Source organism: Pseudoalteromonas sp. T1lg10 (assembly GCF_002964545.1).
Lineage (GTDB): Bacteria > Pseudomonadota > Gammaproteobacteria > Enterobacterales > Alteromonadaceae > Pseudoalteromonas.
In genome coordinates, this window is sequence record NZ_PQBV01000005.1 from 115,067 (window position 1) to 172,737 (window position 57,671).

General features: G+C 48.8%; 55 protein-coding genes (1 of these 55 cut by a window edge). 43 read left to right on the forward strand and 12 right to left on the reverse strand.

Annotated features, from left to right (window positions below):
• A protein-coding gene (gene glgB / locus C2M17_RS05490) for a 1,4-alpha-glucan branching protein GlgB (RefSeq protein ID WP_105199864.1) crosses the window boundary here: on the forward strand, positions 1 to 20 show its final stretch. The gene continues 2,215 nt to the left of window position 1, outside the view; only the last 20 of its 2,235 coding nucleotides appear in the window; the start codon falls outside the window, past its left edge; it ends in the stop codon at positions 18 to 20.
• Positions 1 to 2,103 carry a glycogen debranching protein GlgX gene (gene glgX, locus C2M17_RS05495; protein WP_233997920.1) on the forward strand — a complete coding sequence of 701 codons (2,103 nt, stop codon included), beginning with the start codon at positions 1 to 3 and terminating at the stop codon, positions 2,101 to 2,103. The genes glgB and glgX overlap by 20 nt, the downstream gene beginning before the upstream one ends.
• A complete protein-coding gene (locus C2M17_RS05500; protein WP_105199924.1) occupies positions 2,100 to 4,589 on the forward strand; it encodes a glycogen/starch/alpha-glucan phosphorylase in 2,490 nt (829 codons plus the stop codon). Before glgX ends, C2M17_RS05500 begins: the two co-directional genes overlap by 4 nt.
• 1 nt (position 4,590) lies before the next feature.
• Positions 4,591 to 5,883 carry a glucose-1-phosphate adenylyltransferase gene (gene glgC / locus C2M17_RS05505; RefSeq protein ID WP_105199866.1) on the forward strand — a complete coding sequence of 431 codons (1,293 nt, stop codon included), beginning with the start codon at positions 4,591 to 4,593 and terminating at the stop codon, positions 5,881 to 5,883.
• A 5-nt stretch (positions 5,884 to 5,888) separates the two neighbouring features.
• The gene (locus C2M17_RS05510; protein WP_105199867.1) at positions 5,889 to 7,445 is read left to right on the forward strand and encodes a glycogen synthase; all 1,557 of its coding nucleotides are present in this window, start codon (positions 5,889 to 5,891) and stop codon (positions 7,443 to 7,445) included.
• Positions 7,446 to 7,929: 484 nt separating this feature from the next.
• Entirely contained in the window at positions 7,930 to 9,387 is a 1,458-nt protein-coding gene (locus tag C2M17_RS05515; RefSeq protein ID WP_105199868.1) for a hypothetical protein, read from the forward strand.
• Between the two features lie 123 nt (positions 9,388 to 9,510).
• A complete protein-coding gene (locus C2M17_RS05520) occupies positions 9,511 to 9,936 on the forward strand; it encodes a lysozyme inhibitor LprI family protein (RefSeq protein ID WP_105199869.1) in 426 nt (141 codons plus the stop codon).
• Between the two features lie 94 nt (positions 9,937 to 10,030).
• The gene (locus tag C2M17_RS05525; RefSeq protein WP_105199870.1) at positions 10,031 to 10,669 is read left to right on the forward strand and encodes a class I SAM-dependent methyltransferase; all 639 of its coding nucleotides are present in this window, start codon (positions 10,031 to 10,033) and stop codon (positions 10,667 to 10,669) included.
• A gap of 102 nt (positions 10,670 to 10,771) precedes the next feature.
• Positions 10,772 to 12,106 (forward strand): Na+/H+ antiporter NhaA, encoded by a 1,335-nt coding sequence (gene nhaA / locus C2M17_RS05530; RefSeq protein WP_105199871.1) that lies wholly within the window; start codon positions 10,772 to 10,774, stop codon positions 12,104 to 12,106.
• Positions 12,107 to 12,310: 204 nt separating this feature from the next.
• Positions 12,311 to 12,526, forward strand: a complete 216-nt coding sequence (locus tag C2M17_RS05535; protein WP_105199872.1) for a TIGR02450 family Trp-rich protein — start codon at positions 12,311 to 12,313, stop codon at positions 12,524 to 12,526.
• 102 nt (positions 12,527 to 12,628) lie between these two features.
• On the opposite strand, the gene fur is transcribed toward C2M17_RS05535, so the two are convergent.
• From fur to C2M17_RS05560, 5 genes are all read right to left on the reverse strand, one after another.
• Positions 12,629 to 13,072 (reverse strand): ferric iron uptake transcriptional regulator, encoded by a 444-nt coding sequence (fur, locus tag C2M17_RS05540; RefSeq protein WP_105199873.1) that lies wholly within the window; start codon positions 13,070 to 13,072, stop codon positions 12,629 to 12,631.
• Between the two features lie 138 nt (positions 13,073 to 13,210).
• Complete coding sequence (gene fldA / locus C2M17_RS05545) at positions 13,211 to 13,738, reverse strand: flavodoxin FldA (protein ID WP_105199874.1); 528 nt, start codon at positions 13,736 to 13,738, stop codon at positions 13,211 to 13,213.
• Positions 13,739 to 13,752: 14 nt separating this feature from the next.
• On the reverse strand, positions 13,753 to 14,031 hold the full coding sequence (gene ybfE / locus C2M17_RS05550; protein WP_105199875.1) for a LexA regulated protein: 279 nt from the start codon (positions 14,029 to 14,031) through the stop codon (positions 13,753 to 13,755).
• A 2-nt stretch (positions 14,032 to 14,033) separates the two neighbouring features.
• Entirely contained in the window at positions 14,034 to 14,255 is a 222-nt protein-coding gene (locus tag C2M17_RS05555) for a DUF2788 domain-containing protein (RefSeq protein ID WP_105199876.1), read from the reverse strand.
• Between the two features lie 124 nt (positions 14,256 to 14,379).
• On the reverse strand, positions 14,380 to 15,156 hold the full coding sequence (locus C2M17_RS05560) for an alpha/beta fold hydrolase (RefSeq protein ID WP_105199877.1): 777 nt from the start codon (positions 15,154 to 15,156) through the stop codon (positions 14,380 to 14,382).
• A 188-nt stretch (positions 15,157 to 15,344) separates the two neighbouring features.
• Here C2M17_RS05560 and seqA point away from each other — a divergent pair, with 188 nt between their 5' ends.
• The 7 genes from seqA to C2M17_RS05595 all read left to right on the forward strand — a co-directional run bounded on the left by seqA (position 15,345) and on the right by C2M17_RS05595 (position 23,276).
• On the forward strand, positions 15,345 to 15,917 hold the full coding sequence (seqA, locus tag C2M17_RS05565) for a replication initiation negative regulator SeqA (protein WP_105199878.1): 573 nt from the start codon (positions 15,345 to 15,347) through the stop codon (positions 15,915 to 15,917).
• 10 nt (positions 15,918 to 15,927) lie between these two features.
• Positions 15,928 to 17,565, forward strand: a complete 1,638-nt coding sequence (gene pgm / locus C2M17_RS05570; RefSeq protein WP_105199879.1) for a phosphoglucomutase (alpha-D-glucose-1,6-bisphosphate-dependent) — start codon at positions 15,928 to 15,930, stop codon at positions 17,563 to 17,565.
• Positions 17,566 to 17,657: 92 nt separating this feature from the next.
• Positions 17,658 to 18,692, forward strand: a complete 1,035-nt coding sequence (gene astE, locus C2M17_RS05575; RefSeq protein WP_199775996.1) for a succinylglutamate desuccinylase — start codon at positions 17,658 to 17,660, stop codon at positions 18,690 to 18,692.
• 289 nt (positions 18,693 to 18,981) lie between these two features.
• Positions 18,982 to 20,199 (forward strand): thiamine pyrophosphate-dependent dehydrogenase E1 component subunit alpha, encoded by a 1,218-nt coding sequence (locus tag C2M17_RS05580; RefSeq protein ID WP_105199880.1) that lies wholly within the window; start codon positions 18,982 to 18,984, stop codon positions 20,197 to 20,199.
• A complete protein-coding gene (locus C2M17_RS05585; RefSeq protein ID WP_105189631.1) occupies positions 20,199 to 21,176 on the forward strand; it encodes an alpha-ketoacid dehydrogenase subunit beta in 978 nt (325 codons plus the stop codon). The genes C2M17_RS05580 and C2M17_RS05585 overlap by 1 nt, the downstream gene beginning before the upstream one ends.
• 9 nt (positions 21,177 to 21,185) lie before the next feature.
• On the forward strand, positions 21,186 to 22,748 hold the full coding sequence (locus C2M17_RS05590) for a dihydrolipoyllysine-residue acetyltransferase (RefSeq protein WP_105199881.1): 1,563 nt from the start codon (positions 21,186 to 21,188) through the stop codon (positions 22,746 to 22,748).
• Between the two features lie 162 nt (positions 22,749 to 22,910).
• Positions 22,911 to 23,276 carry a DUF805 domain-containing protein gene (locus tag C2M17_RS05595; RefSeq protein ID WP_105199882.1) on the forward strand — a complete coding sequence of 122 codons (366 nt, stop codon included), beginning with the start codon at positions 22,911 to 22,913 and terminating at the stop codon, positions 23,274 to 23,276.
• A 66-nt stretch (positions 23,277 to 23,342) separates the two neighbouring features.
• Here the strand turns inward: C2M17_RS05595 and C2M17_RS05600 are convergent, their stop codons facing one another.
• Positions 23,343 to 24,971: a M28 family metallopeptidase gene (locus tag C2M17_RS05600; protein ID WP_105199883.1), complete on the reverse strand. Its 1,629-nt coding sequence runs from the start codon at positions 24,969 to 24,971 to the stop codon at positions 23,343 to 23,345.
• A gap of 107 nt (positions 24,972 to 25,078) precedes the next feature.
• Between C2M17_RS05600 and C2M17_RS05605 the strand changes: the two genes are divergently transcribed.
• From C2M17_RS05605 to C2M17_RS05615, 3 genes are read left to right on the forward strand one after another with little or no spacing between them, the layout of a single operon-like run.
• The gene (locus C2M17_RS05605; protein ID WP_105199884.1) at positions 25,079 to 25,891 is read left to right on the forward strand and encodes a DUF3025 domain-containing protein; all 813 of its coding nucleotides are present in this window, start codon (positions 25,079 to 25,081) and stop codon (positions 25,889 to 25,891) included.
• The gene (locus C2M17_RS05610; protein WP_105199885.1) at positions 25,888 to 26,679 is read left to right on the forward strand and encodes an ABC transporter ATP-binding protein; all 792 of its coding nucleotides are present in this window, start codon (positions 25,888 to 25,890) and stop codon (positions 26,677 to 26,679) included. Before C2M17_RS05605 ends, C2M17_RS05610 begins: the two co-directional genes overlap by 4 nt.
• Positions 26,672 to 27,871 (forward strand): ABC transporter permease, encoded by a 1,200-nt coding sequence (locus C2M17_RS05615; protein ID WP_105199886.1) that lies wholly within the window; start codon positions 26,672 to 26,674, stop codon positions 27,869 to 27,871. Before C2M17_RS05610 ends, C2M17_RS05615 begins: the two co-directional genes overlap by 8 nt.
• 46 nt (positions 27,872 to 27,917) lie before the next feature.
• Here C2M17_RS05615 and C2M17_RS05620 read toward each other — a convergent pair whose 3' ends face one another.
• A complete protein-coding gene (locus C2M17_RS05620; protein WP_105199887.1) occupies positions 27,918 to 28,763 on the reverse strand; it encodes an OmpA family protein in 846 nt (281 codons plus the stop codon).
• A gap of 186 nt (positions 28,764 to 28,949) precedes the next feature.
• On the opposite strand from C2M17_RS05620, the gene C2M17_RS05625 reads away from it, so the two are divergent.
• The 21 genes from C2M17_RS05625 to C2M17_RS16165 all read left to right on the forward strand — a co-directional run bounded on the left by C2M17_RS05625 (position 28,950) and on the right by C2M17_RS16165 (position 50,175).
• Positions 28,950 to 29,651 carry a hypothetical protein gene (locus C2M17_RS05625; protein WP_158681462.1) on the forward strand — a complete coding sequence of 234 codons (702 nt, stop codon included), beginning with the start codon at positions 28,950 to 28,952 and terminating at the stop codon, positions 29,649 to 29,651.
• 49 nt (positions 29,652 to 29,700) lie between these two features.
• Positions 29,701 to 30,216 carry a response regulator transcription factor gene (locus tag C2M17_RS05630; protein ID WP_105199889.1) on the forward strand — a complete coding sequence of 172 codons (516 nt, stop codon included), beginning with the start codon at positions 29,701 to 29,703 and terminating at the stop codon, positions 30,214 to 30,216.
• 108 nt (positions 30,217 to 30,324) lie between these two features.
• Positions 30,325 to 30,600 (forward strand): Flp family type IVb pilin, encoded by a 276-nt coding sequence (locus C2M17_RS05635; protein WP_105199890.1) that lies wholly within the window; start codon positions 30,325 to 30,327, stop codon positions 30,598 to 30,600.
• Positions 30,601 to 30,632: 32 nt separating this feature from the next.
• Positions 30,633 to 30,941 carry a Flp family type IVb pilin gene (locus tag C2M17_RS05640; RefSeq protein WP_442792598.1) on the forward strand — a complete coding sequence of 103 codons (309 nt, stop codon included), beginning with the start codon at positions 30,633 to 30,635 and terminating at the stop codon, positions 30,939 to 30,941.
• 78 nt (positions 30,942 to 31,019) lie between these two features.
• Positions 31,020 to 32,399 carry a Tad domain-containing protein gene (locus tag C2M17_RS05645; RefSeq protein ID WP_105199891.1) on the forward strand — a complete coding sequence of 460 codons (1,380 nt, stop codon included), beginning with the start codon at positions 31,020 to 31,022 and terminating at the stop codon, positions 32,397 to 32,399.
• 2 nt (positions 32,400 to 32,401) lie between these two features.
• Positions 32,402 to 33,304, forward strand: a complete 903-nt coding sequence (locus tag C2M17_RS05650; protein WP_105199892.1) for a hypothetical protein — start codon at positions 32,402 to 32,404, stop codon at positions 33,302 to 33,304.
• Positions 33,294 to 33,968: a hypothetical protein gene (locus tag C2M17_RS05655; RefSeq protein ID WP_158681460.1), complete on the forward strand. Its 675-nt coding sequence runs from the start codon at positions 33,294 to 33,296 to the stop codon at positions 33,966 to 33,968. Before C2M17_RS05650 ends, C2M17_RS05655 begins: the two co-directional genes overlap by 11 nt.
• The gene (locus C2M17_RS05660; protein ID WP_105199894.1) at positions 33,955 to 34,191 is read left to right on the forward strand and encodes a hypothetical protein; all 237 of its coding nucleotides are present in this window, start codon (positions 33,955 to 33,957) and stop codon (positions 34,189 to 34,191) included. The genes C2M17_RS05655 and C2M17_RS05660 overlap by 14 nt, the downstream gene beginning before the upstream one ends.
• Before the next feature lie 21 nt (positions 34,192 to 34,212).
• Entirely contained in the window at positions 34,213 to 35,115 is a 903-nt protein-coding gene (gene cpaB, locus C2M17_RS05665) for a Flp pilus assembly protein CpaB (protein ID WP_105199895.1), read from the forward strand.
• A 25-nt stretch (positions 35,116 to 35,140) separates the two neighbouring features.
• Positions 35,141 to 36,436, forward strand: coding sequence for a type II and III secretion system protein family protein (locus C2M17_RS05670; RefSeq protein ID WP_105199896.1), 1,296 nt, complete (start codon positions 35,141 to 35,143; stop codon positions 36,434 to 36,436).
• An 8-nt stretch (positions 36,437 to 36,444) separates the two neighbouring features.
• Positions 36,445 to 38,181 (forward strand): ATPase, T2SS/T4P/T4SS family, encoded by a 1,737-nt coding sequence (locus tag C2M17_RS05675; protein WP_105199897.1) that lies wholly within the window; start codon positions 36,445 to 36,447, stop codon positions 38,179 to 38,181.
• Positions 38,174 to 39,025: a type II secretion system F family protein gene (locus C2M17_RS05680; RefSeq protein WP_105199898.1), complete on the forward strand. Its 852-nt coding sequence runs from the start codon at positions 38,174 to 38,176 to the stop codon at positions 39,023 to 39,025. The genes C2M17_RS05675 and C2M17_RS05680 overlap by 8 nt, the downstream gene beginning before the upstream one ends.
• Before the next feature lie 9 nt (positions 39,026 to 39,034).
• A complete protein-coding gene (locus C2M17_RS05685; RefSeq protein WP_105199899.1) occupies positions 39,035 to 39,898 on the forward strand; it encodes a type II secretion system F family protein in 864 nt (287 codons plus the stop codon).
• Positions 39,899 to 39,900: 2 nt separating this feature from the next.
• Entirely contained in the window at positions 39,901 to 40,239 is a 339-nt protein-coding gene (locus C2M17_RS05690) for a DUF192 domain-containing protein (RefSeq protein ID WP_105199900.1), read from the forward strand.
• A 3-nt stretch (positions 40,240 to 40,242) separates the two neighbouring features.
• Positions 40,243 to 40,719 (forward strand): tetratricopeptide repeat protein, encoded by a 477-nt coding sequence (locus C2M17_RS05695; RefSeq protein WP_105199901.1) that lies wholly within the window; start codon positions 40,243 to 40,245, stop codon positions 40,717 to 40,719.
• Between the two features lie 25 nt (positions 40,720 to 40,744).
• On the forward strand, positions 40,745 to 41,464 hold the full coding sequence (locus tag C2M17_RS05700; protein WP_105199902.1) for a hypothetical protein: 720 nt from the start codon (positions 40,745 to 40,747) through the stop codon (positions 41,462 to 41,464).
• Between the two features lie 29 nt (positions 41,465 to 41,493).
• Positions 41,494 to 45,735 (forward strand): IPT/TIG domain-containing protein, encoded by a 4,242-nt coding sequence (locus C2M17_RS05710; protein WP_158683982.1) that lies wholly within the window; start codon positions 41,494 to 41,496, stop codon positions 45,733 to 45,735.
• A gap of 49 nt (positions 45,736 to 45,784) precedes the next feature.
• Positions 45,785 to 46,240: a hypothetical protein gene (locus C2M17_RS05715; protein ID WP_105199904.1), complete on the forward strand. Its 456-nt coding sequence runs from the start codon at positions 45,785 to 45,787 to the stop codon at positions 46,238 to 46,240.
• 169 nt (positions 46,241 to 46,409) lie between these two features.
• Entirely contained in the window at positions 46,410 to 46,853 is a 444-nt protein-coding gene (locus C2M17_RS05720) for a hypothetical protein (RefSeq protein WP_105199905.1), read from the forward strand.
• A gap of 266 nt (positions 46,854 to 47,119) precedes the next feature.
• Entirely contained in the window at positions 47,120 to 47,815 is a 696-nt protein-coding gene (locus C2M17_RS05725) for a hypothetical protein (protein ID WP_105199906.1), read from the forward strand.
• A 359-nt stretch (positions 47,816 to 48,174) separates the two neighbouring features.
• Positions 48,175 to 50,175, forward strand: coding sequence for a S8 family serine peptidase (locus tag C2M17_RS16165; RefSeq protein ID WP_158683983.1), 2,001 nt, complete (start codon positions 48,175 to 48,177; stop codon positions 50,173 to 50,175).
• Between the two features lie 78 nt (positions 50,176 to 50,253).
• Here C2M17_RS16165 and C2M17_RS05735 read toward each other — a convergent pair whose 3' ends face one another.
• The 3 genes from C2M17_RS05735 to C2M17_RS05745 all read right to left on the reverse strand — a co-directional run bounded on the left by C2M17_RS05735 (position 50,254) and on the right by C2M17_RS05745 (position 54,182).
• On the reverse strand, positions 50,254 to 51,510 hold the full coding sequence (locus C2M17_RS05735; RefSeq protein WP_105199907.1) for an aromatic amino acid transport family protein: 1,257 nt from the start codon (positions 51,508 to 51,510) through the stop codon (positions 50,254 to 50,256).
• A 183-nt stretch (positions 51,511 to 51,693) separates the two neighbouring features.
• Positions 51,694 to 53,268 (reverse strand): peptide MFS transporter, encoded by a 1,575-nt coding sequence (locus C2M17_RS05740; RefSeq protein ID WP_105199908.1) that lies wholly within the window; start codon positions 53,266 to 53,268, stop codon positions 51,694 to 51,696.
• A 113-nt stretch (positions 53,269 to 53,381) separates the two neighbouring features.
• On the reverse strand, positions 53,382 to 54,182 hold the full coding sequence (locus tag C2M17_RS05745; RefSeq protein WP_105199927.1) for a UDP-2,3-diacylglucosamine diphosphatase: 801 nt from the start codon (positions 54,180 to 54,182) through the stop codon (positions 53,382 to 53,384).
• 46 nt (positions 54,183 to 54,228) lie between these two features.
• Between C2M17_RS05745 and C2M17_RS05750 the strand changes: the two genes are divergently transcribed.
• Both C2M17_RS05750 and C2M17_RS05755 read left to right on the forward strand, forming a co-directional pair.
• Entirely contained in the window at positions 54,229 to 54,633 is a 405-nt protein-coding gene (locus C2M17_RS05750; RefSeq protein ID WP_158683984.1) for a hypothetical protein, read from the forward strand.
• Between the two features lie 79 nt (positions 54,634 to 54,712).
• Entirely contained in the window at positions 54,713 to 54,940 is a 228-nt protein-coding gene (locus C2M17_RS05755; protein WP_105199910.1) for a DUF333 domain-containing protein, read from the forward strand.
• 61 nt (positions 54,941 to 55,001) lie between these two features.
• Here C2M17_RS05755 and C2M17_RS05760 read toward each other — a convergent pair whose 3' ends face one another.
• Both C2M17_RS05760 and tsaA read right to left on the reverse strand, forming a co-directional pair.
• Complete coding sequence (locus C2M17_RS05760; protein WP_105199911.1) at positions 55,002 to 56,729, reverse strand: proline--tRNA ligase; 1,728 nt, start codon at positions 56,727 to 56,729, stop codon at positions 55,002 to 55,004.
• 72 nt (positions 56,730 to 56,801) lie between these two features.
• A complete protein-coding gene (tsaA, locus tag C2M17_RS05765; RefSeq protein ID WP_105199912.1) occupies positions 56,802 to 57,509 on the reverse strand; it encodes a tRNA (N6-threonylcarbamoyladenosine(37)-N6)-methyltransferase TrmO in 708 nt (235 codons plus the stop codon).
• Positions 57,510 to 57,671 lie beyond the last annotated feature (162 nt).

The following is a 57,671-nucleotide window of genomic DNA, read 5'->3' on the forward strand; positions in this document are numbered from 1 at the left end:
ATGCAGTGGCTAACCCGTAACGGCAACACAGATATCCTGGGCGCTTCGGTCAACGCCGAAGGCGTGAATTTCTGCGTCTTTGCCGAGCATGCCGAGTCCGTGTCCCTGTGCCTGTATGATAATTCCGGCCATAGCGAAGTGGCTCGGGTGGAGCTGTATCGCGGTGAAGCCGGACTTTGGTGCGTGCAAATCGATGGGATTTATGAAGGTCAGCTCTACGGTTACCGGGTTCATGGCCCATTTGCGCCCAACAAGGGGCAACTCTATAACGCCAATAAACTCCTTATCGACCCCTATAGCTACGCGCTTTATGGCGAGTTTCAGCCCAGTGTGCGCCATCGTGCCATAGACGAGCAGGGGGTGTTATGTCCTTTGGATAACGCTCATCTTATGCCTAAATCCAAGGTCTTTCAGGGAGCTCCCTATGCCGGGAAGCGACCGCAGATCCCTTGGTCGCAAACCGTTATTTATGAGTGCCATGTTAAGGGCTGGTCAGCGCGTCACCCGGGTATCAGCGCCGCCAAAAGGGGCACCTTTTCGGCTCTGAGCGAAGATGCCTTTATCGAGCATATAAAGGCGCTTGGCGTCACCTCTGTTGAGCTGATGCCGGTGCAGCAGTTTATTAGCGAGCCATTTTTAGCGCCCTTGGAGCTGAGCAATTATTGGGGTTACAACACCTTAAGCTATTTTGCGCCCCATAAGGGGTATGCCCTGGATAATCCCACGCATGAGTTTACTGAAATGGTTGCCACCTTGCATCGCCATGGACTGGAGGTGATAGTCGATGTGGTTTACAACCACAGTAGTGAAGGCGCCTTACTCGGACCTTGTTGCCATTTGCGCGGTTTTGATAATCAGGTGTACTACCGTCTTGATGCTGAGGGTCAATACATTAATGACACCGGCTGTGGCAACACCCTGGCGCTGGAGCGCCCACAAACCTTGCAATTAGTGCTCGATAGCCTGCGATACTGGTATCAGGTGCTGGGTGTTGATGGTTTTCGCTTTGATTTAGCGCCCATTCTTGGTCGCGATAAACGGGGGTTTAAAGCCGCCCACAGTTTCTTTCAATGTCTGGCTCAAGACCCTGTATTGCGCCGTGCCAAGGTGATTGCTGAGCCCTGGGATATAGGCCCGGGTGGCTATCAGCTCGGTGCTTTTGCGCCGCCCTGGCGGGAATGGAACGATCAGTACCGCGATGTGGTTCGCCGCTTTTGGCGCGGTGATGCGGATATGCTGGGGCTGCTGGCCAAACGCCTGCATGGCTCAGCGGATATTTTCGTCAATCGCCCCCCGAGCAGCAGCATTAATTTTATCGTCAGTCACGACGGTTTTACCCTGGCCGACTTGGTCAGTTATGAACACAAACATAATCAGGCTAATGGCGAGCACAACCGTGATGGCCACAGTGCCAACTACAGCTGTAATTATGGTGTTGAAGGTCATAGCCAGGACCCGCAAATCAAGGCACGCCGCCTTAAGGCACAAAAGAACCTGCTGCTTAGCCTCTTACTTTCTAAGGGCGTGCCCATGCTCAGCGCCGGCAGTGAGCTGGGTCATACTCAGGGCGGCAACAATAATGCTTACTGTCAGGACAACGCCATTAGCTGGTTGGCCTGGCACGACTACAACAGCCATCATCCCTTGGCGAGTTTTATCAGCGAACTACTGACGGTGCGCCGCTACTTCGCCATTTTCACGCTCGACAGGCATATCCATCCGGATGATCCCCGCTTTACTGTGCTTTGGTATCGTCCCGATGGCCACCAGATGCAAACCCAGGATTGGCACGATACCAGTTTGCATACTCTGATCTACACCCTGATCGACAATGACCGCCAGCAGTGTCTGACCTTAGTGTTGCACCGTGGTGGCAGCGAGTGTGAGTTGTGTTTGCCGCCCTTGGGCTTGTGCACAGAGGCGCTTACGGAGGAGCGCGGTCGTTGGCACTGTGTGCTCAGCAGTGACTGTGATACCCAGGGTTACGGCGACAGCCGCGCCATGCCAGCTCTGCATCAAGGCGACAAATTTACCTTAAGCCCCGGCTCCATCTGGGTGTTTAGCAATATTCCATGGCCGCAAATAGTGAGACCTTCAGCATGACTAAACCTGCACCCCAATGCCAACCCTATGATTGGCAAGAAGCCCCCTTGCTCGACAGCCAAACCCTGGCCGTTGATCTAGCCCGGCATCTGCATTACACCCTGGGCCGTGACAAGGTCGGCGAATCCCAGCATTATCTCTATCAGGCATTGGCGCTGACCATACGAGATAGATTGGTGGCTCGCATGCGCCATACCCGCAATGATAATGCCGATAAACGCAGCGTGTCTTATTTATCCTTGGAATTTCTGATTGGTCGCAGCCTCAATAACGCCATTTTAAATCTCGATTTGGCCGATGAGGTCAGAGCCGCACTGGCAAATTATTGCGCCGAGCTTGAACATGTGGCCGATGCCGAGCATGACGCAGGCCTAGGAAATGGTGGCCTGGGACGCCTTGCGGCGTGTTTTCTCGATAGTTGTGCGGCCATGGCCCTGCCGGTCACCGGCTATGGCATTCGCTATGAATATGGCATGTTCAACCAGCGTTTGGATAATGGCTATCAGGTTGAGCAACCAGATCACTGGCTGCATGAGGGCCACCCCTGGGAGCTGCCGGCACCGGACCAAACGGTGCGGGTGAAGTTCTTCGGCCATGTTGAGGTGTTTAAGGATGCCAAGGGGCGCAGCCATCGCGTGTGGGTAGACACCCATGATGTGTTTGCCGTGCCTTATGATGTGCCTGTGCCCGGCAATGGCAATGACGTGGTCAACACCCTCAGGTTGTGGAAAAGTGAAGCCACCGATGAATTCGATTTAAGTGAATTTAATGCCGGTGGTTATGCCGAGGCGGTGGCGAAGAAAAACCTGGCCGAACAAATCTCCATGGTGCTGTACCCCAATGATGCCTCGGAAAACGGCAAGGAATTGCGCCTGCGTCAGCAATATTTCCTCTGCAGTGCGTCCTTGCAGGACAAAATAAAACAATGGGTTGAGCGCCGCGGCGATGATTTCACCGAGTTTGCCGATTATCACGTATTCCAGCTTAATGACACCCATCCCAGCATAGCCGTGGCCGAGCTGATGCGTTTGCTCATTGATGAGCACGAGCTCGATTGGCAGCAGGCCTGGGACATCACCACACAAACCATGGCCTACACCAACCACACCTTGCTGCCGGAAGCCTTGGAAAAATGGTCGGTAGCCCTGTTTGCCCGTCTATTGCCGCGCCTGCTTGAGATCATCTATGAAATCAATGCCCGTTTCTTAATAGAAGTGGCAAAACGTTGGCCCGGCAGTAACGACAAGCAAAGGGAAATGTCGTTAATTGAGGAGGGCACAGAGCCACAGGTGCGAATGGCGTATCTGGCCATTGTTGGCAGCTTCTCGGTCAATGGCGTTGCGGCGATGCACAGTGAGTTACTCAGGCAAAACCTGTTTAAAAATTTCTACGAGCTATGGCCACATAAATTCAATAACAAGACCAATGGTGTGACCCCCAGACGTTGGTTGATGCACTGTAACCCGAAATTGGCGGCGCTGATCACCAGCAAGATTGGCGCGCACTGGCAAGATGACTTTAGCGAGATCAGTAAACTGCGCCGTTATTACGATGAGCCACAGTTGCTGGCCCAGTGGCAAGAGGTTAAGCAAGCCAATAAGCAGCGCCTGTGCGCCCTGGTGCAGTCGCAGTGCGGCGTGGAGTTTGACGCCAATATGTTGTTTGACGTTCAGGTTAAGCGTATTCATGAATATAAACGCCAACTGCTTAATATCCTTCATGTTATTCATCTGTATCGGCGTATTTGCGATGGCGATACCGACAATATGGTGCCGCGTTGCGTACTCATTGGCGGTAAGGCGGCGCCGGGATATTTTATGGCCAAACAGCTTATTAAGTTGATCAGCAATGTAGCGGCGACCATCAATGACGATGCCAAAGCCAAGCCCTGGCTCAGGGTGGCATTTTTGCCTAACTACAATGTTACCGCCATGGAAACCATCTGTCCGGCGGCGGATCTGTCCGAGCAAATCTCTACCGCAGGGAAAGAGGCATCCGGCACCGGCAATATGAAATTTATGATGAACGGCGCCATTACCATAGGCACCCTGGACGGCGCCAATGTGGAGATGCGCGAAGCCCTTGGCGGCGAGCATTTCTTTGTGTTCGGCGCCGAGGTTGAGCAGGTTGATGCCATTCGCAAAAATTACAATGCACGCGACATTATCGCCGGTGATAAGAATTTAAGTGCTGTATTAGCGCTGCTGAAAAGCGGTCATTTCAATGTCTGTGAGCCGGGGATTTTCGACTCGATTCTGGCGGCGCTCTATAGCGACACCGACCCTTGGCTCACCTGTTACGACTTTGCCGATTATTGCCAGGCGCAGGAGCGCGTCGCCAAGGCTTACCAGGATAACCAAGGTTGGACGCAAATGAGTGTGCTTAACACCGCCGCATCCGGCCCGTTTTCCAGCGACCGAACCATTGCCCAATACAGCCAAGAGATTTGGCGCCTAAACCCGATTACTACACCCCAAGGAGAATAGTATGCCCAGTTATGCCAATCGCTATATTAGTAATCTGACCCGTGATACCTATGCGCTGATCCTCGCCGGTGGCCGAGGCTCGCGTTTGCACGAGCTAACCGACTGGCGCGCCAAGCCTGCGGTGTATTTTGGCGGCAAACACAGAATTATCGACTTTCCGCTGTCAAACTGCATAAACTCGGGTATTCGTCGCGTGGGGGTAGCAACACAATATAAGTCGCACTCGCTTATTCGCCATGTGCAGCGCGCTTGGGGGCATTTTAAAAAGGAACTGGGTGAGTCGGTGGAGATTTTACCTGCATCGCAGCGTTATGGCGACGAATGGTATTGTGGCACCGCCGATGCGGTATTCCAGAACATGGATATTATTCGCCATGAACTGCCTCGCTACGTGATGATTTTATCCGGCGACCATGTTTATCGCATGGACTACGGCGCACTGATAGCCAAGCACGTTGAAACCGGCGCCGATATGACTGTGTGTTGCATCGAGGTGGACAGCCAGGACGCTGCCAATACCTTTGGGGTGATGACGGTGGATGAACATAATCAAATTCGTCGCTTTGATGAAAAGCCTCCGGTGCCCAATGAAATTCCAGGGAAACCGGGTCGCTGTTTGGCTTCGATGGGTAACTATGTGTTTAATACCGAGTTCCTGTTTGAGCAGTTGCACAAGGATGCGCAAAACTCGGGCTCGGGCCGTGACTTCGGCCATGACATTATCCCCGCCATTATCGACCAGCATAAGGTATTTGCCTTCCCCTTTACCGACCCGAATATGTCTGGTCAGCCTTACTGGCGTGATGTGGGTACATTGGACTCTTTCTGGGAGGCGAATATGGAGTTGGTATCGCCTGAGCCAAAGCTTGACCTTTACGACCCTAGCTGGCCTATTTGGACGTATCAGGAGCAACTGCCACCGGCAAAATTTATTTTCGATGATGACGAACGCCGCGGCATGGCGGTTGACTCCACGGTTTCAGGCGGCTGTATTATTTCCGGCTCAAGGGTGCGTAAATCCCTGTTGTTCTCCAATGTCTATGTGCATTCTTACTGTGAAATTGAAGAGGCCGTGGTGCTGCCCGGAGTTGTGGTAAACCGCAATTGCCGGATCAAAAGGGCGATCATCGACCGCAGCTGTAAGATACCGGCGGGCTTACACATAGGCCTAGATCACGAGCAGGATCGCGCCAATGGTTTCAGGGTATCAACAAACGGCATCGTGCTGGTGACCAGAGATATGCTCGCGGCCTTGGCGGCCAAAACCAACAGCGGCGCGCAGCAAAGGGCCTAGTTGTTATGAGTGCAGTATTATTTGTAAGTAGCGAAAGCGCCGCCATCAGCGGCGCCAAGGTGGGCGGCGTTGCCGATGTGGTTGCCGAGGTATCAACAGCCTTGGCCCGTATCAAGAGTGCATCAGCTACGTCGGTGCAGGTGGTGCTTCCTGAGTACGCCTGTCTGACACTGGCCGAGAGAACGCTTTGCGGTCAATACTCGGTGAACTTTGCCGGCCATCAATTGACCTTAAGTTTATATCGGGTGCCGGTGGCGCAGGGGGTCACTCACTATGTGCTCAGTCATCCTTGGCTTAATAGCGCCGAGGTGTATCACAATGACACGGATAATCGCCCCTTTGCAGCAGATGCCAGCAAGTTCGCATTATTTTGTTTGGGGGTGGCCGAGGCGATAAAGCAGGGGGCCTTTGGTGAACTGGATGTGCTGCATCTGCATGACTGGCACAGCGCCACCTTGGCGGTGCTAAGGGCGTTTGCCCCTCAGTATGAGTGCTTGCAAGGGTTGCGCACCGTTTATACCGTGCATAACCTGGCGCTGCAGGGCACAAGGCCATTTAGCGGCGATGAGTCATCGCTGCAAACCTGGTTTCCCTGGTTGGGTTACGACGGACAGCAAATTTGCGATCCGCACTATCAGCATTGCTATAACCCGATGCGTGCGGCCATTACTTTGTGCGATAAAATTCACCTGGTGTCGCCAACTTATGTTGAGGAAGTATTGCAACCGAGCGACCCAGAGCGGGGCTTTATCGGCGGTGAGGGCTTAGAGGGTGAGTTGCAAAAGGCCCATCAGCAAGGTCGTTTGGTTGGCATATTAAACGGCTGTGATTATGAACAAGAAGCCGCTTCTTATCCGCATAAGGCGCTTTGGCCATTAACGCAGCAGGCGCTGTTTTCGGCCATGGCTAAGCTGCCACAGCTGAGCAGCGGCCACTATATTGCTCATGTGCGCATGCAGCAATGGCAGCAGTTGCAAATTAAGCCCTGGTTGGGTTCTGTGGGGCGGGTGACGTCGCAAAAGGTGGCACTGCTGGCACAGCCTTTGGCAACGCCTGCGCCTGGAACCCTGGTTATCGATGCGGTGCTTGATGAACTGGCCAAAGAACAAAAGCATTTTATTATGCTCGGCTCTGGCGACTCTTATTATGAGCAGATCCTGACTCAAGCCATGGCCAGACATGATAACTTCCTCTTTATCAATGGGTTCTCCCTGGCGCTTAGCGACGCCATCTATGAGCTGTGTGAGCTCTTCTTTATGCCAAGCTCGTTTGAGCCCTGTGGTATCAGCCAGATGATGGCCCTGCGCAGCGGCACACCTTGTCTGGTGCACGGTGTTGGTGGCTTAAAGGACACGGTCAAAGAAGGAGAGAACGGCTTTGTATTTAATGGCGACAGCCCAACAGAGCAAGGTGAGCAACTACTGGCGTGCCTGACTCGCGCTCTGGACATGCATAAAGATCAGCCCCAGGATTGGCAACAGCTAGGCGCAAATGCCAGAGAATGTCGCTTTAGCTGGCATGAGGCCGCCAAAGCCTATTTAAGCGAGCTTTATGGCGGCTAAAGCGTTTTAGTATTGCACAGCCATACCTTTTATTTCCGATTCTGACACCGGGGCGAACATATGCTCGGCTCGGTGTCATAACAAGACTTTCTCCCCACATTCTCAAAAACGCGGATAAGTAAAAACGCGTCAATTGTGCTTGTTTTGGCACGCTATGTAATACACAAAAACGGCTCGATTATGTGGTAATAAGAGATAGGTTACCGATATTAAGTGGCAAAAATAGATTACATAGCGAGCCACGCAAGGCTCGAATAAGTGAAGGCTCGTTTTTTCTGGCTCGTTTCTCGATTGCGTGTGAACAAAACACCTGATAACTTATTGCTATTATTGAATAAAAAAGTTTATTGGTGGGAAAGGTTAGGGTTGTGGATAACTTCCTTAACCGGGAATTCGCAATAATAAGCTGTTATATGCCAGTTACGTTTCATCGTTGGGTGAAATTATAAATGCTATTAGGTCTTAACCTGAAATAAGGAAATATATGAGTCGTTGGATAGAGTTGTTTAACAATCACCCTTTTCAGGTGACATGGAAGCAAATTTTAGAGTTATCAAATGAAATTATTGTCGATGATGACACAGTTATAACTAGTGTTGAAGAAGTCGCTAGATTTAATAAAGTTTCAACTTACATTAATGAGTTATTAGAAGCGTGTGATCCTGAGCTAATTCCAAGTTCAACATGGGATAACTTTCATAAGCAATCTAATGCTTGCATTCAACAAGTAAACAGTTATCAAAGTAATAGAAATATTGCTCATATAAATAACGCCAATGCAAATTTGGATAACTTGTTAACTTACATTAGGCCTTATCAAGTAGTTGCAGGAAAAGCAGCGAAATCTGCTAGTGCTTCATATGCAGCCTATACAAAGTCTATAAACAAAAATCTTAGTGCTTTTCAAGACGAAGCCAACAGTATTCTAGCTGAAATAAATGCATTGAAAAAAAGTGCATCTGAGAGTGTTGAAGAATCAACTAATGCGAATGTCCGCATAAAGGAGTTAGAAACAAGCTACTTTGATGACTCTGAAGAGGAAGGTTTAAAATCACGGATAAGTAAACTTGAAGCCACCTTGGAAGAAAACTATGAAAAGATACAAGATTATAAAACCAAATTAATAGATGGTGATTCATACTCTGAATCAATCTCATCTGAAATTGAAAGTGCCCATGAAAAGGCCAGCTCTAGCTCAGAGAAGATAACCAGTTTATTGGATGAAGTTAAATCAAAACTTTCAGACTTCAAAAACTATCATACCGTTGTATTTGGCGAAAAAAATGATGAAGGTGAATTTGAAGGTGGCTTAAAGTCTGAAATATCAGCCAGAGAAAAACACTTGGAAGAGTTTAAGAAAAAACAAGAGGTCAAGTATAAAACCTTAAACGATGAGATTGAAAGCTTATTGCCAGGAGCTACTAGCGCTGGTTTGGCTTCTGCATACTATGACCTGAAGGTTTCTTTTGATACTCCAATCAAGAACTATTCAAATTTATTTTATGGATCTATTTCATTTTTGATGATGGTTGCTTTTATATCAATAACCCAAGAAATTGGGTGGTTCTATATTAAATTCGTAGATGTAACTGATCTAACAAAGTTATTTTCAAATATTTTATACAAGTTACCCTTAATAATACCTATTCTTTGGCTTACGCTATTCGCGTCTAAAAGGCGTAGTGAAACGTTGAGATTGCAACAAGAATATGCTCATAAAGAAGCACTGGCAAAGTCTTATCAAAATTTTAAAACTCAAATTGAAGGATTAGGTCAAACAGACCCTGAACTAATGAAAAAATTACTCAGTTCTGCCATTGACGCTGTTTCCAAGAATGCCTCAGATACACTTGATAAAAAGCATGGAGATAAAACACCAGTGAATGAAGGTGTAGATGGGTTAATAAATAGCATGGAAAAAGTCAAAAAAGTGTTCACATAGTTGGCATGTAACAAGCGCATTAAGCATGGGACTGCTAACAGTTTGCTCGGTTCCGCTTCGCTTCACATTTTAGCAAACTAATATCAGCCCCTTAATTGAGCGTTATACGCACATGGAGAAGCAATGAAACAATTAGCGCCCCTGTTACTTTTTATCCCTTTGTTCGCTTTCGCTGAGGAAGAAGTAGACTGTGAAAAAGCGTGGACGACTCTCGCTATTAATCAGTGTATGCATAGAGATTTAGTAGCGGCTGAGAAGGCAATGGCTAAGTACTTGGCTAAGAGTCTAGAGAGATATGCACAAGACAGTGTCTCAGCAACAGCAATTCAAAAAGGCCAGGACGCCTGGTTGAGTTATCGAGAAGCACATTGTGGAGCAGTTTATGACACTTGGCGTGATGGCACCATCAGGACTGCTATGGGATTAGGTTGCAAATTAGAATTAACTCATCAAAGAACGGCTGTTTTGTGGCAATCATTTTTAACTTATGTTGATTCAACCCCCCCTTTGCTTCCCGAGCCTAACTCATATGAACCAAAGTCATATTAAAAGTGCACATAACAGGCGCCGAAACCAAAGGACGCCAAACAGCGAGCCTGTGCTACTTTTGATGGGGAAGACCAATTTCATTCTGGAGGGGTAAGTGCAAGAGTTTGATAGAAAGGCTCATTGGCAAAACGTCTATGAGCACAAAGAAGCGACTGAAGTCAGCTGGTTTCAAGCAAAGCCGGTCCTCTCCCTTGAGCTCATAGCCAACAGTCATCTCGAACTCTCTGCTCCGATCATAGACGTAGGTGGGGGAGCATCGGTGCTGGTCGACCAACTGCTTGATCAGGGGTACACAAATCTTACCGTTCTGGATATTTCCGGTGCGGCATTGGCTAAAACGGCAAAGCGTCTGGGAGAAAAAGCCGGCGCGGTCAATTGGCTTGAGTCTGACGTTACCGCTTTCTCGCCGGATAGTCAGGTTGCACTTTGGCACGACCGGGCGGTGTTCCACTTCTTAACGGACGCTGCAGAGCGTCAGCGTTACGTGGGGGCGTTGAAAAAAACTCTGCGCCTGGGCGGTCATCTAATTATTGCTGCTTTTGCAATCGGTGGCCCTGAAAAATGCAGCGGATTGCCTATAGTTCAATATGATGCTGCAAAGCTGATAGCCGAGCTTGGGCCGGAGTTCAGGCTGCTTGAGGAACGAATAGAGGAGCACATCACCCCGGCCCAAAAGGTGCAGAAATTTGCCTATTTTCGCTTTGAGCGTATCGTAGAAAACGAAATATATTAAGTGCTTGCAGGCGAAGTTTGACCCGCTGCGCATCCTTACTTTCACAAGGGCAGATCGCCTCTGAACCTCGGCGTTGGCCCTTGACAGTCGGAACGACTTCTTATGGGTACAGGTAAGCAAGACAATTCAGGAGTCACCCGATTACCGAAGGAATTTGCTGATCGGCTGACCAACCCCTTTGTGCGCTTCTTGCGTATTGAGTCAGCGGGTGGGGCCATTCTTCTATTTTTCACTGTTGCCGCACTCATTGTATCCAACTCACCGTGGGCTGACTCTTTCGAACACGTATGGGAGACACAGATAGGTCTTCAGCTTGGTTCATTCGAGTTTGCCCGTTCACTGCGGGAATGGATCAATGATGGCCTGATGACGCTGTTTTTCTTTCTTGTCGCATTGGAACTTAAGCGGGAGTTGGTTCTCGGCGAGTTGAGCAAGCCCCGCATGGCCGCGTTATCCATAGTCGCTGCGCTGGGCGGTATGATCGTTCCCGCTACGATCTATCTGGCACTGCAATCAGGACAACCCGGCCAGCATGGATGGGGCACTGTCATGGCAACTGACACAGCGTTTGTTATTGGTTGCCTCGCCCTGCTTGGCTCACGCGTTCCTCAAAGCTTAAGGGTGTTTATGCTGTCGTTAGCGATTGTTGACGATATCGGCGCCATACTGGTCGTCGCAATCGGCTACAGCAGTGATATTGCCTGGTGGCCCTTGGTGATGGCTGCGCTTGGCCTGGTGAGTATCCGCGTCATTGCAATGCTCGGTTTTCGTGGTTTTCCTTTGTACTTTCTCGTGGGCCTGGTTATCTGGCTTGCCGTGGATGCATCCGGGATCCACGCTACCATCACAGGCGTGATGCTCGGCCTGATGACGCCGGCGCGTCGATGGGTCAGCGATAAGCGGTTGTACGCGATATTGGGTCAGGTTATTGCGCATCCAGCAAGCAGTGAAAGCAGCGGCGATACCAAGGATCGACAAACATTACAGATGGCCGAAATTGCCGTGCGTGAAACGCTATCTCCAGTGGAGCGTCTGGAGATGGCGCTACATCCCTGGGTTGGTTTTTTCATCATGCCCCTGTTCGCATTTGCGAACTCTGGATTGCCACTCACGTTCAGCGAAGTAGAAAGCTTGCTCGCAGTGGCGATTTTCCTAGGCTTCGTGCTTGGTAAGCCTATTGGTATCCTGTTGTTCTGTTGGCTGGCTATACGTTTGCACATCGCCATTCGCCCACCTGAACTTAGCTGGAGGGTATTGGCCGGGGGGAGCCTGCTCGCCGGGATCGGCTTCACCATGGCGCTGTTCATTGCGAACATAGCTTTCGATAAGAGCCTGATTGACAGTGCTAAGCTGGGAATCTTCCTCGCATCCGTTTTCTCTGCAGTGGCTGGACTTGCTCTTTTGATGCGGTTGCCTGTACGTGTAGAAACTCCTTGAGTGTGTCACAAATGGCAGCGCTTTATACCTGTATGGAACGGTGATAACGGATGCCGTTTCTGTTGTTATTGGCGCTGAAAAAGACGTGAAAAATATCGCGCCTTTTAACTTTAACTTTCTGTGTCCTCAATTACTGAACTTTATTCTTAAGACCTTCGTAAAACACGTTGTTTGCAAATACAGTCACAATGTTATGGAGTGGGTATGAACCGCATTAACCCGGCTAAATTACACCATAGTAAGTGGACAGCAGTTAAGCCGATGAATCGAGAAAAGCATTTCTTAGTATCAGAAATTGAGTTCGACGAGGAGGGTTCTGTGATTTCCTGTAAATTGGAAGCGGTTCTGTCCAAGAACGAGTATTTAATAGACTGGACTGAATTGAAAAGCCAAGAGCAATGGGTTCAAGGTTGGAAATAACCGTAACCCATGCAACACACCTTAATGCCGCATTATCAACATCTTAAAAACAGGCACAAAAAAGCCTGCGCTGGGCAGGCTTAATGTGAGTGAAAAGGGCGTTTAGCCGTTTTCTAACGCGTATTGCTTACAGGCATCCGTGTCCACACATTCGCCATACAGGTAAAGTGAGTGGTTGGTTAATTTAATGCCATTGCTGTGGGCGATTTCAAGCTGACGCTGTTCGATCATCTCGTCTTCGAATTCGATTACGCGACCACATTTTAAACACACCAGGTGATCGTGATGGGTCGAGCCCGCAAGCTCAAACACTGATTTGCCGCCTTCAAAGTGGTGGCGGGTAACGATGCCGGCATCGTCAAACTGGTTTAGGACGCGATACACAGTTGCCAGACCGATTTCTTCACTGTTATCGAGCAGGATTTTATAGACATCCTCGGCGCTGATATGTTGGTTATCAGGGCATTGGAGGATCTCCAAAATTTTAATCCGCGGAAGCGTGACCTTGAGGCCTGCTTTTTTGAGCTCTAGGTTATGATCAGTCATTCAACTTGTTCTCAATTATGATTCTTTTTTGTGCACCTGAGGCGGACTTTGCCTTGGTGCGCGCGACGCATTTAAAAATTAACAATAACGTGCTTCGAGGGCAAGTGTAAAGCCAAGTTAAACTTGCCCAGCAAAGACTTAGTCAGCTAATTCGGCCAGGCACATTTCTTCATGAATTTGTGCGCACCACTGCTTCACGCGTTGCTCGGTAAGCTCTGGCTGGCGGTCTTCGTCGATACCCAGGCCCACAAAGTGGTTGTCATCAATCATGCCTTTTGACGCTTCGAAGTCATAACCTTCGGTAGACCAGTGACCGACAACGATGGCACCACGCTCGGTGATGATGTCGTTGATCATGCCCATGGCGTCAAGGAAGTACTCGGCATAGTCTTCCTGATCACCACAACCGAAGATGGCGCAAAGTTTACCTTCAAAGTCGATGGCTTCTAGTTCAGGGAAAAAGTCATCCCAGTCACACTGAGCTTCACCATAGTACCAAGTAGGGATACCAAATAGCAGCAGGTCAAACTCTGCGATCTCTTCTTTACTACTTTTTGCGATATCGTGCACGGCGACCAATTTCTTGCCGAGCTCTTTTTGGATCATTTTTGCTACGTGTTCAGTGTTACCCGTGTCGCTACCAAAAAATATACCTACACTTGCCATGAATAAATAACCTTTTATGTATCTATAGCCAATCGTTCTTGCAAAATGGTTTCAATCAACGCACTGCGGCTAATATTTTGCGCATCCGCCATATCGTTTAGTGCTTGATACAGCTGTGATGAAACTTTAAATTCGACGCGTTTTAAGCCTCGCGCTTTATCGCGCTTAAGCTGATTTCGCTTATTTACTTTTAACTGTAACTCCCGTGGGAGCGGGTTTGTTTTCGGACGACCCGGACGTCGCTCGTACTCGAATAAATCGAGTGTCGTTCTATCTTGCTCTGACTTGGCCATGGTTAACCCACACCTGCTCCTTGCCAAAACACCTGGATCAGGCCCTTAGCGATAAAGCCGGAACAGCCTAAAAATAATACAAGCCATACCACGTAGCGGCCAAATTTAGGCACATTGCCTTTTTTCAAAACGTCTTGAATAGCCATGCCGATAAAGAAGAAGATGCCAGCAAGGCCAAAATATAACCCAAGGGTATCCAGTCCATTTATAAATTGGTCGACCATTTACTGCTACCTATTTGGAAAACGGCGCGCATTGTAGCACATAAAAAATGAATAATTTAGGCATAATGCGCGTTTCGACTCACATCAGTATAGTGCCTTTAGCACTTTAATTTATTGATATGGATTAACGAGTTAAAAAATCAACTATGGACTTATTAACCGCCACCGGTTTTTCCGCGTGCAACCAGTGCCCAGCACCTTGAATGACCTTGGCCTTGGCCTTGGGAAACAAGCGCATAATCTCATCGCGGTGCGCGGCTTCGATATAATCAGAGTCACCGCCCTTGATAAAGAGTGTATCACACAAACAAGAATCATTTGCAACTGGAGTTCCGAGGATTTGTGGGTATTCTGCACTGAGAACCGGCAGGTTAAATTGCCAGTTCAGCGTCCCGGCGTCTGTTTTACTTAAACTCTTGGCCAAAAACTGGCGCACGCCCATGGCATCTATATATTCGCTCATCAGTGCATCGGCTTCACTGCGCGAGTGTACGGCGCTGTTGGCCACCGCCTGTAATGCTTTAAAGATGGCGTCATGACGGGAGTGATAGGCAACCGGCGCAATGTCTAAAACCACAAGCTTATCAACGCATTCGGGTTTAGTGAGCGCGACCTGCATGGCGACTTTACCGCCCATGGAGTGGCCAACCAAATGCGCTTTTTCAATGCCCAGGTGTGCGAGCAGGGCGATAATGTCATCGGCCATGGCCGGATAATTCATATCCTTGCTATGGAATGAACGGCCGTGGTTGCGCACATCCACATTAACTACATGAAAGTGTTCACCCAGTGCCCGGGCAACCACCTTTAAATTGTCGAGTGAGCCAAACAGGCCATGGATAACGATAACGCTCGGTGCCTGTGTGGCACTTAATCCGCTTTGTTCATAATTAAGTAACATAGATATGCCAATTTGGGGTTAGAAAAACGCAGGAATTGTGCCCGAGCTAAGGGCCTTTTTGCAACCTTGATGGTGATTCAACAGGCATGATAATGCCGATATGATGATCTGTATGCCCTAGCTTATTCACTTAACTTGGGTATAATTCTGCCATGCGTGAAAGACACGGCAGTAATGACAGGAATATCATGAAAAAAATAGAAATAGACGACGAGCTATATCAATATATCGCCAGTAACACCCAAAGTATTGGCGAGAGTGCCTCCACTATTTTGCGTCGTTTATTGAATCTGCACAATGCCGGTGCCGACTCGGTCCCAGCGCCCGCAACGCCAGTTGCCTCGACAGACAAGCCAGCTATGGCAACGACCGAAACAGCCTCACCTGCACCAAGTGCACCAGCAAAAGAGCAGGCCAGTGATCAGGGCTCTGTATTCGATATTCTGAATAAAGAAGAGCTGGCGATGCAAAAAGGTGTGGTGGGTCGCTTCTTATTTATTCTGGCAGCGTTTCATCGCAGTCATAAGGGCACCTTTGAGCGTGTTTTGAATATCAAGGGTCGTGATCGTCGCTACTTTGCTACCAGCAAAGAAGAGCTCCAAGCCAGCGGCAGCAGTCTGAATCCAAAGAATATAGACGACAGCCCCTACTGGGTCATGACCAACTCCAACACCACGCGCAAGAAAATGATGCTGCATGAAGTGGCCTTGGAACTAGGTTATAGCAAAGAACAAGCTGAAATCATTCGCGACTATCTATAAGGAACCAAGCATGGCCGTTCACCCAAACGCTGGAAAAACCGCTCCTCAGTCAGGGCTAATTAATGTGCCTAAACTGATGAGTGCGTATTATTTGCACGAGCCCGATGTTGAGCAATACCCTGAACAGCGTGTGGCATTTGGTACCTCGGGCCATCGTGGCTGCTCCTTAAATACCCAGTTTAATGAATCGCATATTCTCGCCATTACCCAGGCTATTTGCGATTACCGTAAACAAAACAATATCTTCGGTCCCTTGTTCCTGGGCAAAGACACCCATGCCTTGTCAGAGGCGGCGTTTAATTCCGCCATTGAGGTCTTGGTTGCCAATGAAGTGCAGATTATTACCCAGGAAGGGGAAGACTACACGCCAACGCCGGTGATCAGCCACGCCGTGGTCAGCCATAACAAGGCGCACCCAAGCGAATTAGCCGATGGCATAGTGGTAACGCCGTCACACAATCCTCCTGAGGATGGTGGCTTTAAATACAACCCGCCTAACGGCGGCCCGGCGGACACAGAAATCACCAAATGGATTGAAGACAGAGCGAATCAACTGCTGGCGGAAGACCTGGTTGAAGTCGAGCTGTTTCCTTATGTAAAGGCGGTGCGTTCCGGTTTTATCAAGTATGTGGACCTGCAAACCCCGTATGTGGAAGATCTTGTCAACGTTGTGGACATGCAGGCTATCGCCAAATCTGGCATTAGCTTAGGCATTGACCCGCTGGGTGGCTCGGGTATCAATTACTGGCCGCTAATCGCCAAACACTATGGTCTGAACCTGACCGTAGTGAACGATGTAGTTGACCCGCGTTTTGCCTTTATGCCGCAAGACAAGGACGGCAAAATCCGTATGGATTGCTCGTCACCTTACGCCATGACCAATCTTATCGGCCTTAAAGATAAATTCGATATCGGTATAGGCAACGATCCGGACTATGACCGCCACGGCATAGTGACCAAAGATGGTTTGATGAACCCTAACCACTTCCTGGCTGTGGCTATCGACTACCTGTTAACGCACCGTGACTGGCCGGCAGACGTTAAAGTGGGTAAAACCCTGGTATCAAGCGCTATTATCGACAAGGTGGTGGCCAGCCATGGCAAAGAGCTGGTTGAAGTGCCGGTGGGCATGAAATGGTTTGTAGAGGGTCTGCACAGCAGTGCTTTATGTTTTGGCGGTGAAGAAAGTGCCGGCGCGGCGTTTTTACGCATCGACGGCTCGGTGTGGTGTACGGATAAAGACGGCTTTATCATGGGCCTGTTGGCCGCTGAGATCTTGGCGGTGACCGGCAAATCGCCGTCGCAGTATTATCGCGACTTGGTCGCCAAGTTTTGTGAGCCGCTTTACAAACGCATCGATGCTCCTGCAAATTCTGAGCAAAAACAAAAGCTTAAAGCGCTTAGTGGTGAGGATATCAAGGCCACCGAGTTGGCTGGCGAACTTATCATCGCTAAGTTGACCGAAGCGCCGGGCAATCATGCCGCTATCGGTGGCCTTAAGGTGGTCACCGAAAACGGTTGGTTTGCGGCGCGACCTTCGGGCACCGAAGATATCTATAAAATCTACTTTGAATCCTTTAAGGGCGAGCAGCATTTGGCTCAATTAGAACAAGCCGCCGTTGAGCTGGTTAACGCCAGCATTGCTTAATCCCAATTTTTATATAAAGCCAGTCGTTTGACTGGCTTTTTGCTATCTAAACTTTGCCACCAGGCGGTGGCAGCACATCGAGAAGGTGTATTATGTATTTACAACGTCTTCAGCAAAGTGGCGACTTCCTCGGCATTACCCGAGAAAATGAATTCACTTTGGCGCCAGAGCAGTTCACTCTTGATAATGGTACTCATGTAAAGGTCCTTGACACTGGGGTGATCCAATTCGAGCCGAAGGACTATGGCCACAAGGATTTTATCTTCTCCAGCGCCGTGCACGGCAACGAAACTGCGCCCATTGAAATCTGCGATCAGCTGATCCGCGCCATTATTGCCGGTACCTTGGAATTGACTCATCGCGTAATGTTTATCTTTGGCAATCCCAAGTCCATTAATATTGGCGAGCGTTTTGTTGATGAAAACCTTAATCGCCTGTTTTGTGGCAAACACAGCGTTGGCGAGGTAACCAACCCAGAGCGTGAGCGTGCGAAAAAGCTCGAAGAATATGTGGAAGCGTTTTTTACAGCGCCAGGCGAGGGCCGTTATCGCGCCCATTATGACCTGCATACCGCGATTCGCGACTCAAAAAATGAAAAGTTTGCCGTTTACCCCTATTTACACGGCAAACCGCACAAGCGCGAACAGCTGCAGTTCTTGCTAAGCTGTGGCGTACAAACCGTATTGTTGATGGCCGAGCCAGCCTCTACCTTTAGCTATTTCTCATCGCGTCACTTTGGTGCCGATGCCTTTACCATTGAATTGGGTAAGGTGCGCCCATTTGGTGAAAACGATATGGCCCGCTTTGAAAAGACCAAGGTGACCCTGGCGAACTTGATCAGCCAAAATGAGGTGAGCTATCCGCCACTGCGCGCAGAAGACGTTGAGCTATTCTCTGTGTATCGCACCATTAATCGCCATCATGAAGACTTCTCCTTCACCTTTTCTGACGATGTGCCTAACTTCACGGGCTTTGCTAAAGGTGAGTTACTTGGCCACGATGGTGGTGAAGAAATACGCGCCGAAGTTGAGGGAGAAGCCATTATTTTCCCTAACGCCAAGGTGGCCCTGGGGCAGCGTGCTTTGCTGACCGTTATCCCCACCGAATTGTCCGACGAATTTATCTGATCTGACCACTTCGCCTCATAATATCCAACTATTACAGTGTGTTATGAGGCGTACACCGAACTTGCCAACCCCATGTTATGAATGATGCAATTATTCGACTATGATTAGTTGAATAAGCCTTTACGTTGACGTAAAGTGGCGGCAGCATAATTTAAACTAGGCACCATGTGTAGAAATATTATTCTGCATATTCACTGCGGTTGAATTGTTTATTTCAATTTTTCGCCCACGCAGAAGCCACAATAACAAACCTGTGCCTAGTGACATGACAACAAGAGAAGGGAAGGTTATGACTAACCCCAATAACGTTTCGTTGAATATCAGTCACGAACTAGCGTTCATTGACAGCCACGCGCTTAATATACCCACTTACCGTGTCCTTAATGAGCAAGGTACTGTAAGCGAAGGCGCCACCGTGCCTGAAATCGATCAAGATACGGCACTAAAAATTTATGACACCATGCGCTTTATCCGCGCCCTGGATGAGCGTATGCAAGCGGCACAACGTCAAGGTCGTGTTAGCTTCTATATGCAGTGTCTAGGTGAAGAAGCGGCGGTTACCGCCAGTGCTGCGGCTTTGGATGATAACGACATGATCATGGCGCAATACCGCGAGCAAGCGGCGCTGCGCTACCGTGGTTTTACCCTAGAACAGTTTATGAACCAGATGTTCTCTAACGAGCTGGACCTGGGTAAGGGCCGTCAGATGCCTATCCACTATGGTTCAAATGAACTGAACTATATGACCATCTCTTCGCCGCTGGGCACACAAATTCCGCAAGCGAGCGGTTATGCTTACGGCCAGAAAATTAAGCATATCAATAAGCAAAGTGGCGAGCTTGATAGCGAAATCGATAACATCACCATTTGTTACTTCGGTGAAGGTGCGGCCTCAGAGGGCGACTTCCACGCCGGTCTGAACATGGCGGCGGTGCATAAAGCACCGGTGATCTTCTTCGCCCGTAACAATGGCTATGCGATTTCTACGCCTGCCGAAGAGCAATTTGCCGGTGACGGTATTGCCTCACGCGGTGTGGGTTATGGCATTAAAACCATTCGTGTTGACGGTGGTGATGCCCTTGCCGTGTATGCAGCGACTAAAGCGGCGCGCGATCACGCCACTAAAACCGGTGAGCCTGTGCTTATCGAGTCTTTGGCGTATCGTTTGGGTGCACACTCAACGTCGGATGATCCAAGTGGTTACCGCTCGAAAGATGAAGAAGCAAGCTACCGCGAAAATTGCCCGGTGGCCCGTTTCCGTACCTGGCTTGTGGCTCAAGGTTGGTTAAACGAGCAAGAAGACGAGCAGGTGAAAGAGCAGGTACGTGAGCAGATTCTTGATGCCCTTAAGGTTGCCGAGAAAGTAGCTAAGCCACCGCTTGAAGATTTGATCAGCGATGTGTATGACACGCCAATTCCAAGCCTGCAGGCGCAATATGAGCAATTAAAATCTCATATTAAGAAGTACCCGGACGCTTACCCAATTACAGCAGGGAGAATCAAATAATGAAAACAATGAATATGCTCCATGCCATTAACTCAGCCCTGGATATCACCATGGCCGAGAATGACCACGCCTGTATTTTTGGTGAAGACGTGGGTTATTTCGGTGGTGTGTTCCGCGCCACTTCTGGCCTGCAGGAAAAATACGGTAAGCACCGTGTTTTCAACACACCGCTAACCGAGCAGGGTATTGCCGGTTTCGCCAATGGTCTTGCCGCCTTCGGTGCGCCGGCCATTGCCGAAATTCAATTTGCCGATTATATCTTCCCGGCCTTTGACCAAATCGTTAACGAGTCGGCTAAGTTCCGTTACCGCAGTGGTAATGAATTTAATGTTGGTAACCTGACCATACGTACTCCGTACGGCGGTGGTATTGCCGGTGGTTTGTATCACTCGCAATCACCGGAAGCGTATTTTGCCCATACTCCGGGTCTGAAAATCGTTGTGCCACGCGACCCGTATCAGGCCAAAGGCCTATTGCGTGCGGCCATTAAAGACGATAACCCAGTGATCTTCTTTGAGCCTAAGCGCCTATACCGTGCTTCGGTAGGTGAAGTACCGGAAGAGGATTACAGCATCGAACTTGGCAAGGCCGAGGTTGTGCAAGAAGGTAAAGACGTAACCGTGCTGGCCTGGGGTGCACAGATGGAAATCATCAGTGCTGCTGCCGAGAAAGCCAAAGAGCAGGGCATTAGCGTTGAATTGATTGACCTTCGCAGCATCTTGCCTTGGGATGTCGAAACCGTTGCCAACTCGGTGAAGAAAACCGGCCGTTTGGTGGTCAGCCACGAAGCGCCTATCACCAATGGTTTTGGTGCCGAGATTGTTGCCACCATCCAGCAAGAGTGTTTCTTGCACCTGGAGTCGCCGATTGCGCGTGTATGTGGTCTTGATACTCCATATCCGTTGGCATTAGAAAAAGAATATATCCCAGATGCCTTAAAGGTATTCGAGGCGATTAAAAACGCGGTTGAGTTTTAAGGGGCTGACATGGCTAAAGATTTTATCCTACCAGATATCGGCGAAGGTATCGTCGAGTGTGAAGTGGTTGAATGGCTTGTTGCCGTGGGCGATGTGGTTAAAGAAGACCAGCCAATTTGTGACGTAATGACGGACAAGGCGCTGGTTCAGATCCCTGCGGTACATGATGGCGTGATCACAGAGCTTTACTATGCCAAGGGCGATATCGCCAAGGTTCATGCCCCCTTGTTTGCCATGGATGTGGCTGGTGAGGAAAGCAGCGCAGCTGCAGCACCTCTTGCCGAAGCAGCACCTGCGGCTCAAAGCGCTTCCCAAGGTGGTCACCAAGGTGGCGCCCTTGAAGACTTTATTCTGCCGGATATCGGTGAAGGTATCGTCGAGTGTGAAGTGGTTGAGTGGCTTATCAGCGAAGGCGATGAGATCAAAGAAGACCAGCCCGTTTGTGACGTAATGACCGATAAGGCTTTGGTACAGATCCCCGCCAAGTACGATGGCAAGGTGATGAAGCTATATTACCAAAAAGGTGATATTGCCAAGGTGCACAGCCCATTATTCCAGATGGAAATCGCCGGTGCGTCAGCGAATGCTGCAAACACTGCTGCGGCTCCCGCTGTTCAAGCAGCCGCACCAGCACAAACAGCCAATGCCGATAAGCCATCAAGCGAACCTGTAGCCCAAGGTAAAGCCCTGGCTTCACCTGCTGTGCGCCGTCGTGCGCGTGAACTGGATGTGGATATCAGCACGGTTCCTGGCTCAGGCAAAAATGGTCGTGTATTCAAAGAAGATATCGAGCGCTTTATTGCCGGTGGTGCATCCGCTAAGCCTGCAGAGCAAGCAAGCGCAGCACCTTCAGCTGTGGTAAGCGGTGGTACACGCGTCGAGCCGATTAAGGGCATGAAGGCGGCAATGGCCAAGCAGATGGTGCGCTCGGTGTCGACTATTCCGCATTTCACCTACAGTGATGAAATCGATTTGACCGATCTGATCGCCCTGCGCGGTGGCCTAAAAGATGAGTATAAGCAACAAGGTGTGAAACTCACCATGATGCCATTCTTCATCAAGGCATTGTCATTGGCGATGAAGGAATTCCCGATCCTCAATGCCCAGGTGAATGATGATTGCACCGAATTAACGTATTTTGACGATCACAACATTGGTATGGCCGTTGACTCTAAATTGGGTCTATTGGTACCAAACGTGAAGCAGGTACAGAACAAGTCTATTGTTGATGTGGCTAACGAAGTAACGCGTCTTACGGACAGCGCCCGTGAAGGTCGTGTAGCGCCGGCGGATCTTAAGTCTGGCACCATTTCGATTTCGAATATCGGCGCCATCGGCGGTACTACGGCGACGCCTATTATCAACAAGCCTGAGGTGGCGATTGTGGCCCTGGGTAAGCTGCAGCATTTGCCGCGCTTTAACGCCAAGGGCGAAGTTGAGGCTCGTGCCATTATGCAGGTTAGCTGGTCTGGCGACCACCGCGTAATCGATGGCGGCACCATTGCCCGCTTCAACAACTTGTGGAAAGACTACCTAGAGCAACCGACAAAAATGTTGATGGCGATGAGTTAAAACTGGTCTAACCAGTTGTTCCTGTTATGAAAAACCAGCTTCGGCTGGTTTTTTTTATGCGAGGATTGAATTATCATCTCATAAGCCTTTGTTCTTAAGGTAAATATGCGAGCTAGAAACTAATTCGCACATTGGAATTAACAATAATATATAGGATCTGCTATGGAATATTTTATGGAAGCGCTAAAGCGATACGCTGATTTTTCTGGCCGTACTCGCCGTAAAGGCTATTGGATGTTTATCCTTTTCTACCTTATTTTCTCTATCGTTACGGTAGTGATTGATGCCGTACTTGGCACTGCGTTTGTCGGTATGATTTACTCGCTTGCGCTATTGATCCCAAGCTTGGCAATCGGTGCGCGTCGTCTTCATGACACTGGCCGCTCAGGTTGGTGGCAGTTACTTTACTTCCTACCGCTTATCGGTTTTATCGTACTTCTTATCTTCTTCGTACAAGATAGCCAAGACGGTGACAACGACCACGGTCCAAATCCAAAAGATGCTGCTTTAGAAGGCGCTGCCATCTAATCTTAGCGAATGAAAAAAGCCGGTTTTAAAACCGGCTTTTTTTATGTCTTTGGTATATCAGCTCACCTATTTGGCGCGCTGGAACTCAGAATTAGCATACCACTTTGGCCATTGCTCTTGTTGTGAGATATCAAAACCCACCTTGTAGAACAATTGCAGGTCTTGTACCGCGCCGGAAAGATCCCACTCATCGCGGTAACGGTCGCAAGGCTGATGATAACAACCACGCAGTACCAGGCTCATGCGCTTACGGTATTGAGCGGTTTCTTCGTCGCGGGCTTCACTGCCGCCGCCAGCGTACATGGCTGGAACACCCAGGTTGGCAAAAGCGAAGTGATCCGAGCGGTAGTAACCACCCGAGCTTGGCTTAGGATCGCCGGAAATGGTGCGCTCCTGCATTTTCGCGGCTTCACCTAGCATATCGTCGAGCTCAGATTTACCCATGCCAACGACGCTGACATCTTTAACTTTACCAAGCAGGTTTAAGCTATCCATATTGATATTGGCCACGGTTTTGTCTGTGGCAATAATCGGATTAGCGGCATAGTATTTGGCGCCCAGCAGGCCTTGCTCTTCGGCGGTGACCGCCAAGAAGGTGATGGAGCGATCTGGGTGGCGCGGTAACTTGGTGAAGGCTTCGGCTACTTCAATCATGCCGCCTGTGCCGGTAGCGTTATCGTGGGCACCGTTATAAATCTGGTCGCCTTTACGGTTTTTATCCGTACCCAGGTGATCCCAGTGGGCCGAGTAGATAATGTGCTCGTCCGGCTTTTTACTGCCCGGGAGGGTGGCGATAAAGTTGTACGAGACCGACTTTTTGATTTCGCTGTTTACCTCAACGCTGGCAGTCAGGTCACCCATATCCACATGGTAGGCGCCCTCGGCGGCACGTTGCTTGGCCTGCTCGAAATCAAGACCGGCCTTGGTGAATAGCTCCTTGGCCACATCTACAGTAACCCAGCCCTCAACGGCAACGCGGTCCATATTGTTGTTGTCTTTTTGGAAGCCAAACTGTGGGCCACTCCAAGAGTTCTCTACCACGGACCAAGGGTAGGAGGCCGGTGCGGTTTCATGCACTATGATGGCACCGGCGGCACCTTGACGGCTGGCTTCTTCAAACTTGTATGTCCAGCGGCCGTAGTAGGTCATGGCATCGCCGGTAAAAAGTTCCGGATTCTTGGTGGCAAAGCCAGGGTCGTTCACCAGCATAACCACGGTTTTGCCTTTCACATCCAGGCCTTCGTAGTCGTTCCACTTGTATTCTGGGGCATTCACACCATAGCCAACAAACACTAGCTCGGAATCTTTAATGCTTTCTTTGGCACTGATACGGCTGGTGCCCATCACCATGTCTTTTTTGTATTGGTAGTCTTTGCCACCAATGTGCAGGGCCATATTGGCATCGGCCTCGATAGAGACCAACGGCACTTGTTGTAAAAAGCTGTCACCGTTACCAGGCTGATAACCCAGAGCTTTAAATTGCTCGGTTAAATAAGCCAAGGTTAGCTCTTCGCCTTTAGAAGAAGGGGCACGGCCACCGAATTCATCAGAGGCTAGAGTTTTGACATGCGTGGCCAATTGCTCGGCATTGATACTGTTCCAACCAGCCATTACATCCTGGTTGCTGATCTGTGTGCTCGCACAGCCGGCAAGAATAGCCGCGCTGAGTAGAGTCAAAGGAAAATAGCGTTTCATAATTATTGGTTTCATTGCTATAAGACCCAGCCAGTATAAGGATAGCGGTAAAATTAAACCAGTTTTTGCGCTAAACTACGCAAAATTTACGCCTAATAATCGCAGTAATGAAACGTTTTACCCCTTTTGAACACTGGCAAACCGCCTGTTTGCAAAGCGGCGCCTTCGCCCATTTAAATGCGCTTTTTGCTCTGGACCAATTTACGGATTGGCCGACCTTGGACCAGCTTAATCGCCACACTCTAGTTAACGCTAATAAAGTGCCTCTTAAGTTTATTGATAACGCTGAGTTTGAACAGGATGGGCGTTATTACGAGTCTTTTATTTACGAAACTGGCAAGGTGCCGACCCGTCAGCATAACTGGCACGACCTTTTTGGTGCCTTTATGTGGCACCTGTTTCCAAAAACCAAGGCCTTGTTGAATCGTTTACATATCGATGAAATGGCGGCGCAGCAGGGCACGCAGCGCAGCAAGATGCGCAATGCCCTGACGCTGTTCGACGAATGTGCGGTGATCTTAGCGGTGACGGACTCAAGTTGGATTGAGGCATTTCGTGAGCACCAATGGCATGAGGTGTTCGTGACGCGCCGCGAGCAGTGGCAGCGCGAAATCCGTGCTTACACCTTTGGTCATGCAAATTATGAAATGCTGACCCAGCCCTTTATTGGCTTAACCGGCAAAGCCCTGTTTGTGCCTGTGAGTCCTGATATATTTTGTAAAGATTTAGCGAGCCAATACAACTACCTAGATGAGCGCCTCTATGAGATGATAGCGACAGATAGGGTGTTGGCGGATAACTCAGCCATGTCGCCACTGCCATTACTGGGGGTGCCGCAATGGTATGAAGACAATAATAACGCCGATTTTTATGCCAATACCGACTACTTTAGGCCAAAACGAAGGAAGAATAACAAATGATAAGCGTGAACGGGCTTAAGAAGAAGTTCAAGCTCACCAAGGATCATAAAAAAGGGATCAGCGAGACACAGCAAGACCCACGCGAAGAAAAAGATTATTTTCATTCCGTCCGTGATGTGCATTTTCATTGCGAACAAGGTGAAGTCTTGGGCCTGCTTGGACCTAACGGCGCCGGTAAAACCACCACCTTGCGTATGCTCTCTACGGCGCTTAAACCGGATGAAGGCAGTATCGAAGTCGGTGGCGTTGATTTAGTGAGGAAACCTTTGGCCGGGCGTAAGGCTATCGGATTTTTATCCGGCTCAACCGGGCTCTATGGTCGTTTGACCGCCAAAGAAAATGTCGAATATTTTGCCAAATTGCATGGCATGAAAGGGGCCGAGCTTAAGCAACGATGCGATGAGCTGTTTACCCTGCTGGATATGCACAGCTTTTTGGATAAACGTGCCGATAATCTCTCCACCGGCATGAAGCAAAAAACCAATATTGCCCGCGCCGTGGTGCACAGACCTAAGGTGGTGATCTTGGATGAGCCGACCACGGGCCTGGATATTATGACCACACAAACGGTGATCAATTTTATTAAAAGCCTAAAAGAGCAGGGCACACCCGTGGTGTTCTCAACCCATCACCTCGACGAAGTGGCGTTGCTGTGTGACCGCGTTTCTGTGATTGACCAGGGGCTCACCTGTTTTGATGGCACCTTGGCGGCCTTTAAACAACAAGGCCGAAGTGAGGAGTTAAACCAGGCGTTTATGAATATTCTTGAGGAACATCGTCATGTTTGAAGTATTTTTAAAGGAAATAAAAGAGCTGTTACGTGACAGAAAAACCCTGATTTTTGTTGTCGCTTTGCCGCTACTGATCTTCCCTGTTATTTTTGCCGTGGTTGGCTACATGATGGCAATGGCTAATCTGGAGGCGGAGCAGGAAGTTCATAAGGTGTATATCATAGGCGCTGAGGCGGCACCAGAGTTTACCGACAGCGTCAAATACCATAAGAACTTTGAACTGATCAGCGCCGACTACGCAAATAAGAATGACATTATTCAGGCAATCCAGAATGAAGAGCTGGATGTGGGGATAGTGATCCAAGCCAAGGCGCAACCGGCGAGTCGGGAACAAACCACCTGGCAGGTGATTTATAATGATTCTGCGCGCATCAATTATCTGTTTAGATATATCGAAGAGTTAAAAGAGCAATACCAAAGCAAGGTGCAAACTCAGTCCTTTAACGAACTTGGTGTGAGCAAGGAAAGTGAGATGGAGTATCTTATATCTCCCATCAAACTGGAGAAGGTAGATACGGCAGATGCACGTGAAAGCTGGGGTGAAAAAATTGGTGTGCTGCTGCCATACCTGTTGATCCCCATTGTACTGACAGGTGCAGTCTACCCAGCCATCGACCTGGGCGCCGGTGAGAAAGAGCGCGGCACGCTGGAAACCCTGTTACTTACTCCGATCTCCAGAACCAACATAGTCTTGGGTAAGTTCTTGACCGTATTGTCCGCGTCCCTGGCAACCGCCAGTCTCAGCATACTCAGTATGGGGCTATGGCTGTTCGTGGCGCGTACCTTTGTCAATGTCAGTGAGTTCACCATAGCGCTATCGCATATAACCTTTGTTGAGCTTCTCGCTATGCTGTCATTGCTTATCCCCTTGGCGGCGATGTTCTCAAGTGTTGTGCTGTCTATTTCTATCTATGCACGCACCTTTAAGGAAGCGCAAAACTACATGGGCCCCTTGTCTATGCTGGTCTTTATTCCTGTGATGATCTCGGTGATGCCGAATATGGAACTCACCTATAAAACCGCATTTATTCCGGTGACTAATGTGGCCTTAGCAATCAAAGAGCTGTTAAAGGGCACCAGTGAGATAGGCATACTGGCGGTGATCGTTGGCTCTAGCATACTGCTCGCGGTCGGCCTGTTAGCCTTTTGTGTGCGCTGGTTTAATCAAGAAAAGGTATTGTTCAGATAACAAAGGTATGGCTACGGTGGGCTTGCCACCGTAGCAACTCGTTCAACTACATAATAAGCGGAGAAATGTCGACGCGGCGATTCTTCTCTTTTCCCGCCTGTGAAGTGTTTTCAAACCTAGGATTGCGCTCTCCCACCGATTCATAGCTTAAAACATGCGGCATAACCCCTTGTGCTAACAAATAGGTATACACCGACCGAGCTCGCGCTAAGCCCAGGCTGTGGTTATATGGTGCTGAGCCGCTGTTGTCGGTGCCGCCTGTAATTCTAAACTTAAGCTGTGGATGTGAGTTAATTACAGTGATGAGGTTATCTATACTTGCTCTGGCCTGTTGAGTGAGTACCGCACTGTCGATATCGAAGTGTAAGGATGCCCCAGTAGGCAGGTCGGTTAAATCAAAGTGCTGTAAGGCGATAAAGTAGTTGTCCGCAAAGACGGTCATTTTCCCCAGGTACAAAGAGTAGTATTGCTGATCCTTTACCCAAAGTTCGTGAAACTGATCGTCTTTGGCAACCACAGTGTTACTAATGCCCAATTTACGCTGCAGGCTATTGGCATTGCCGCACTCAGTATTATTGCAGCTAAAGACAGCTTCATAGCCCATGGAAGACAATTTTTGCCCATAGCCTAGCGTTAATTCTCGGGTTTTATTTGTATTTCCGCGCAACTCAATACCCGATACAAAGGCATAGCTTACCGAGCCTTGATTTTTTTCTAACGCATAACTCAAATCTATTGTTTGGTATTGTTGTGTATAATCGTACGGCGAGTCAAATCCATTAACATCTAATATTTCATTAATATTTTTATCACATTTACTGCCGGTTTCTGCTAAGGCTATGTGACTAGAAAGTAAAAATGACATTGTTGCTATAAATTCATTTATTTTCATTATGTTCCTTCATAAATACAAAATTAAATTGATCTAGATTTGGTTTTTATTTTTCCATAGAATGATTTTAAAAGTTCCTTTTTGATGCTAGCACGTATGAATAAAATCGTCATTCCTATATCATTTCTATTGTTTTTTAATTTTAATGCAAATGCAGATTTAATACTTAATTATGATTTATATTCATTGGGCGAAAATAATAGAGTCGGCACCGCCGTGCTCAAGGTGAGTGATAAAGTACTGCGCACGGATTACCAACTTGAGGGTGAAAACCGCTCTTACATGACCGAGAAATGGACGGGTCGTTATGTCATAGATCATAACCTCAAGAATGCTTTTCTCACTAACTACCAGGTTATGACAGAGCACTATGCGCCGCAGTTGAAAATGATGGCCACACAGATGCCTAATCTAAGCGAGCGCGATATCTATGAATTGGCGTTCGACCCCCAGTCTGATCCCAGCGAGTACCTTATTTATACCCCTAGCGCAAAGCACCAGCTGATAGGCCATAAACCCGAAGACCCCAGCGATATTCGTTTTCGAATTAGTACGTCCCCGACGGTGAGCGGGGTCACCCCCTTAAGTAGTGAGGAGTTTAACTGGCTATTGCAGCGCGTTCGAGAAGACATACGCTTTGGCCTTTCCGGTACGCAACTCACTTATCAGATGAGCGAGTTATTTCGTCATATCAATTACCAACACCATGCCTTTCCATACCGAACTGAAGATATTGATGCTGGCTTTACTCTTGAATTGACAGAAATTATTCGTGGGCCAATAGATGAGCAGCAACTAAAGGTTAACAAAGGCTATATCATTCAGGACGCTACGAAGAGCTATCTGGAAGCACTTGATGCCATAGCCGATGAGCTAGACCAAGAATAAGCGGGAAAATACCTATTGGTTAATCTCGATAGTTAAGAGGGATTTTACATTGCATTGCGATACAGATTGGCGGCAAACACTGCGCCGAGAAAATATCAACTTCATCGACCTTGATGAAATGACCTCCCGCCTTGATGAAGAGGCGTTGACTGGCGCTGTGGTCGTTTATGGTTGTGGCTGCGATTGTCCACTGACGTTTGAGCTCGAGGCGCTTGGTAAGGGTGCCAGAGGAGTCATTTATAAGGACATGGGTGCACAAGAGCTGAATGAAGCCATTAAGGCGCTCAATAACAATATCCGCTGGTTTTCTCGTGCCGCCATGTCGACCTTTATCGATCAGGTACAGAAAAGCCAGGCGGAAAAATGCCAGTTGCAGTCGCTATTAACCCGTCGAGAACGTGAGATAGCTCAGCTGATCATCCAAGGCCTGTCCAATAAAGAAATCGCTTTAGAAAAGAAAATTGCCGAGACCACCGCCAAGACCCATGTGCAAAACTTATTACGCAAATTAGGGGTGAAAAATCGCACTCAACTCGTGGGTTATCTTTCAGATTTTAATTTTTAGTGGTTATTTAAAATATTAAATTTGAGTTAATACTCCAATCGGATGATTGGTCGTTTGTTTTTATTAATCTAGAATGATTTTGTTTTATTAATTATGCATGGAGAGAAAATGAAACAACGTCAATTAGGCCAGGGTATGGTCGAGTACATTATTATTGTTGCTCTTATCGCTGTATCTGCAATCGGTGTATACAGTTTGTTTGGTCAAACAATTCGTAACCAGGTATCAGGCTTGGCGACCGAAGTAGGTGGTCAAAATTCATCTGCACAAATTAAAGCAGCACAGGATTCTGCAAAAGATGCGCAGGATAACGCCGATCAAGAGTACAACCTGGGCAACTACAACGAAGGTGCGGCTCAAGAGAGCGGTGGCTCAGGTAACTAATAACTCCGAACGCTAAACATGGGGAAGTTGTCATGATGCTACAACTACGAAAACAGCTGGGTCAGGGCATGGTTGAGTACATCATCATTGTTGCTTTGATCGCCGTTTCTGCGATTGGTGTTTACAGTCTTTTCGGACAAACCATACGTAATCAGGTGTCAGGCCTGGCGACGGAAGTGGGTGGCCAGAACTCGTCGGCGCAAATTGATGCGGCACAGAGTTCTGCTGATAAGGCAACTACCAATGCCGATAAAGAATATAACCTGGGTAACTACAACGAAGGAGCCGCACAAGAAGGTGGTTCTGGTGGTGGCTCGGGTGGTTCCGGCACCGTAGATTAACCTCGTTTTATTAGCGCTAGGCAATTAAAAGAAATAGGGGGCCTGGCTCCCTATTTCTTTCTTTAAAGGAATTCGATAATGCACAAGGAAAAGGGTCAGTCCCTGGTGTTGGGGCTTATATTTTTATCGATAATCGTCTTATCTTTACTGTACTTATTCAATGTCTCACAGCAGAACTTGCATAAAACCCGGCTCCAAAACTTCTCCGATGCCGCAGCATTAAGCGGGGCTCAGTTATTGGCCCGTGATTTGAACTACAAGGCCTACACCAATCGCGCCATGGTGGCCAATCATGTGTCCGTGGCCCAATACGTGGGCTTAGCGTCTTGGGGCAATATGACCGAAGAAACGACGCGCAATATATCCCGTATTATGTATTTTATCCCCCCGGCGGCTGCCATCGCTTCGGCGATAGAATCGGCCGTGACCCAAATCAATCAGTATATGCAGCCGGTGCTTGAATATGCGGTGATGTTTACCGATGGCGTCAATCGCCTGCTTTCAAGATCGCAACAGCTGATGAGTTCCGCAACCATGGTCGCGGCGGTCGATACCACCAATAAGGTATTAAAAGAAAACAATCAAAACGCCGATATCGATACTATTTCTGCGCTTGGCGTTGCCAATTATGTGGCAAGGGACTGGGTGAGTTTCCAGGGGCGTTTTGACAGGCGAGATAACACCGGCCGTTACGATGACCATTTTAATTTGATCGTCGATTCTCGCGATCCCTTCAGTAAAAAGCGTTCGTTCAATTGGCCTTTTCCTTTTTCGGCTCATTTGTTCCCGGTGAAATATAAAGCCAAGCAGGCGGGTGGAACCGAGCTATTTAACAATGGCGAACGTGACGCGGAAACCTGGAGTGGTATGGATACCTTCAGCTTTCATTTTCATAGATTCAGCTGTAAGCGATTTCGCTGTAAGTGGCGTGGTGGTGAACGCCCGGTAGGTTGGGGCGCAGCTCATGCGGGTGATGATCAGGATACAACGAATTATACCGCGCGCCATTATTATGGCCGCTCTCGGGCCATTAACCGCAAGGCATCGCGTTACGCCTATACCAATGAAAGCGAGATGAATAATGCCTATTCCGGATTGCAGCCCTTTTACGACATTAAACAAAGTCAGAATAAAAACGTGGCGCCAAAATTCACCATCGCTGTGTCGCAAAAGCGAAAAAATATTCGCACCTCGGAGCAGCTAAATATTGGCACTGGCGGACCGGCGCAGACCAACGTCAACTTAGAAGAGCATACAGCCACTCCCGACGGTGAATTGTTAGTGCTCAGTAAGGCGAAAATTTACTATTTTCGTGACCGTGCTCTGTGGGGGCGCTCCGACTCTAAATGGGAATACGGTAACCTATACAACCCATACTGGCAGGTTACCCTGGATGACACCACCAATGGTGAGCGGGGCATGGTTGCTGCGCTCGCCTTTGCGGCGCAGGAGAAATAGTGATGAACAAGCAAGCTGGTCAATCCCTGGTAGAAATGGGCATCTTTGTGGCTTTTATCGTTGCCCCTTTAATGTTACTGGTTCCGTATTTTTCCAAGTTGATTGAGGCCCGTCACTATAACGATATGGCCGCCCGTTATGTTGCCTGGGAACGCACCGTATGGTTTGAACGCGCCCCAGGAAATTGGTCGCGCAGCAGCGGTAATCTGGCCATTAAGAGCACCCCCGACGTGGTTGCTCAGGTACCCCATCGCATTATTAATGGCCATGAGTCGATGATTTTTTCCGACGCCAGCGCGCAGACAAAGAAGTGGCACGAAGATAAGGCGGCGCAGCACTACCGCTTTAATCAAGCCGGCCAGGATGACAGCCAGTTTCTGTTAGCCGACTACAATGACGGCAAGGACCAAAACAATAAGCAATACCTGGTTCATACGCTCAATAATGAGCGCGTGCCAGGCAAAGTCACCTCCTTGCTTAATTCGGCTATGTCGGTATTGAAAATAGGCGGCCTCTCTTTAGAGACCCGAGGCATGTATTCGGGCAGCAGCAAGATTAAGGTAAACAGCCATAAGTTGCTGGAAAACGTCAATGGCGATCTACTCGCCAGTAACACCCAAAATAATAAACGCTTGGGTCAGTTTGAAATAGAAATGGTGTCCAAAAACTACATAGTCGCCGATGGCTGGAATGCCGGCAGCCAAACACACAACAGAAGACGGGTTCAATCCCTGGTGCCGGCGAACCTGTTGAACATATCCTTGTTAAATAATTTACGAAGACTCTTGTCGAATATTCCTATTGCTCGGCCTATTCGCCCAAGTAGCTTGAAACTCGGCCACACGGATGTTGAAAAACTGCCTGCGCACAGAACAGGAAATAACACGGATGCTAATGATGAATAAATCGCTACTTATATCGGCGCTGTTACTTTTCAGTGCCAGCGCCTTTGCAAAGATAGACTTTCCGGAGCAGGCGATGGTCACGACCGTCTCCGATGGCATGTTGGTTAATGGTAAAAAGGTCAAGGCCTGGACATTTTCGGCGCAGCTGTCGAGCACTGACATTGCCGCCTATTACACCCAGCTATGGCAAGGGCGCAGTGATAAGTTCGACGATCAGACGCTTAGTGGCTGGCGGATCATCAACGCCCTCATAGACGATACGCTCTACACAGCTAAAATCCCCGAGTTTAATGCCGAGGACAATCTGACTTATGTCAGCTCGATGCAAGAGCCGGACTCCGAACTGCTGAAATTGGACAGAGCCCTGGAGAATTTCCCCAAGCCCTTGGGCACCTATGTAGTGACAGATGTTAAAGCTAAGGACGGGGTTAAGCTTTCTAACACCTTGTTGATGCGCAATAGCCTGTCTATTGCCGAAAACCTGAATTTCTATGACAGCTATTTTAAAAAGTACGGTTGGGATATAGAGACCTCGGCCTACACCCAAGACCAACAAAGTGGCGTGTTTATGGCCCGTAAAGGTCCGGAGAATATCAACATTACTTTTGATAGAGAGCGTCAGTATTCAATCATTACGGCGGTACGAGTCGATGTACAACTTTAAACGAACTAAGGGGCAGTCAACGGTTGAATACGCCATTGTCACGGCGGCAGTTGCCGGCGCGTTATTGACCCCGGTTCCGCGTTCGGAGCTGATAGAAAACACTTGGCTCAAAGATTATCAGGGCAAAAATGTGATGACTATTCTAAATGACAGGCTCAAGCGCGCATATAACGCCTACAGCTACGCAAAATCTTTGCCACCATTGCCAAAAACAAGTCGGTAGAAAATAACAAGGAAGTAATCGATGAAGAAGCTTAAGTTTCTGGATAAAAACTGGGTGATCCTGCTCATTTCCCTGCTCCTCGGCGGGGTGGCTGCCTGGTCCGTGGGCAACTATATGAAAGCAAAAGAAACGGAAATGCAGGAGCGTTATAGCCGTAACAACATAATAAAAGTGCCGGTGATAGTGGCAACCAGGGAGCTTAATAAGGGCGACATTATTGACCAGTCCGCCGTTGCCGTACGTGAAGTACCACAAGATTATCTGGCGCCAGGCGCTATGCACCCGCGCGACTTTGCCGAAGCCGACGGGCAAATGTTGCTTGACCATGTGGCAAAAGGCCAACCCATTTTACGCTCGTTTTTACCAGGTAAAGGGGTGGAGCAATTTTCTGACATCATAGCCGATGGCCGCCGGGCGGTGACCATCAGTATCGATGAGCGCAATTCAAACGCCGGTATGCTAGTTGCGGGGGATAAGGTTGACCTGTTCTTACTACGCGAAAATAAGGATGAGGCTAGCCGAGAGGCCAGCCGTTTGGATCTCTTGATTGAACGTGTGACCGTACTTGCGACCGGCAAGGTGACCCTGGATAAGCATCGCGAGCTGGTCGACGAGATTTACTCCGATCCGTCCAACTACAGCACGGTCACCTTAGACTTGAGTGCTTATGACGCCGCTCGGGTGACCCTGGCCAAAAAGCATGGCGACTTTGTCGCACTGTTGAGAAACCGCCGCGATGCACTTGAGGTTGAACACCAGTCGGTGAATTCCGATGTTCTTTTTAATAACGGGGGGTCCCAGCGCCAGGTTGAGATCATTATTGGCGGCCAAGGCGCTGTCGCAAATGGCGTACACACCTTGGTCGAAGAGCCGTCACAGTCGCCTTTGGCGCTAGATTACGCATCTAAGAACAAGAACTTATAATTGAAGTACAGATAAGGGAATATTTATGAAGGCGTCACTGAAGACACTTGCAGTCTTGGTATTGTGCTTATATCAAGGTGTGGTGTTCGCTACCGTTCAGACCATTGATATGCAAGTTGGCACCATGGATTTACTGCCAATTGAAAAAGTTAACCGTTTGGCTATTGCCAAGCCCGGCGTGATCAGCGCCAAGGTGCTTGATGATGAGCATGTCTTGGTTATCGCCGAAGGCGAGGGCAATACTGAGCTCCAGGCCTGGGATGGCGTAGGCAATATTATCAAGATTCAGATTAAGGTGTCTGAGTTCAATAGCGACGAGCTTGAAACTCGAGTTCGTGCGCTGCTTAAAGGGATTGATGGCGTTGAGGTGCGACAGGTCGGCTCCCTGATTGTATTAAACGGCGAAGTGGACGAGCCCGAGCTTGAAAAGATCAACACCATAGCGTCGAGCATCCCCAATGTGACCTCGCTGGTTTCGTCCAAGGTGCTGTCGATGCAGCAAATGATCCGTATGGATGTGGACATTGTTGAATTAAGAAAGCGCAACTTAAAAAACCTCGGCGTACGTTGGGATAGCAGTGCCGCAGGCCCGGCGTTTGGCGCTATCAGTAACTGGACCAGCAATGATTTGTTTTCTGTCTCATCCCCCTCGGTGGTCAGTAACTCCATCGTTGACCAACTCGGTGAGACCCTGGTTGGATCAACGAGTTTCGCACATTTTGGCATTGTTTCCGGTTTAACGTCGCAAATTCAGTTGTTATCGGAGCAAGGTGACGCTCGCATGCTGGCACAGCCAACGTTGAGCACCCGAAGCGGTGATAAAGCACGATTTTTGGCCGGCGGTGAAGTACCCATTCCGCTGCTTTCTGCCAATGGTGCCGCGAATGTCGAGTTTAAAGAATATGGCATTAAGTTAGAAATCGAGCCCGTTGCCGATGAGCAGGGCAATATTGTCTCTTTTGTCAGTGCCGAAGTCAGCTCCATAGATCAAGCGGTACAGGTCAATGGCGTTCCGGGTTTTAAAACCCGAGAAACGGAGTCGGTTGTCAATGTTAGCAGTGGCGACACCATAGTTATTTCCGGCTTGGTATCTAGCGAGATGGCCAAAGCGGTAAACAAGGTTCCCTTCCTTGGCTCCATTCCCATCCTGGGGGAGCTGTTTAAGTCTCGCGACTTTACCGACAATAAAACCGAGTTGGTTATTTTAGTCACGCCCAAACTGGTGCCTATCGAAGGGGAAGATCATCAAAATCGCCTCAAACGCGCTCAGGAAATGATTTCCGAAGCCGATAATCTCGAAGCTTTTTATATTCTTGACTAGGAGCCGCTATGTTTGAAGTGATTGTAAACACGGCCAAAGGCACTAAAGTCGGCACCATAAAATGCAATGAGACAACCTGTGTTATAGGTAAGGATAAGCGCCATCCCGTGGTGTTGCATGGCTTTAAGGTGTCCCGTGAACATGCAAAATTGTATTTGCGCGATGACGGCATCTATTTGGAGGACAGGGCGAGTCGAACCGGCACCCTGGTCAATGGCAAAAGCGTTGAATCCGCAGGCCCCTTGCATGTCGATGATGTGATTGAAATTGGCGGTTATCACCTCAGTGTTATTGCCGCAGAGAGCACCAAAAAGACGCAGCAAGAGCCGCAACAAAGTGTGAATACATCAATTCGCCCCGAGCTTGCCGATGCTCCCACCTCAGTTACGCCAAACCCATCCGTAAGTGTCAGTAGCCTAGCCGCTAATGCCTCGGTGGCAGCCAATGACACCGAACAAAAGCGCGAAGAAATAAAGCTGCGCAATACCTGGCGAAAGCAGGTACATAAGGAGTTGATCAAACAAATCGACCTGCGCCGCGTTAATGTCTCGGAAATGTCCGATGATGAGCTGCGTACGCAAAGTAAGGGCTTAATTGATGCCATTATCGACAAGTTTGAATTGCCGGCGACTATTTCCAAAGCATCACTCAGTAAAGAAGTGCTCGACGAGACCATTGGTCTTGGGCCTTTAGAGCGTCTGGTAGCAGATCCGGACGTGTCGGAGATCATGGTCAATTCCCACGATGAAATCTTCTTTGAGAAGGCCGGTAAACTTTATCTTTCGGATATCGCCTTTACCGATGATCAGGCGGTACTCGGCGCCATAGAGCGGATTGTGACGCCGCTGGGGCGACGCATCGATGAAGGTCAGCCCATGGTTGATGCCCGCCTTAAAGACGGCTCCCGGGTGAACGCCATTATTCCTCCTTTGGCGCTAAAAGGACCCTGCATCACCATCCGAAAGTTTATGGCCAATAAGCTAGAGGCCGAAGATCTGGTGCGCTTTGGTTCATTATCGCCGGAAATGGTGCGATTTTTAGAAATGGCCGTGGTCAATAAGCGTAACGTGGTGATCTCAGGCGGAACCGGTTCGGGTAAAACCACCTTGCTAAATGTGTTATCGAATTTTATCCCAGATGATGAGCGCATTATCACGGTGGAGGACGCCGCCGAGCTTAAGCTCTATCAACCTAATCTGGTCTCCCTTGAAGCCAGACCGCCAAACCAGGAGGGTAAAGGTGCCATTGAAATTCGTGACCTGGTTAAAAACTGTTTGCGGATGCGCCCTGACCGCATCGTCGTCGGTGAGTGTCGCGGTGGTGAAGCCCTAGATATGCTCCAAGCCATGAACACAGGTCATGATGGCTCACTAACAACCGCGCACGCCAATACGCCGCGCGATTGTATTTCCCGTTTGGAAGTCATGGTGATGATGGCGGGGATGGACTTACCTATACAGGCGATTCGCGAGCAAATCGGCTCGGCGGTCAACATGATAGTGCAGCAATCTCGCTTTAGCGATGGTTCACGTCGTGTCACTTCAATCTGTGAAATCACCGGCGTTGAGTCCAATACCATACAATTGTCCGAAATTTTTAAGTTTAAACAAACGGGATACAGTGAGTCGGGCAAGGTACTGGGCGAGTATGTCGCCACCGGCATGATCCCTGAGTTTTACGAAAAATTGCGCGAGCAGGGGTTGGATGTGGATCTGGGCATTTTCAAGGTTAGCGGTAATGACTAGTTCACTGATCCTGATGATCTTGGTCGGGGTGTCGGTGGCGCTGCTGGTCTATGGCGGCAACTATATTTCCCGTGACCTTGCGGTTAAATACAGAGAAACCTTTACTCACTCGGCTCGGCACAATCTGTCGGATATGTTCTTGTTTATTGAGCCGCAGAAGCTTTTCGCCATGAACATAGTGGGCATGGTGGTGCTGTTTCTACTTATCTGGGCGTACACGGGCACGATTTTTGTCGCTTTCTTAATGGTGGTGTTGCTGTCGTTTGTGCCGCCGTATTTGTATAAGTTTTTACAAAGGCGCCGACGTAAAAAGTTTATCTCTCAACTGCCGGATGCGCTGAATATGATCTGTGCCTCAATGCGCTCCGGTTCAAGCCTGATCAACTCAATTGAAGCCATGGTTAAGGAACAGGAAGCGCCGATCAGCCAGGAGTTTTCGCTGTTTTTACGTGAGCAACGCCTGGGCGTCGACTTTAACGATGGCTTGAACAATATGCTGGCGCGTATACCCGAGCAGGACTTTAAGTTGGTGGTGGCGGGCATGCAAATTTCTAAGGAAATAGGCGGTAACCTTTCTGAAACCCTGGAGCGTTTAGCGGACACCCTGCGCAAGAAACTGGAAATGGAAGGAAAAATCGATTCTTTGACGGCACAAGGGAAAATGCAAGGGGTGGTGATGACTGGCTTGCCCTTGTTTGTTGGTTTCGTGCTCTATCACATGGAACCCACCCATATGGCGCGCTTGTTCAGTGAGCCAATAGGCTGGTTGGTGTGTTTTGTCGTCGCGGTGATGTTGTTCATCGGTTACAAGTTCATCAAAAAAATCGTCACAATAGATGTATAAGGACAGTACATGTTTATAGGGATAATCGCCTTATTTGGCCTTGCCATTATGATGGGCTGTTACAGCGTTTATGCGATTAAGAAATCCATTCCCGATGAGAATAGGGACTTTATGGATCCATTGCCTTCATCGCTTCGCACCATCTGGCCCTTGGTGCGTATCGCTGCATATTATATTGGTGAGCGTTTACCCGTGGATTATCTGGAAAAGGTTGCCAAAAAACTGCAGGTGTCAGGCGTATCCTATATTTTGACGCCGGAAGAGTATGTGGGTGTGCGCGTCGTTTCCGCCGTGTTCTTCACCTTACTGGCTTATGCGGGGATGGCGCTGCTTGGGCCTATCGACCCATTAAACCTGTTGATTGCCGCCGTTTTTGGCTCTTTTCTTCCGCTTATTACCCTAAATGATCTTAAAAAGAAGCGACATATGCAGATCTCGAAGGCACTGCCCGTGTATCTGGATTTTATCACCATGGCGGTGGAAGCCGGTTTGAACCTGACCGGAGGCTTGGCACAGGCCGTTGATAAGGGTCCCGAGGGGCCACTTAAGGTCGAGTTTGAAAAGGTGATCCGCGATCTGCGCGCCGGGGTAACGAAAATCGATGCCTTTAGAGCCATGGCCGAGCGGGTGCAAACATCGGATATCAATAATCTTGTTAGTGCCTTAGCGCAAGCCGAGCGCACCGGCGCCAGCCTAGGTGGGGCGTTGAGGATTCAGGCCGATCAAAGGCGAGTGGAGCGCTTTCAGCGTGCGGAGAAAAAAGCATTGGAAGCGCCTATCAAGCTTATCTTCCCGTTAGTGGCCTTTATATTCCCCGTGACCTTTATCATCTTGTTTTTCCCAATTGTGATGAAGTTTATCTACGAGTTATAGCCATGAAATCAGTATTCATACCCATAGAAGGAAAAGGTGAGTTAGAGCTGTTTATTGCCAATAGCTGGTGGCTGCGCTTTAGAGGTTTACTGGGCAGGGTCATCAAGCCAAACCAGGCCTTACTCATTACTCCGTGCAGCTCTATTCACACCATGTGGATGAACTACAGCATAGATGTTTTGTATTTAGATAAAGAAAAACGAATCGTAGCAATAAAAAGAGATTTAAAACCCTGGAAATTTAGTGCCTGTTCCGAGGCTTATAACCTGATTGAGTTATTGTCAGGGCAGGTGGATTACTGGGGTTTTAAGGAAGGAAATATCATTGAGATATCGGGGTAAATAATGAGGTTCTATTTAGTTTTACTATGCGCCTGTTTGCTGCTGACTGGTTGTGCAAGTTCTCAAAGCAAGGGTGACGCCGAGAAGCTAAACCTAGTGCAGCTGGAAAATCAAGCGGAAACGGCCTACGTCGCCGGTCATTTAGATATGGCTGAGGGCATGTACAGACAATTACTTACGGTGAAAGAAAGTTATGCTCCGGCATGGTTCCGTCTTGGCAATATCTATGCCCGAACTAACCGTCTAAATGCCGCCGTGAGTGCGTATCAGCGCTGTATCCAAATTGATAATGAGCATGAAAAAGCCTGGTTCAATTTGGCGGTTACGCGCATGCGCCAATCCACCAATGTGATTATACAAGCGCAAGAGCATGTAAGCGGTGACAGCCAGATCAAAGCGCAAATGGACGAACTTTTTATACAACTAATGAAATTGCAGACAGGGAAGGCAGACAATGGGAAGGCGCACACAGATACCTAGTATCAGAGCCGTTCAAGGGCAGGCCATGGCGGAGTTCTCAATATCTCTGCCTTTTTTAGCGCCTTTTATTCTGGTGCTGATCATGCTGTTGGTGCAGTGGCTTTTCATTTACAAAGAAAAAGTGACCCTAAATGGTGCTGTGTTTGAAGCCGTTCGTGCCGGTGCTCTGAACCATGGCAGTACCGATGCAATGAAAGACGCATTGGCGCAAGGCATGTTGCCTTTATTTATGCAAGCCGATACCGATGCCCCCGGCGCCGCCGATGTAGCCACAGCCTATGCAAAGGCGAAGGCATACACGGAAGTTGGCTCGGACATTATTATTTTAAACCCCACGCCCGCTGTTTTTAATAAATTCAAGCAACAGCGCGAATATAAAGGGGTTGGCAAACTTTATGAAATACCTAACGACAACCTGATGTATCGCAGTAGTGCAGCAGTGAGGGTGTTCGATGATGTAAAAATCAATATTCAGGACGCGAATTTATTACAGATAGAGGTTAATTGGTGTAAGCGCTTGGAGGTGCCTATTGCCAATTGGGTTATCGGCGAAATCTTGACATTGAAAAATGTCGACCCCAATCCGCTATCGGATAATTACGTAAATTATATTCCAGGAAAAGAACAATTAAAGTGCAATGCCCTGGGAGCCGCCGCAGGAAATGCGCAAAGCGGCCAAACAGATTACTACATAACTCTTAAGTCCTATGCGTTAATTCGAATGCAATCGCCGTTTCGAATGTAATGGAATTCAATTTTAAAAGGGTAAGGATAATGAACGCAAAACAACTTCTCGCCATTCTCTTGGCAGGAACCATGAGCTTGACGCTCGCTGGGTGTAATGAATCACTCGATGAATCGACTCCTACTGAACAACCAGATTCCGGCTCGGGCGACGGCTCGGGCGACGGCACCGGTGACGGTTCCGGCGATGGTTCGGGTGATGGCTCAGGCGATGGCTCGGGCGATGGCACAGGCGATGGCACAGGCGAAGACGAGCCGCCGGTAGGCACCTGGGAAAATCAAGACGAGGATAAGGATGGTGTGTTAGATGCCGATGATGATTATCCTTTTGATCCAGGCAAAAGTACGTATCCCGTGTATGAGGAAGAAGAGCCAAACGATAACCCCTCGGTGGCGACGCCAGTAGAACTTGAGCAGGGTTTTAGGGTAAAGGGCACCATCTCTTCGCGCACGGATAAAGGGGATCTGTTCGGCTTTGATGTTGATGAGGTCACCCTGATAACGGCGGTATTTGAGAGTCCGGCTGAGCGCTTTAGTCCTCAGGTCTATATGTCAAACTCCGAAGGGCAGGTAATAGACAGTTTTGTGCTCAATGAATTTACCAAGGGTGGCAAACATATTGTTAATTTCCAACTGTTTGAGCCTGGTCGCTATCAACTGAGTGTGATGGATAATAACTATGCCGGTGGAACGGATCTCACCTATGAAGTCGTGGTTTTTCATGATCAAGATGTAGATGCCTTTGATGATGCTAAAGAGCGTGCCTTTGCCAGTGACTTGATAAAAAACGACCAAGATGAAGACGGTATTTTGGACGGTCTGGAGTTCACCTTACTCTACACCACGGAGCACATTGATTTTGACGAAGACGGCTTGGCTAACTGGCAAGATACGGACTCGGATGGCGATTCTTTTTCAGATAAAATCGAAGGGATTGAAGACCTAAATGGTGATGGCTTTGCCAATTATCTCGACCGCGACGCCGATGGCAATACCATAGATGACAAGATAGAAAGTGGTGACCCTCTGGCTCCAAACGATTTTGATAATGACAATATTATCGATCACCTGGACTTAGATGATGATGGCGATGGTATCTTTGATATCAACGATATGAATCGCCTAAAGCAGGCACAACGCGTTGTTCCAAGCAGCCCTGATGATTTCTCTATTGAGTGGCTATACAACCTGCATAATGCCGCGTTTACCGTGCGTTCCTTTGTGCGCGCCGGCGACCCCGCCGAGCTAGTGGTACGCAATTTACCCCAAGAGCAAAACCTGGTTGTTGTTTACACCATTAATGGTCAGGTGTTTAACAGTCTCCCTGCGATAACAGAGGTAGTCGACAATGAAACGCGTCTGTCATTGGCATTACCAAATCTGGTTGGCACAGGCTCGATTAAGCTGGCTTTTGGTGAAAAAATCTCAGACGAGCTGCCTATCGAGATAGTGGCACCAGAAAGACCCTTAATCCATAGCGGCCCATCGAGCTTCCAAGTCGGTGACACCATCACCCTCAAGGGAGATAATTTTGACCTAGACGATACCGCCGTCGTTTTCCAAGGCACACCCGTGATGCCCTCGGTAAATAATGGCAGTGAGATAGTGGTAGAAGTTCCTGAGGGTATAGCCGCAGGGCGGTATTGGGTGGCCAACGCCGAAGGTAGCAGTAATGAAATGAGCTACTTCTTGGAGCAAAATATTGCCTATAGTGTCGCTGTTGCCGGAGCAAGCCCCATTCACTCTATTGGTGGCATAGTGCCTAGCCATGCGACTGAAGTTTCAGGAAACACAGTGCAGTTTAAAAAGCTAGGTAACAGCGCCGAGGTTCTCTACTCGTTCGTGTTGAACAGTAATGGCCAGCCAGAAATGTATCTTAGCTCCATAATTGGAGCGGGCGAACAGCAGGTTGAATTTAGCTATCATTCTACCGCTATTGCGAACATGGCTTCACACCTGATTTTTTTCATTGAAAGTAAAGGCATGAGCCTTGAAGAGGCCGCGGCTCTTATTGTCCAAAGCCCAGAGTTTGCCAATTACTTACAAGAAGTCACGGATGCACTTGAAGCCGATAAGGGGTTCTTCTCATTCTTAAATGCACGTCAAGGCAGCGCTGAGTTATTGAGTAAATACAGCGAGCATTTTAAGGCGTATCTCGATAATAGCCATAATCAGGGGGGCCTTGAGAGCCTTCAATTTAGTCCTGCTAAATATTCAATGGCGCGCGCAATGCGGGGTGTCCAGTTAAACTCAGCGTCGACGGCACAGGTAGATACCGACATAGAGCCCAGTATTGTGTCTTATCCTGAAACCAATGGTACCTGGGATCTGTTCGATATGAGTATGGAAGCCACTAGGTTTTTAGACAACTCTGTGGAGCTTGCCAATAAATGTGGTGAAGGTGTCGATCCCAAATGGTACGAGGTACTTGGCTATGATGGTTGCGTTCGTTTAGAAAACCGCAGTCAGTTGTATCTAAGTTACCGAGTTTATGAAGTGGATCCGGCAACGGGCGAAATCCCGGCTGAGGCCATCAACTCGCCCTTAGCGGAACACATAGATACGCCGTATCATACCGCCATGGCATCTCCTACCTCTGGCACCTTCCTGGTGTTTGAGTTTTGGTCTAACGATAAATTGATAGATACATGTGTCTACAAAGATTGTGCCTATCTGATCCTAACGCCAGGTGTGGACGGTATTTTTGGTCCGACGCCATTTAATCTAACGGGGACAGAAAGCCATAACCAAATTGCGCAAAAAGCAAGACGCATGCTCACCATTCGCACCATTATCGATAATATCATCATTCGATTTTATTCAATCTTATTTGATGCCGCAGGCCTTAATATAGATAAGGGAGCGCTTAAAAAGCCGGAACAAGCTCGCGCCGTTATTAAGGCCGTGTATGAGTATATGCCAGCGCTTACTGCCGAAGTGGAGAAACTGGCGAGTAAAGAAAAGGTCACCGAACAAGAGTGGGTCGACCTAAGTCAGGCGATAGGGCTTGAAATCTATAACAAAGAAATTAAACCCATAATGACGGATCTGAGTAACTTCCCAAATATCAAACTCGGTCCTGCAACAACCGCATTATTAAAGGTCTTCGCTTATGATCAGGCTGACTTTATCCAAGCCCTGGGTCAAAAACTGGCGAAAAAGTTAATTCCAGGCTTTGGTGCCGTAGAGACGGCCTATGAAGCAAGTCAATTGGCGACGGCCATGGTGGATATGGGTAAAACCATTAAAGATCTAGCCACGGTACCGAGCAAACTGGATTATGTTGTTTCCTGGGGATTACAACTGGCCGATATCACCCCAAGAAGTATCCAGCAAAATGGCCAAACCAAAACCTTTACTCTGGTTGGCAGTGGCATGGCCATTCAAAAAGGCGTCTTCAGTGATGATAAACCTAAAGTCATAGTGATTGATTCGCAAACCAAGGCGGAGCTCGATGTCACCTTCCTAGGCGTTAACAAGCAAGGTACTGAGCTGGAATTTATGCTTTCGAACATTAGCCAGATAGACGCTGCTAAGGGGCCGTTGGATGTTTATGTAGAGCACCGTGATGATAAGGCTAAGTTACCCTATCAAATACTGGTAGGAACCGAACTAATGATTTCTGCCCTTACCCCGAATCGCGCAAAAGCGGGTGAGCAGATCACCATCAGCGGGATTGGTTTTAGTGAACAGCTAGTGGGCAATATCGTGCGCTTTGTCAGTGGTTCCGGTGAGGTGAAGCGAGCGAGTGTCACCGCAGCGACCACGGAATCCCTTACGGTTACCGTACCGGACTCGCCGGGTGCCGGGTATGTCACAGTGGAGGTCGGCGGCGAGGTGAGTAATCAGCTGCCATTCTTTGGCCCGGGACAGGTGAATATCACCTTTGGTGATAACGGTAACTTTAATGACGACGTTTATAAACTGGCCGTAAATGGCAAGGTTATTTATGAAAATGGTACGCCAAAACGAAAGGTGGGCCCCTTGGCCATTGCCTTGGATGAGGGTGAGCACACAGTGGAGTTAACCGGTATTCGTGCCGATGATGGTATAGGCACCTATTATATTGAGTTTGCCGGGGATGTTGTAAATGTCAGCGGTGATGCGCAATCGGGTCGGGATCTTTGCCCCGAAGTGGTCAAGACATTTACCATCACAGTCGGCCCAAGTGGCGCCAATTCAGTGCCAAGTCAGCGTAGCTATGTTATTGATCCCCTGTCTATTTTACAGGAAGAAAGTAGTTCTTCACCCAGTGAGTGTGCGAGTCAATAACTACAAACACTAGATGGCCCTGACTACAGGGCCTTTTTAAGGAGAAAATATGAAGTTATCACCTTTGCTAATCGCAGCATCCATCCTCTCTTATAATGTCAGTGCAGCAGACTACAGTGTGCCAATTGAAAACTGCGTAAAAGCAGCCGAGGCAGTCAAAAATAATGATGCAGCCTTGTTAAAGCCGCTGGTGAGAGATTTGAATCCAGAAGAAGAAAAGGCCATGACGCCGTATCTTGCGAAAATCCACACCTATTACACCAAGGGTAGCTATCAGGGTATTAGAAATTTTCGTACCAAAGACGTACAAGTGATCGAAAATGCCAAAGCCAGCATCTATCAAGATACGCGCGAAAATGCAGAAAAGTACGATTACGACGAAGAGATTTGGGTCAATTATTCGTTTGATACCAGCCGCGTCGATAAAAAGGATGCTGTTAAAAGCGGGCAGTGTAAGTTTGCGCAAATCGGTGGCCGTTGGGTCATGATGAATGTCTTAAATTAACTGTTAATTCAATTATGAAGCTTGAACTTACCGATCCTGTGTGGTTTTCCTACGTCCATTTTAAAGGGCAAAAGGGCGGCTTAAAATAAGCCGCGAGCTTGATGCTTGGTATTATTTTTTCATTTTTTTTAGTTTTTATTCATTTGAATATATAAGCATGGAGCAATAGATGAATACACTTCGACTCAGCCTTGTTGCGCTTTTACCTTTGAGCCTGAGCCTGGCCGCCCAAGACAGTACCAATGTGGAGTTTGCAGCCGAAAATAATCAAGCCGACATCTTTATTGAAAAGTGCCATGTGTGGCGAAATGCCATGCGCGACAATGATATGGATTTAATGTGGACCTTTGTTGAAGAAAAGTTCAAAGGAACCCTTAAGCCAAAAATGGCGCAAAAGCTTAAGAAAGTCGCTGCCAAGCATAGAGGCTACTTAGATGAGGCCGGAGCATATGTGCAGCGCTCGGTGTCCTTGTCTCAGGAGACGCCAAGTGATACCGCCCAAGTTATTGTGAAGTGGGATAATAATGGCGCTGGAAATAGGAATATCGGTTATGTGGAGAGCTGTGTTTTTGAGCAATTGCCAGGCACCACAAAGTGGGTACTTGATATATAGAAAATAGTGCTAAGGGGACGTCGCTCTTCTTACTTAGCATATGCATAAAACCGGCGTATGTTTTGCTTTTCTTGGGAGTATCGTTACATCATCCATAAAGTATTTTTAACCGAGTGAATCCCTTGAGAATGATTCACTGCATTGAGATTAAGGAAGAAGTATGAGGACAATTAACTTATTGGGGGTAAAAGCGGGCAGTGTAAGTTTGCGCAAATCGGTGGCCGTTGGGTCATGATGAATGTCTTAAATTAACTGTTAATTCAATTATGAAGCTTGAACTCACCGATCCTGTGTGGTTTTCCTACGTCCATTTTAAAGGGCAAAAGGGGCTTTCCCCGCACAGTGTTATTAAGCTGCCATTACTCAAACTGCTGGCAACGCTGTCGCCAAAAAAGGAATGGCTGTTTGCCCTTATGGTACTGGCGTTAGCGCCGCTGCCTTTTATCCTTGAGCCTTTTTTTGATCCTAGGGCATTTGTATTTATCTATTTTCCGGCCTTAGTTGGCGTCTTGGTGCTTAAGCGCATTGTCTTTTGGCGCACCTTTGGCGCCGATAAGAAAAAGTTGATGACTTTGAGTGCCGAGCAAATTGAGATAAGCCCATTGGCATGTGCTCAGTTAAGTAAAACGGCCGTTTTATCTCGCCAGGATATTGCCAAGGTAAAGGTTTACTACACCTTGACTCACGACCATGATGTGGGCAGCTCTGGGGCGAGGTCCTCGGTGAATCAGCTAGCCTTAGTGCTTAAGGATCAAAGTGAGTATAAATTAAATGGCTATCGCATTGGTCTGGCTAATGTGCTCTATTTACTGGTTTATTTTGACTATCCTTTGGAGTTTAGTAAGCAGTCATTAGCCCATGTACCAGGGCATCTGTGGCCTCTGACTTTACGGCTAATCCCCATCTGTGCCAACGTCCCGGCACTGGGGCAGACGCTATTTGCGTTAAAAAGCGTATTTTAGCCGGTCATTACTGAATATTCACAAGGACGTGAATAGGCCACCGATACCCCATAGACATTCCATTGCAATATGGTTTTTCTGATTTAGGTTCTGGTACTTTTTTGCGTACTGATCGGTTGCTAATCTGAACGTCTTTTCCTTCTGCCCCCCGCCTTAGTTCCTAAAAAAAGAACAATTTATACGCCGATTTCTTTCGCCTATAAAATCGCCTGCTATACTCTGTTCGATATTTGTTCACTTTATATTAACAAAAAGCCGTAAACATAAGTGGCGAATAGCAGGGTTGAGTTAGCGCAAGAGGTTCCAGTTAACCCGGCCCGATGAAGGAAAACTTATAAATCTATCTTAGGAATCCATCTATGCTGAAAATAAAACGACCCCTGGTTGTGTCTGCAGTACTGTCTGCGTTATCACTTGCAGGCACCGCACAGGCGGCCAATGAAGAGCAACGCTACATAGTAAAATTCAAACCAGGTCAAAAAGCCTCGGTAATGACGGCGCTAAGCAATAGTCGAGGTAAGGTTGAGCGTGAACTCGACAAGCATCAACTCGTTGCCGTTACGCTTCCTGCGCAAGCGGCTAAACAATTTAAGAGCAGAAAAGACATAGAGTTTATCGAGGTCGATCAAAAGCGCTATTTGATGGCCGAAAGCACACCCTATGGCATTTCTATGGTTCAGGCGGATCAAGTCAGTGATGCCCTTACCGGAAATATGAAGGTCTGTATCATGGACACCGGCTATGACCTTGGCCATGAAGACCTGCCCACTACTGGGGTAACCGGGGATGATGGGTACGATAACTATAATTCCGGCAACTGGTATGAGGATGGTCATGGCCACGGCACCCATGTCTCGGGCACCATAGCTGCTCTAGGCGGTAATGGCACCGGGGTTGTGGGTGTGAACCCCAGCGGTAATTTAAGCCTGCATATGGTCAAGGTATTCAATAGTAACGGCCAATGGGCTTATGGCTCGGATCTGGTCGCAGCGGTCGATCAATGTATGGCGGCCGGCGCCAAGGTGATCAGCATGAGTTTGGGTGGCAGCGGCTCAAGCAGTGCCGAGCAAGCGGCATTTGATAATGCCCACGCCAATGGTCTGCTTTCTATCGCTGCGGCAGGTAATGACGGTAACAGCAGCATGTCTTATCCGGCCTCTTACGATTCCGTGATGTCGGTTGCTGCGGTGGACTCTAACGGTAATAAAGCCAACTTCTCCCAATACAACAGCCAGGTGGAGATCGCCGCGCCCGGTGTGGCAGTTAATTCAACCTTGCCGAATAACAGTTATGCGGCCTGGAGTGGCACGTCTATGGCCACCCCTCATGTGGCTGGCGTCGCCGCGCTGGTATGGAGCCATTATCCAAGTTGTAGCAACGATCAGGTGCGTACCGCCATGGCACTGTCAGCAGAAGACCGTGGCAGCGCAGGAAGAGATAACAATTATGGCTGGGGCATAGTCAAGGCTAAGGCGATGTTTGACCTGTTTGCCGATGGCTGTGACGTTGGCAATCTCCCTGAGCCTCCAGAGCCGGAAGATTTAGTTAACGGCGTGCCGGTAGAGAATCTTGCTGGAGCCAGCGGTGATGCATTTGAATACAAGATGGCCGTGCCCTCTGGCGCTTCCAACCTGGTGTTCGATATGTCCGGTGGCAGCGGTGATGCCGATCTCTATGTTAAGTTTGGCTCTAAGCCTACCGCCAGCAGTTACGATTGTCGTCCGTATTCAAGTGGTAACAATGAAAGCTGTAGCTTTACCTCGCCACAGACAGGCAACTATTACGTAATGGTACTGGGTTACAGCAGCTTCTCCGGCGTGTCTCTGGTCGGTAACTATGATGGCGGCGGCACGCCCAATACGCCGCCAACCAGTGAGTTCAGCTACAGCTGCACGGATCTGAGCTGTGATTTTGACGCCAGCCTTAGCTCCGACAGCGATGGCAGCATCAGCAGCTACAGCTGGGACTTTGGTGATGGTAGCACGGCCAGTGGCCAGGCGACCTCCCACAATTACAGCGCCGATGGCAGCTATAATGTGACACTGACAGTGACGGATAATGATGGCGCGTCGGATAGCAGCACGCAAGTTGTCACCGTCACCGGCGGCGCTACCAGCGACATTACCTTGCAGGCATCCGGTTATGCCTCCAGAGGCACGCGTTATGTGGATTTAACCTGGAGCAATGCAAACGGCAGTAATGTGGATGTGTATCGCACTAAAAACCGCGACACGGTAACCTTTACCACGGCCAATGATGGCGCCTATACCGACTCCTTCGGTGGCGGTGGCTCTTTCGTCTACAAGGTTTGCGAGTCCGGTACGCAAAACTGTTCACCGGAAGTAACGGTTAATTTCTAATTGAATTTAAGCCTTACAAATAAAAAATCCACCTGCTATGCGGGTGGATTTTTTTTAAAGGCATTGAACAAAGTTAAATTAACTCAACAGGCTATATACCAAAGCAGACACTGCCAGTGCGCCCACTAGCAGTACAAACAAGGTACTCAACTTACCGCGATACTGCGCCAGTGCTGGAACCTTATAAACGGCAATCATGGGCATGATAAAGAGGATCATGGCGATAATAGGGCCGGAAATCGCTTCCATCATTCCCAGTATGCTGGGGTTATAGATGGCACAAATCCAAATCGCTACAAACATCAAGGCTACACCCAGTTTATCGGCGCCGCGATAGCTTAATGACGAGTGTTTTACTACCAGGCCATTAAAGCTTTCACGAGCACCCAAAAAGTGGCCGAAGAAAGATGAGGTAATGGCAACAAAGGCAACCAGCGGGCCAACATAGGCAAGCAGCGGGTTGTTATAGGTATTCGCCAAATAAGAAAGCACTGAAATATTGGCTTCCTTGGCCGCTAGCAGCTCCTCGCTTGATAGTGCAAACACGCAGGAAAACACAAACAGCAGGACAAAGCTTATCAGCATAATGGCCGTGTACTTTAAGATCTTGTCTGATTTGGCGCGAGCATGTTCACCGTAGTGGCGACGCTGGGCATTGGCAAAGCTGGAAATTGCGGCGGCGTGGCTAAATGAAAAAACGATCACCGGTACCGCTAGCCAGAGGTTGGTCGCCAGCTCAGGGGCGCTGCTAATGTCCATTGAGGGCATTTGCCAGTGGGGAATAAGGTACAGGGATAGGCCGAACAAGACCGCCACCAAGGGGTAAACCAAAAATGCGAAGGCACGCAACATCAGCTTCTCGCCGCCTAACATCACAGCTACCATGGCCGCCACCAGGACACCTGAGAGCACTGCACGCGGCGGTGAGCTCATACCGAGCTGATTGACGATAAAGTCATCCACAGTGTTGGTCAGGCCTACGCCATAGATCAACAGAATCGGGAAGATGGATAGAAAATAGAGTAGGGAGATCAGGCGCCCTGCGGTGGCACCAAAGTGTTCCTGCACCACATCGGTAAAATCACTGTCATCCTTCTTTGACGAGAGCACGAAGCGCGCTAAGCCTCGGTGTGCTAGGTAGGTCATGGGGAAGGCGGCCAACGCCATAATCACTAAGGGCCAAAACCCTCCTAAGCCTACATTTATGGGTAAGAATAAAATACCCGCGCCGACGGCGGTGCCAAAAAGGCTAAGCAGCCAATGGGTGTCATGACGATTCCATGAACTTGCTGTTGCCGAGGCGCTGGCGCCAAGGACTTGGTGAGAGGAGTTCATATACTACTACCTGATACTGCATAAAAATTCGGGGCAATGATACCTAATATGCCAAAACAATTCATACTTATGCGTAACAGAGTGTATTTTTATGTGACTGGTTGGGCCACTAAACCGCGCCTTGCTTGCTTTTGCAATGAAAAAGGCCTCTGAATTCAGAGGCCTAGTTAGATTGGTTATTAATTACACTTTTTGCTCTGCGGGCTGTTCACTGGGGTTGTCATCAAGCATGGGCTCATTACCGCCGTTGGCGCGCTCCCAAAACTTGGCTTTAAAGTTAATCAGCACCAGAACAATACCCACCCCTATGCTAAATAGCGCGATTTGCATGTATAAGCCTGGGATTTGCTGGACATTTTCCGGGTCGAAAGAACCGGCCAATAAGCCCGAGATAATATTGCCGATGGAATAGGTCAGTACGAAGACCCCCATCATTTGACCAACATAGCGGGCTGGCGAGAGGCGACTCACGGCACTGAGGGCCACCGGACTTAAACAGAGCTCCCCCACGGTATGCAGGAAGTAGGTGGTAATAAGCCAGTAAGGTGCCACTTTTAAGCCATCTGCGGCGTATTGCGCGGCAAAAAACATCACTAAGAAACCTGACGCCATGATAATCAAGCCTACGGCGCATTTTACACTGTAGGAAGGGGTGATCATGCGTTTGGCCATATTAATCCACAGGGCGGCGAAAAACGGCGACAAAATAATAATGAAAATCGAGTTGGCCGATTGGAACCAGGCGGTAGGGATTTCAAACGTGCCTAACATTCTGTCAGTGTAGTCACGGGCGAATAAGTTAAGCGATGAGCCCGCTTGCTCAAAACCAGACCAAAAACAGGCAGAGGCCACACACACCAAAAACAGCGCCCACATCCGCTGTTTTTCACTGTCGCTGAGCTCACCCATAAAATAGATATGGCCAAAATAAATAAAGAAGGTGATGGTAAAGACGATGGCCACTGAGCCGGCTAAGGCAACCGGATTGATCACCAGCCAGCCCTGATAACCGGCGACAACCGTGAGTGCGACAATAGTGATAAAGGCGCCTATGATGGTCCAGGCCAAGGACGCGCCTTTGGCCGACAGTGGATTGGCGGGCTTGTCATTAATGCCGGCAATATAGCCCTGGCTCATTCGGTATTGCACCAGACCTAAGGCCATGCCCACGGCGGCCGCACCAAAGGCCCAATGCCAGCCGACATTTTCCATAAAGTAGCCGCATACGCCGTACCCTATCATGGAGCCGATATTGATGCCCATGTAGTAAATGGCGTAGCCACTGTCACGGCGTTCATCTTCGGTTTGATAAAGCTGGCCGACCATGGCGCTGATATTCGGTTTTAAGAGACCGGTACCTGTGGCCACAAAAATCAAGCCGATAAAGAAGGAACTGTGGTGGGGAATGGCGAGAATAATATGCCCGCACATAATAATAATGCCGCCGTACCACACGGTTTTTTGTCCGCCGAGGAGGCGATCTGAGATCCAGCCACCAGGTAGGCCTAAAAAGTACACAGCCCCCGTATATAAACCATAAATAGCGGCGGCGGAGGCGACGGTGAAGGCCAGGCCTTCTTGTTGCAAGGAGGCGGTCATAAAGAGTACTAGCATGGCGCGCATGCCGTAATAACTCATGCGCTCCCACATCTCGGTAAAGAACAGGGTTTGTAGACCTTTTGGGTGACCGAAAAACGCAGTATCCAGCTTGGCGTCTCCGGCCACGCTTTTTTGCGTGGATAATTGCTCGTCAGACATAGATTCACTTCCATTATTGTCGTTATAGTGAACAATTATTAGTACGTTAATTAGCCGTGAGATGCAACCTTGGCCATTTTTGACGGATCAAATCAGGCCAAGGTAAGGTTAATTTAAGCCGCCTTACTGTTCACTTCAGCAAGGGTGTTGGTTGCCACCACATGCTGTGTATCAGACCAGTGTAGCAGCTCCATGCGACCATGCTCGTTTTCGACTAGGGCAGTGCAGTTTTCTATCCAATCGCCGTCATTACAATAAATGATGCCATCGCTGACACGTAGTTGCGGCTGATGTATATGGCCGCACACGATTCCGTCGTACCCTTGGCGCTTAGCTTCATGGATAGCGGCATTTTCAAATGCGGTTATCGCCGCCTGTGCCTTATGAACCCGCGCCTTGATCCAAGATGCCAGTGACCAGTAATTACCACCATAAAGGCGGCGAAAACGGTTATGCCAACGATTTAAAAACAGCAAAAAGTCATAGGCGGCATCGCCTGCGACTCGGATAAGTCTGTTGTAGCGGGTCGCCGAGTCGAAATCATCCCCATGGAGAATTAAAAAGCGCTTGCCGTCATCCGTGGTATGCACAAACTGACGATGCACTTCCACCCCCATAAGGGTGTCCTGGTCGTAACGGCGAAAGGTTTCATCATGGTTGCCCGGCACATAAATAACGCGAGTGCCTTCATCGGCTTTGGCTTTTAGGGCTTCAAGCACATGGTAATGGCTGGGATGCCAGAAAAAGCGTCGTTTCATCGACCAAAGGTCGACAATATCACCGACTAAATAAAGTCGGTCGCACTTTATGCTGTTTAAGAAGTCCAATAGATATTGAGCCTTACAGTCTTTATAGCCCAAGTGTACATCTGATATAAAAACGGCTCGGTAGTAGGTGCGCTTATTCGTATCCATAATCAGGTTCATCCCAGAGTAATAGAATCCAGCCTAGGAGGCGCGAATGACAATAAGAAGTCTAAAAAAAGAACAATCTATGACAATGCTGGCGCTGCTATTGTTGTTCTTTCTCGGTGGATGCAAGTCCACTCTAAGTAGTGGCGACGCATTTGTCGGTGTCGACTTTATTAACCGCACCGGGGTGGCGTTGAGGGACGTTAAGCTGGCGGTGTTAGAAGGCAGCACGGCTCATGTCAGTTGCACTCATGTTGATACTGCAGCCCAGTGCGGCACGGGATTCCCGGCGCACAGCTACCATGGCGAACAGTTACGTTTAAGCTATTATCAAGGTACGGATCTTAAAAGTCATGTGTTTAATATCAAGGTGCCCGAAGAAGGGGCTCAGTTTTATCGAGTGCAAATTCGTGTAACGGCACTGGCACCCGATGTATCGGTATTAAAGCAATAAGAAATAAATAACAGGAGTTAGTCAATTTGCGTTAGCTGCAAAATTTGATGTGGTAATACCAAGGATTAAGGAGGCACAGATGCGTGTAGTTATAATGCTAGTGTCACTGTGTGTTGTTGCCGCTTGCGAGCAGCAGCCAGCCACCGAATTGCAGCCGGGCGATATGGGCAATCCAGCGATACGCTTTTGCGTTGAGCAGGGCGGACATTACCTAAGTGAAGGTAGAGCTGCTAATCGGCGACAGTATTGTGTCTTGGATGATGGCACTAAGGTCGATATGTGGGAGTTTTATCGAGACTATCAATGACATTAAAAAAGCCAGTCCTGAGACTGGCTTTTCTTTTGCTTACTTAGTTGCGCCCTGCGACCTAGTCTTGTTGCAGCTGGGCAACAATAGCGGCCACCGCATCGTCGATTTTAAGCATGGTTTTCTCACCGGTACGGCGGTTTTTCAGCTCAACTTCGTCGTTATCCAGGTTACGCTCGCCAATAACCAGGGTATAAGGCACACCTAGCAATTCCATGTCGTTAAACATTACGCCCGGGCGCTCTTTACGGTCGTCAAACAACACATCCACACCCGCTTGTTGCAGCTCGCTGTAAAAACGCTCGGCAATATCAGGAATACGGTGTGACTTGTGCATATTCATAGGCACAATGGCTACCTCGAACGGGGCGATATTCTTAGGCCAGATAATACCGTACTGGTCGTTATTCTGCTCGATGGCAGCGGCGACCACTCGGCTAACGCCGATACCGTAACAACCCATGGTCATGATTTGGTTTTTACCGTCTTCACCCAATACGCCGGCATTCATTGCTTCTGAGTATTTGGTTCCAAGCTGGAAGATATGACCCACTTCGATACCGCGCTTAATGCTCAGGGTACCCTGACCACAAGGGCTTGGATCGCCTTCAACCACGTTACGGATGTCGGCAACTTCATAGCCAGTTACATCGCGGTCCCAGTTGATGCCGCTGTAGTGCACATCATCACTGTTGGCACCGGCAACAAAGTCAGCCATTACTGCCGCACTGCGGTCAACAATGATTGGCACAGTTAAGCCTACCGGGCCAAGTGAACCAGGACGAGCGCCAACGGTGGCTACTATGTCTTCTTCTTTGGCCATTTCCAGCGGTGAGAACACACCGGCCAGCTTTTCGGCTTTCAATTCGTTCAGTTCATGGTCGCCACGCAGTACTAAGGCTACCAGACCACGCTCGCCTTGCTCGTTTTCTTCGCCATATACGAACAGAGTCTTAACGCCGCGATGGGGTTTTACACCATAGTGCTCTTTTAGCTCGGCAATGGTTTTGGCATTAGGGGTGTCGAACTTTTGCAGCTCTTTGCTTGGCTCAGGGCGTGCCTCTAGAGGAGCCAAGGCCTCTGCCTTTTCGATGTTGGCGGCGTAATCACTGCCGTCACTAAAGGCGATGGCGTCTTCACCAGACTCGGCCAGTACGTGGAACTCATGCGAGAAGCTGCCGCCGATAGAGCCGGTATCGGCCAATACAGGGCGGTAATCCAGACCCAAACGGTCGAAGATATTACAGTAAGCCTGGTGCAGCTTTTCATAGGTCTGCGCCAAACATTCTTCGCCTAGGTGGAAAGAGTAGGCGTCTTTCATCATAAACTCGCGTGAGCGCATGATGCCAAAGCGCGGGCGAATTTCATCGCGCACCTTGGTTTGAATTTGATACAGGGTGATAGGTAACTGCTTATAGCTGCTTACTTCACGACGAATGCAATCTGTGATCACTTCTTCATGCGTCGGACCCAAGGCAAACGGGCGATTATGACGGTCTTCAATACGTAGTAGCTCGGGGCCATATTGCTCCCAACGACCCGACTCCTGCCATAGCTCGGCGGGTTGGATAATGGGCATCAGCATTTCGATGGCGCCGGCCTTGTTCATTTCTTCACGAACAATGTTTTCTACTTTCTTAAGTACTTTTACCCCGGTCGGAAGCCAGGTGTACAGGCCCGAGGCCAATTTGCGGATCATCCCGGCGCGAAGCATAAGCTGGTGGCTTACCACCTCGGCATCTGAAGGCGTTTCTTTCAGGGTCGCAAGTAAATACTGACTGGTACGCATGAAGGTTCCGTTTTGTTATTAGTAAATAGATATGGGCGCTAGTTTAGCAGCGCTGCGCCCGTGGGCAAAGCGCTAAAGTGGCGATATTTGCTCGACATGATTATGCTCGCCGTCAACCTGCCAGCGAATATTAAAATCATACAAGGTCATGCCGTAACTTTGCGTCCCTTCTTTGTTTTTCTTATAGGCCGGACGTGGGTCCTGCTGCAACACTTGGGTAATAAAGGTTTCTAGTTGCAACGCCGGATCAAGGGTAGCGATAAAGGCCAGAGCCTGCTCGGAAAAACTGACCGTCATCTGAGTTTGCGGGCGGGTGTCGGCAAAACCGGCGCTGGCATCGGGCAGAGCGTCGGAATAAGGCAGGTAGGGCTTAATATCCAGCACCGGAGTGCCATCAAGCAGGTCGACGCCACCGAGCTGTAATGTGACTTGGCCGTTTGCATAATCAACACCAAGCAGCTCCACCGCACTCATGCCTATGGCATTGGGGCGAAAGGTGGCGCGGGTGGCAAACACACCTTTGCGCGCATTACCGCCTAAACGGGGCGGGCGCACCAAGGCCGAATAGCCTTTATCTGCGGTTTCATGAAAGCGAAACAACACCCAGATATGGGTGAATTCTTCAATGCCGCGCACAAATTCTTCGTGATTAAACTCGCCCGTCAGCACCAACTGGGCGCGAGCGGTATCCACTAAGCGTGGCTGCCTGGGAATGGCAAACTTTTGTTTATAGGGTGAGCGGATATGGCCTATGGCGTCGATGGCAAAAGATGTGGTCACGGCAATACTATTAGGTGTTAAATAAGCGCGCCAGTGTATCGGCGGCGCCGGTTAAATTCAAGGGCTGGCGCGAGCCTTAGGTGCCAGCGACAATATTAAGGCTAGCCCTGAGGGCGGACCCTGAAGGCAAACCCTGAGGGCAAACCCTGAGGGCAAACCCTG

Bases quoted from the DNA above. Each gene is read 5' to 3' on its own strand.
- C2M17_RS05750 (WP_158683984.1), top strand. From the start codon at position 54,229: ATGACAATAAGAAGTCTAAAAAAAGAACAATCTATGACAATGCTGGCG.
- C2M17_RS05580 (WP_105199880.1), top strand. From the start codon at position 18,982: ATGACTAACCCCAATAACGTTTCGTTGAATATCAGTCACGAACTAGCG.
- C2M17_RS05635 (WP_105199890.1), top strand. From the start codon at position 30,325: ATGAAACAACGTCAATTAGGCCAGGGTATGGTCGAGTACATTATTATT.
- cpaB (WP_105199895.1), top strand. From the start codon at position 34,213: ATGAAGAAGCTTAAGTTTCTGGATAAAAACTGGGTGATCCTGCTCATT.
- C2M17_RS05675 (WP_105199897.1), top strand. From the start codon at position 36,445: ATGTTTGAAGTGATTGTAAACACGGCCAAAGGCACTAAAGTCGGCACC.
- C2M17_RS05535 (WP_105199872.1), top strand. From the start codon at position 12,311: ATGAACCGCATTAACCCGGCTAAATTACACCATAGTAAGTGGACAGCA.
- C2M17_RS05725 (WP_105199906.1), top strand. From the start codon at position 47,120: ATGAAGCTTGAACTCACCGATCCTGTGTGGTTTTCCTACGTCCATTTT.
- C2M17_RS05700 (WP_105199902.1), top strand. From the start codon at position 40,745: ATGGCGGAGTTCTCAATATCTCTGCCTTTTTTAGCGCCTTTTATTCTG.
- C2M17_RS05590 (WP_105199881.1), top strand. From the start codon at position 21,186: ATGGCTAAAGATTTTATCCTACCAGATATCGGCGAAGGTATCGTCGAG.
- C2M17_RS05720 (WP_105199905.1), top strand. From the start codon at position 46,410: ATGAATACACTTCGACTCAGCCTTGTTGCGCTTTTACCTTTGAGCCTG.
- C2M17_RS05600 (WP_105199883.1), bottom strand. From the start codon at position 24,971: ATGAAACGCTATTTTCCTTTGACTCTACTCAGCGCGGCTATTCTTGCC.
- C2M17_RS05680 (WP_105199898.1), top strand. From the start codon at position 38,174: ATGACTAGTTCACTGATCCTGATGATCTTGGTCGGGGTGTCGGTGGCG.
- fldA (WP_105199874.1), bottom strand. From the start codon at position 13,738: ATGGCAAGTGTAGGTATATTTTTTGGTAGCGACACGGGTAACACTGAA.
- pgm (WP_105199879.1), top strand. From the start codon at position 15,928: ATGGCCGTTCACCCAAACGCTGGAAAAACCGCTCCTCAGTCAGGGCTA.
- C2M17_RS05660 (WP_105199894.1), top strand. From the start codon at position 33,955: ATGTACAACTTTAAACGAACTAAGGGGCAGTCAACGGTTGAATACGCC.
- C2M17_RS05755 (WP_105199910.1), top strand. From the start codon at position 54,713: ATGCGTGTAGTTATAATGCTAGTGTCACTGTGTGTTGTTGCCGCTTGC.
- fur (WP_105199873.1), bottom strand. From the start codon at position 13,072: ATGACTGATCATAACCTAGAGCTCAAAAAAGCAGGCCTCAAGGTCACG.
- C2M17_RS05555 (WP_105199876.1), bottom strand. From the start codon at position 14,255: ATGGTCGACCAATTTATAAATGGACTGGATACCCTTGGGTTATATTTT.
- C2M17_RS05515 (WP_105199868.1), top strand. From the start codon at position 7,930: ATGAGTCGTTGGATAGAGTTGTTTAACAATCACCCTTTTCAGGTGACA.
- C2M17_RS05690 (WP_105199900.1), top strand. From the start codon at position 39,901: ATGAAATCAGTATTCATACCCATAGAAGGAAAAGGTGAGTTAGAGCTG.
- C2M17_RS05520 (WP_105199869.1), top strand. From the start codon at position 9,511: ATGAAACAATTAGCGCCCCTGTTACTTTTTATCCCTTTGTTCGCTTTC.
- C2M17_RS05670 (WP_105199896.1), top strand. From the start codon at position 35,141: ATGAAGGCGTCACTGAAGACACTTGCAGTCTTGGTATTGTGCTTATAT.
- C2M17_RS05595 (WP_105199882.1), top strand. From the start codon at position 22,911: ATGGAATATTTTATGGAAGCGCTAAAGCGATACGCTGATTTTTCTGGC.
- C2M17_RS05560 (WP_105199877.1), bottom strand. From the start codon at position 15,156: ATGTTACTTAATTATGAACAAAGCGGATTAAGTGCCACACAGGCACCG.
- C2M17_RS05685 (WP_105199899.1), top strand. From the start codon at position 39,035: ATGTTTATAGGGATAATCGCCTTATTTGGCCTTGCCATTATGATGGGC.
- C2M17_RS05610 (WP_105199885.1), top strand. From the start codon at position 25,888: ATGATAAGCGTGAACGGGCTTAAGAAGAAGTTCAAGCTCACCAAGGAT.
- C2M17_RS05640 (WP_442792598.1), top strand. From the start codon at position 30,633: ATGATGCTACAACTACGAAAACAGCTGGGTCAGGGCATGGTTGAGTAC.
- C2M17_RS05710 (WP_158683982.1), top strand. From the start codon at position 41,494: ATGAACGCAAAACAACTTCTCGCCATTCTCTTGGCAGGAACCATGAGC.
- glgC (WP_105199866.1), top strand. From the start codon at position 4,591: ATGCCCAGTTATGCCAATCGCTATATTAGTAATCTGACCCGTGATACC.
- ybfE (WP_105199875.1), bottom strand. From the start codon at position 14,031: ATGGCCAAGTCAGAGCAAGATAGAACGACACTCGATTTATTCGAGTAC.
- C2M17_RS05645 (WP_105199891.1), top strand. From the start codon at position 31,020: ATGCACAAGGAAAAGGGTCAGTCCCTGGTGTTGGGGCTTATATTTTTA.
- C2M17_RS05740 (WP_105199908.1), bottom strand. From the start codon at position 53,268: ATGTCTGACGAGCAATTATCCACGCAAAAAAGCGTGGCCGGAGACGCC.
- C2M17_RS05745 (WP_105199927.1), bottom strand. From the start codon at position 54,182: ATGGATACGAATAAGCGCACCTACTACCGAGCCGTTTTTATATCAGAT.
- C2M17_RS05620 (WP_105199887.1), bottom strand. From the start codon at position 28,763: ATGAAAATAAATGAATTTATAGCAACAATGTCATTTTTACTTTCTAGT.
- C2M17_RS16165 (WP_158683983.1), top strand. From the start codon at position 48,175: ATGCTGAAAATAAAACGACCCCTGGTTGTGTCTGCAGTACTGTCTGCG.
- C2M17_RS05510 (WP_105199867.1), top strand. From the start codon at position 5,889: ATGAGTGCAGTATTATTTGTAAGTAGCGAAAGCGCCGCCATCAGCGGC.
- C2M17_RS05715 (WP_105199904.1), top strand. From the start codon at position 45,785: ATGAAGTTATCACCTTTGCTAATCGCAGCATCCATCCTCTCTTATAAT.
- astE (WP_199775996.1), top strand. From the start codon at position 17,658: ATGTATTTACAACGTCTTCAGCAAAGTGGCGACTTCCTCGGCATTACC.
- C2M17_RS05760 (WP_105199911.1), bottom strand. From the start codon at position 56,729: ATGCGTACCAGTCAGTATTTACTTGCGACCCTGAAAGAAACGCCTTCA.
- C2M17_RS05735 (WP_105199907.1), bottom strand. From the start codon at position 51,510: ATGAACTCCTCTCACCAAGTCCTTGGCGCCAGCGCCTCGGCAACAGCA.
- C2M17_RS05650 (WP_105199892.1), top strand. From the start codon at position 32,402: ATGAACAAGCAAGCTGGTCAATCCCTGGTAGAAATGGGCATCTTTGTG.
- C2M17_RS05695 (WP_105199901.1), top strand. From the start codon at position 40,243: ATGAGGTTCTATTTAGTTTTACTATGCGCCTGTTTGCTGCTGACTGGT.
- nhaA (WP_105199871.1), top strand. From the start codon at position 10,772: ATGGGTACAGGTAAGCAAGACAATTCAGGAGTCACCCGATTACCGAAG.
- seqA (WP_105199878.1), top strand. From the start codon at position 15,345: ATGAAAAAAATAGAAATAGACGACGAGCTATATCAATATATCGCCAGT.
- C2M17_RS05615 (WP_105199886.1), top strand. From the start codon at position 26,672: ATGTTTGAAGTATTTTTAAAGGAAATAAAAGAGCTGTTACGTGACAGA.
- C2M17_RS05585 (WP_105189631.1), top strand. From the start codon at position 20,199: ATGAAAACAATGAATATGCTCCATGCCATTAACTCAGCCCTGGATATC.
- C2M17_RS05655 (WP_158681460.1), top strand. From the start codon at position 33,294: ATGATGAATAAATCGCTACTTATATCGGCGCTGTTACTTTTCAGTGCC.
- C2M17_RS05605 (WP_105199884.1), top strand. From the start codon at position 25,079: ATGAAACGTTTTACCCCTTTTGAACACTGGCAAACCGCCTGTTTGCAA.
- glgX (WP_233997920.1), top strand. From the start codon at position 1: ATGCAGTGGCTAACCCGTAACGGCAACACAGATATCCTGGGCGCTTCG.
- C2M17_RS05500 (WP_105199924.1), top strand. From the start codon at position 2,100: ATGACTAAACCTGCACCCCAATGCCAACCCTATGATTGGCAAGAAGCC.